Source organism: Janthinobacterium sp. SUN073, assembly GCF_030397665.1.
Lineage (GTDB): Bacteria > Pseudomonadota > Gammaproteobacteria > Burkholderiales > Burkholderiaceae_D > Janthinobacterium.
On the sequence record NZ_JAPUBT010000004.1, the window covers coordinates 56817 to 113805 of the forward strand.

52 protein-coding genes (2 of these 52 only partly in view) are annotated in these 56989 nt (G+C 62.2%); 26 read left to right on the forward strand and 26 right to left on the reverse strand.

The features are described from left to right. Positions 1–91: the start of a transposase gene (locus O0882_RS13115; protein WP_289948568.1), read on the reverse strand. The gene continues 173 nt to the left of window position 1, outside the view; 91 of the gene's 264 nt are visible here — the first part of the coding sequence; it begins with the start codon at positions 89–91; the stop codon falls past the left edge of the window. A 429-nt stretch (positions 92–520) separates the two neighbouring features. On the opposite strand from O0882_RS13115, the gene mgtA reads away from it, so the two are divergent. From mgtA to O0882_RS13130, 3 genes are read left to right on the forward strand one after another with little or no spacing between them, the layout of a single operon-like run. Continuing rightward, entirely contained in the window at positions 521–3205 is a 2685-nt protein-coding gene (gene mgtA, locus O0882_RS13120) for a magnesium-translocating P-type ATPase (RefSeq protein WP_289948570.1), read from the forward strand. Between the two features lie 36 nt (positions 3206–3241). Next, the gene (locus O0882_RS13125; protein WP_289948573.1) at positions 3242–3583 is read left to right on the forward strand and encodes a DUF6677 family protein; all 342 of its coding nucleotides are present in this window, start codon (positions 3242–3244) and stop codon (positions 3581–3583) included. Next, positions 3565–4095: a ribonuclease HI family protein gene (locus O0882_RS13130; protein WP_289948574.1), complete on the forward strand. Its 531-nt coding sequence runs from the start codon at positions 3565–3567 to the stop codon at positions 4093–4095. The genes O0882_RS13125 and O0882_RS13130 overlap by 19 nt, the downstream gene beginning before the upstream one ends. Before the next feature lie 23 nt (positions 4096–4118). Here the strand turns inward: O0882_RS13130 and O0882_RS13135 are convergent, their stop codons facing one another. From O0882_RS13135 to O0882_RS13145, 3 genes are all read right to left on the reverse strand, one after another. Then, positions 4119–5756 (reverse strand): methyl-accepting chemotaxis protein, encoded by a 1638-nt coding sequence (locus tag O0882_RS13135; RefSeq protein ID WP_289948577.1) that lies wholly within the window; start codon positions 5754–5756, stop codon positions 4119–4121. 80 nt (positions 5757–5836) lie between these two features. Continuing rightward, positions 5837–7465, reverse strand: a complete 1629-nt coding sequence (locus tag O0882_RS13140; RefSeq protein WP_289948578.1) for a methyl-accepting chemotaxis protein — start codon at positions 7463–7465, stop codon at positions 5837–5839. A 216-nt stretch (positions 7466–7681) separates the two neighbouring features. Continuing rightward, a complete protein-coding gene (locus O0882_RS13145) occupies positions 7682–8173 on the reverse strand; it encodes a chemotaxis protein CheW (protein ID WP_035818113.1) in 492 nt (163 codons plus the stop codon). A gap of 332 nt (positions 8174–8505) precedes the next feature. Here O0882_RS13145 and O0882_RS13150 point away from each other — a divergent pair, with 332 nt between their 5' ends. The 4 genes from O0882_RS13150 (at position 8506) to O0882_RS13165 (ending at position 12343) form a co-directional block, all read left to right on the forward strand. Next, positions 8506–9156: an HD domain-containing protein gene (locus tag O0882_RS13150; protein ID WP_289948579.1), complete on the forward strand. Its 651-nt coding sequence runs from the start codon at positions 8506–8508 to the stop codon at positions 9154–9156. 119 nt (positions 9157–9275) lie between these two features. Next, the gene (locus O0882_RS13155) at positions 9276–10556 is read left to right on the forward strand and encodes a TCR/Tet family MFS transporter (RefSeq protein ID WP_289948582.1); all 1281 of its coding nucleotides are present in this window, start codon (positions 9276–9278) and stop codon (positions 10554–10556) included. 100 nt (positions 10557–10656) lie between these two features. Next, on the forward strand, positions 10657–11478 hold the full coding sequence (locus tag O0882_RS13160; RefSeq protein ID WP_289948584.1) for a transporter substrate-binding domain-containing protein: 822 nt from the start codon (positions 10657–10659) through the stop codon (positions 11476–11478). A 7-nt stretch (positions 11479–11485) separates the two neighbouring features. Then, positions 11486–12343 carry a DMT family transporter gene (locus O0882_RS13165; RefSeq protein WP_289948585.1) on the forward strand — a complete coding sequence of 286 codons (858 nt, stop codon included), beginning with the start codon at positions 11486–11488 and terminating at the stop codon, positions 12341–12343. On the opposite strand, the gene O0882_RS13170 is transcribed toward O0882_RS13165, so the two are convergent. Then, positions 12340–14283, reverse strand: a complete 1944-nt coding sequence (locus tag O0882_RS13170; protein ID WP_289948586.1) for a CocE/NonD family hydrolase — start codon at positions 14281–14283, stop codon at positions 12340–12342. The two genes, O0882_RS13165 and O0882_RS13170, sit on opposite strands and share 4 nt — an antisense overlap. Before the next feature lie 317 nt (positions 14284–14600). Here O0882_RS13170 and trpS point away from each other — a divergent pair, with 317 nt between their 5' ends. The 4 genes from trpS (at position 14601) to O0882_RS13190 (ending at position 19449) form a co-directional block, all read left to right on the forward strand. Next, positions 14601–15677, forward strand: a complete 1077-nt coding sequence (gene trpS, locus O0882_RS13175) for a tryptophan--tRNA ligase (protein ID WP_289948588.1) — start codon at positions 14601–14603, stop codon at positions 15675–15677. A 164-nt stretch (positions 15678–15841) separates the two neighbouring features. Then, on the forward strand, positions 15842–17431 hold the full coding sequence (locus O0882_RS13180) for a pyridoxal-dependent decarboxylase (RefSeq protein ID WP_289948589.1): 1590 nt from the start codon (positions 15842–15844) through the stop codon (positions 17429–17431). Positions 17432–17467: 36 nt separating this feature from the next. Further along, positions 17468–18721: a voltage-gated chloride channel family protein gene (locus O0882_RS13185; RefSeq protein WP_289948591.1), complete on the forward strand. Its 1254-nt coding sequence runs from the start codon at positions 17468–17470 to the stop codon at positions 18719–18721. After that, the gene (locus tag O0882_RS13190; RefSeq protein ID WP_289948592.1) at positions 18718–19449 is read left to right on the forward strand and encodes a class I SAM-dependent methyltransferase; all 732 of its coding nucleotides are present in this window, start codon (positions 18718–18720) and stop codon (positions 19447–19449) included. The genes O0882_RS13185 and O0882_RS13190 overlap by 4 nt, the downstream gene beginning before the upstream one ends. Here the strand turns inward: O0882_RS13190 and O0882_RS13195 are convergent. Both O0882_RS13195 and O0882_RS13200 read right to left on the reverse strand, forming a co-directional pair. Beyond that, the gene (locus tag O0882_RS13195; protein WP_289948593.1) at positions 19446–20357 is read right to left on the reverse strand and encodes an ADP-ribosylglycohydrolase family protein; all 912 of its coding nucleotides are present in this window, start codon (positions 20355–20357) and stop codon (positions 19446–19448) included. The two genes, O0882_RS13190 and O0882_RS13195, sit on opposite strands and share 4 nt — an antisense overlap. 15 nt (positions 20358–20372) lie before the next feature. After that, complete coding sequence (locus tag O0882_RS13200) at positions 20373–20930, reverse strand: XRE family transcriptional regulator (RefSeq protein ID WP_289948594.1); 558 nt, start codon at positions 20928–20930, stop codon at positions 20373–20375. Positions 20931–20981: 51 nt separating this feature from the next. On the opposite strand from O0882_RS13200, the gene O0882_RS13205 reads away from it, so the two are divergent. Next, a complete protein-coding gene (locus O0882_RS13205; protein ID WP_354670268.1) occupies positions 20982–22007 on the forward strand; it encodes a DMT family transporter in 1026 nt (341 codons plus the stop codon). 8 nt (positions 22008–22015) lie between these two features. On the opposite strand, the gene O0882_RS13210 is transcribed toward O0882_RS13205, so the two are convergent. The 5 genes from O0882_RS13210 to O0882_RS13230 all read right to left on the reverse strand — a co-directional run bounded on the left by O0882_RS13210 (position 22016) and on the right by O0882_RS13230 (position 28323). Next, positions 22016–22963, reverse strand: a complete 948-nt coding sequence (locus O0882_RS13210) for a cupin-like domain-containing protein (RefSeq protein ID WP_289948596.1) — start codon at positions 22961–22963, stop codon at positions 22016–22018. A gap of 216 nt (positions 22964–23179) precedes the next feature. Beyond that, entirely contained in the window at positions 23180–23923 is a 744-nt protein-coding gene (locus O0882_RS13215; RefSeq protein WP_035818092.1) for a DNA-binding protein, read from the reverse strand. 277 nt (positions 23924–24200) lie between these two features. Next, positions 24201–24818 (reverse strand): LON peptidase substrate-binding domain-containing protein, encoded by a 618-nt coding sequence (locus O0882_RS13220; protein WP_289948600.1) that lies wholly within the window; start codon positions 24816–24818, stop codon positions 24201–24203. 66 nt (positions 24819–24884) lie between these two features. Then, the gene (locus tag O0882_RS13225; RefSeq protein WP_230541929.1) at positions 24885–26123 is read right to left on the reverse strand and encodes a DEAD/DEAH box helicase; all 1239 of its coding nucleotides are present in this window, start codon (positions 26121–26123) and stop codon (positions 24885–24887) included. 118 nt (positions 26124–26241) lie between these two features. Beyond that, positions 26242–28323 (reverse strand): TonB-dependent receptor, encoded by a 2082-nt coding sequence (locus tag O0882_RS13230; RefSeq protein ID WP_289948603.1) that lies wholly within the window; start codon positions 28321–28323, stop codon positions 26242–26244. 392 nt (positions 28324–28715) lie between these two features. Here O0882_RS13230 and asd point away from each other — a divergent pair, with 392 nt between their 5' ends. Then, positions 28716–29564, forward strand: coding sequence for an archaetidylserine decarboxylase (gene asd, locus O0882_RS13235; protein WP_289948604.1), 849 nt, complete (start codon positions 28716–28718; stop codon positions 29562–29564). Positions 29565–29585: 21 nt separating this feature from the next. On the opposite strand, the gene O0882_RS13240 is transcribed toward asd, so the two are convergent. Further along, positions 29586–30491, reverse strand: coding sequence for a LysR family transcriptional regulator (locus O0882_RS13240; protein ID WP_289948606.1), 906 nt, complete (start codon positions 30489–30491; stop codon positions 29586–29588). 108 nt (positions 30492–30599) lie between these two features. On the opposite strand from O0882_RS13240, the gene O0882_RS13245 reads away from it, so the two are divergent. From O0882_RS13245 to O0882_RS13255, 3 genes are all read left to right on the forward strand, one after another. Further along, positions 30600–31199 carry an NAD(P)H-dependent oxidoreductase gene (locus O0882_RS13245; protein WP_289948607.1) on the forward strand — a complete coding sequence of 200 codons (600 nt, stop codon included), beginning with the start codon at positions 30600–30602 and terminating at the stop codon, positions 31197–31199. Between the two features lie 57 nt (positions 31200–31256). Beyond that, the gene (locus tag O0882_RS13250; RefSeq protein WP_289948609.1) at positions 31257–32132 is read left to right on the forward strand and encodes a pirin family protein; all 876 of its coding nucleotides are present in this window, start codon (positions 31257–31259) and stop codon (positions 32130–32132) included. A gap of 117 nt (positions 32133–32249) precedes the next feature. After that, complete coding sequence (locus O0882_RS13255) at positions 32250–33200, forward strand: cation diffusion facilitator family transporter (protein WP_289948610.1); 951 nt, start codon at positions 32250–32252, stop codon at positions 33198–33200. Positions 33201–33261: 61 nt separating this feature from the next. Here the strand turns inward: O0882_RS13255 and O0882_RS13260 are convergent, their stop codons facing one another. From O0882_RS13260 to O0882_RS13270, 3 genes are read right to left on the reverse strand one after another with little or no spacing between them, the layout of a single operon-like run. Continuing rightward, a complete protein-coding gene (locus tag O0882_RS13260) occupies positions 33262–35514 on the reverse strand; it encodes a bifunctional (p)ppGpp synthetase/guanosine-3',5'-bis(diphosphate) 3'-pyrophosphohydrolase (RefSeq protein WP_289948611.1) in 2253 nt (750 codons plus the stop codon). 32 nt (positions 35515–35546) lie between these two features. Further along, on the reverse strand, positions 35547–35897 hold the full coding sequence (locus tag O0882_RS13265; RefSeq protein ID WP_099759545.1) for a RidA family protein: 351 nt from the start codon (positions 35895–35897) through the stop codon (positions 35547–35549). Positions 35898–35951: 54 nt separating this feature from the next. Then, positions 35952–36833, reverse strand: coding sequence for an alpha/beta hydrolase (locus O0882_RS13270; protein ID WP_289948613.1), 882 nt, complete (start codon positions 36831–36833; stop codon positions 35952–35954). Positions 36834–37181: 348 nt separating this feature from the next. Between O0882_RS13270 and O0882_RS13275 the strand changes: the two genes are divergently transcribed. Next, complete coding sequence (locus O0882_RS13275; RefSeq protein ID WP_289948615.1) at positions 37182–38519, forward strand: dicarboxylate/amino acid:cation symporter; 1338 nt, start codon at positions 37182–37184, stop codon at positions 38517–38519. Positions 38520–38755: 236 nt separating this feature from the next. Beyond that, a complete protein-coding gene (locus tag O0882_RS13280) occupies positions 38756–39166 on the forward strand; it encodes a DoxX family membrane protein (RefSeq protein ID WP_289948616.1) in 411 nt (136 codons plus the stop codon). Between the two features lie 49 nt (positions 39167–39215). Here O0882_RS13280 and O0882_RS13285 read toward each other — a convergent pair whose 3' ends face one another. Both O0882_RS13285 and O0882_RS13290 read right to left on the reverse strand, forming a co-directional pair. Further along, entirely contained in the window at positions 39216–39866 is a 651-nt protein-coding gene (locus O0882_RS13285; protein ID WP_289948618.1) for a CoA transferase subunit B, read from the reverse strand. Positions 39867–40023: 157 nt separating this feature from the next. Continuing rightward, positions 40024–40722: a CoA transferase subunit A gene (locus O0882_RS13290; RefSeq protein ID WP_099664372.1), complete on the reverse strand. Its 699-nt coding sequence runs from the start codon at positions 40720–40722 to the stop codon at positions 40024–40026. Between the two features lie 147 nt (positions 40723–40869). On the opposite strand from O0882_RS13290, the gene O0882_RS13295 reads away from it, so the two are divergent. Further along, positions 40870–41436 carry a LuxR C-terminal-related transcriptional regulator gene (locus O0882_RS13295; protein WP_289948620.1) on the forward strand — a complete coding sequence of 189 codons (567 nt, stop codon included), beginning with the start codon at positions 40870–40872 and terminating at the stop codon, positions 41434–41436. Here O0882_RS13295 and O0882_RS13300 read toward each other — a convergent pair. Then, positions 41433–42209: an SDR family oxidoreductase gene (locus O0882_RS13300; protein WP_034752351.1), complete on the reverse strand. Its 777-nt coding sequence runs from the start codon at positions 42207–42209 to the stop codon at positions 41433–41435. The genes O0882_RS13295 and O0882_RS13300 overlap by 4 nt on opposite strands. A gap of 251 nt (positions 42210–42460) precedes the next feature. On the opposite strand from O0882_RS13300, the gene O0882_RS13305 reads away from it, so the two are divergent. From O0882_RS13305 to O0882_RS13315, 3 genes are all read left to right on the forward strand, one after another. Then, positions 42461–44137: an electron transfer flavoprotein-ubiquinone oxidoreductase gene (locus O0882_RS13305; RefSeq protein ID WP_289948621.1), complete on the forward strand. Its 1677-nt coding sequence runs from the start codon at positions 42461–42463 to the stop codon at positions 44135–44137. A gap of 221 nt (positions 44138–44358) precedes the next feature. Next, on the forward strand, positions 44359–45522 hold the full coding sequence (locus O0882_RS13310; protein ID WP_289948623.1) for a flagellin: 1164 nt from the start codon (positions 44359–44361) through the stop codon (positions 45520–45522). A 98-nt stretch (positions 45523–45620) separates the two neighbouring features. Continuing rightward, positions 45621–46721 carry a hypothetical protein gene (locus O0882_RS13315; RefSeq protein WP_289948625.1) on the forward strand — a complete coding sequence of 367 codons (1101 nt, stop codon included), beginning with the start codon at positions 45621–45623 and terminating at the stop codon, positions 46719–46721. Between the two features lie 80 nt (positions 46722–46801). Here O0882_RS13315 and O0882_RS13320 read toward each other — a convergent pair whose 3' ends face one another. From O0882_RS13320 to O0882_RS13350, 7 genes are read right to left on the reverse strand one after another with little or no spacing between them, the layout of a single operon-like run. Further along, entirely contained in the window at positions 46802–48889 is a 2088-nt protein-coding gene (locus O0882_RS13320) for a flagellar biosynthesis protein FlhA (RefSeq protein WP_289948627.1), read from the reverse strand. Further along, positions 48886–50025, reverse strand: coding sequence for a flagellar type III secretion system protein FlhB (locus O0882_RS13325; protein WP_289948631.1), 1140 nt, complete (start codon positions 50023–50025; stop codon positions 48886–48888). Before O0882_RS13325 ends, O0882_RS13320 begins: the two co-directional genes overlap by 4 nt. Then, positions 50015–50815, reverse strand: coding sequence for a flagellar biosynthetic protein FliR (locus O0882_RS13330; RefSeq protein WP_289948633.1), 801 nt, complete (start codon positions 50813–50815; stop codon positions 50015–50017). The genes O0882_RS13325 and O0882_RS13330 overlap by 11 nt, the downstream gene beginning before the upstream one ends. Positions 50816–50827: 12 nt before the next feature. Continuing rightward, positions 50828–51100 carry a flagellar biosynthetic protein FliQ gene (locus tag O0882_RS13335; protein ID WP_034757874.1) on the reverse strand — a complete coding sequence of 91 codons (273 nt, stop codon included), beginning with the start codon at positions 51098–51100 and terminating at the stop codon, positions 50828–50830. 3 nt (positions 51101–51103) lie between these two features. Further along, the gene (gene fliP, locus O0882_RS13340) at positions 51104–51874 is read right to left on the reverse strand and encodes a flagellar type III secretion system pore protein FliP (protein ID WP_046684915.1); all 771 of its coding nucleotides are present in this window, start codon (positions 51872–51874) and stop codon (positions 51104–51106) included. Next, entirely contained in the window at positions 51871–52236 is a 366-nt protein-coding gene (locus tag O0882_RS13345; RefSeq protein WP_289948639.1) for a FliM/FliN family flagellar motor switch protein, read from the reverse strand. The genes fliP and O0882_RS13345 overlap by 4 nt, the downstream gene beginning before the upstream one ends. A 1-nt stretch (position 52237) precedes the next feature. Further along, complete coding sequence (locus O0882_RS13350) at positions 52238–53116, reverse strand: FliM/FliN family flagellar motor switch protein (RefSeq protein ID WP_289948640.1); 879 nt, start codon at positions 53114–53116, stop codon at positions 52238–52240. Between the two features lie 550 nt (positions 53117–53666). On the opposite strand from O0882_RS13350, the gene O0882_RS13355 reads away from it, so the two are divergent. The 4 genes in view from O0882_RS13355 to fliH are tightly spaced (at most 60 nt apart) and all read left to right on the forward strand, a layout consistent with a single transcriptional unit that may run on beyond the window. Next, entirely contained in the window at positions 53667–54005 is a 339-nt protein-coding gene (locus tag O0882_RS13355) for a flagellar hook-basal body complex protein FliE (RefSeq protein ID WP_289948642.1), read from the forward strand. 60 nt (positions 54006–54065) lie between these two features. Then, complete coding sequence (gene fliF / locus O0882_RS13360; RefSeq protein WP_289948646.1) at positions 54066–55802, forward strand: flagellar basal-body MS-ring/collar protein FliF; 1737 nt, start codon at positions 54066–54068, stop codon at positions 55800–55802. Beyond that, positions 55777–56820 (forward strand): flagellar motor switch protein FliG, encoded by a 1044-nt coding sequence (locus O0882_RS13365; protein ID WP_289948648.1) that lies wholly within the window; start codon positions 55777–55779, stop codon positions 56818–56820. Before fliF ends, O0882_RS13365 begins: the two co-directional genes overlap by 26 nt. Further along, positions 56817–56989 carry the beginning of a flagellar assembly protein FliH gene (fliH, locus tag O0882_RS13370; RefSeq protein ID WP_152283210.1) on the forward strand. It continues 517 nt past the right edge of the window, so only the first 173 of its 690 coding nucleotides appear in the window; the start codon lies at positions 56817–56819; its stop codon lies beyond the right edge, outside the window. The genes O0882_RS13365 and fliH overlap by 4 nt, the downstream gene beginning before the upstream one ends.

Here is a 56989-nt window from a genome sequence, read left to right on the forward strand (position 1 = left end):
CGTTCTGGACGCTCTGGCCCTGCTCATTGATCAGCCGGACCACTTCCAGTTTCAGGTTCGGCTCGAAGGCTCTACGTTTTCTTGTTGTCATGCTTTTTCCTCGGATGCTAGATTTTCTACCTATCGAGGTGTCCGGGCAAATTAGTCCACACCAACATTACACTTTGGAAACCTAAGATTTCTTCAGTTGACACCCTCTCAGCACGTGCATAAGATGCCCCCATTATTCATTTACGGAGTCCCACGTGGGTACTTGTTCTAGTGACAGTAGCCGATCTTGTATCGGTGATTGCCTCGGCAGCTAAACAGCAAGCAACGCGGAACTCTCTTTCCTCCATGCCTTGCTGAGCAAGGTGCGGTGTCTCTCGCGGCCAGTCTGGCCGCGCGTCTCTCCCCCCTCTTTCCGATCGCGACCGGCTACTGACCCGGATTGCCCGCCAGCACTATTGTGTCTTGGCGGCACGCAAGTCTTGCCTGCGGCTGCGCCGCCCGTCAACACCTCGTCGTGAAAGGAAGAGCCATGAATCTCTTCACCCGCTTATTCGAATCATTTCTGCGCAAGCGCCATACGGCCGGCCATTTCCGCCGCCGCTCCATGCCGCTGGAAAACAGCACAGCCCGCCCCGTGCCCGACCATCTGGCGCGCCAGCTGCTGACCGCCGCCCACGAAGACCTGGACAGCGCCCTGAACCGCCTGCATACGCGCCTGGAAGGCTTGCGCGATGCCGAGGCGCAAGTCATCGGCGCGCAAACGGGCCCGAATGAAGTCGAGCATGAAAAACCGCTGGCCTGGTACCAGCATCTGTGGCTGTGCTACAAGAATCCGTTCAACCTGCTGCTCACCGTGCTGGCGATTGTTTCCTACCTGACGGAAGATCCGAAGGCCACCATCGTCATCGGCACCATGGTGATCCTGTCGACCCTGCTGCGCTTCGTGCAAGAAGGCCGCTCGAACCGCGCCGCCGAGCGCCTGAAAGCCATGGTCAGCAATACAGCCACCGTGCTGCGCAATGGTCAGCAGATCGAGCTGCCCATCCGCCAACTGGTGCAGGGCGACCTCATCGTGCTGTCGGCCGGCGACATGATCCCCGCCGATTGCCGATTGCTTTCCGCGAAAGACCTGTTCGTCAGCCAGGCCGCCATGACGGGCGAATCCTTGCCCGTGGAAAAGATGGCGGAACTGGCCGATGCCCATGGCAAAGACCCGATGGAGCTGGCCAATTTGCTGTTCATGGGCACGAATGTGATCTCGGGCGCGGCCACGGCGCTGGTACTGGCGACGGGCAACCGCACCTACTTCGGCACCATCGCCACGCGCGTCACGGCCACCGAGCGCACGCCGACGGCGTTTGAGGCGGGCGTGAATAGCGTCAGCTGGCTGCTGATCCGCTTCGCCCTCGTGATGGCGCCGCTGGTGTTCCTGATCAACGGCTGGACCAAGGGCGACTGGATGGAAGCGTTCCTGTTTGCCCTGTCCGTGGCCGTGGGCCTGACGCCGGAAATGCTGCCCATGATCGTCACCAGCACCCTGGCCAAGGGCGCCGTGAAACTGTCGAAAAAGAAAGTCGTCGTGAAACGCCTGGATGCGATCCAGAACTTCGGTGCCATGGATGTGCTGTGCACGGACAAGACGGGCACCTTGACGCAGGACAAGATCGTGCTGGAACGCCACACGGACGTGTTCGGCCAGCCATCCGATGAAGTGCTGCAATTCGCGTATTTGAACAGCCACTACCAGACGGGCCTGAAAAACCTGCTGGACCGCGCCGTGCTCGACCATGTGGAATTGCAGACGGAAATGCAGCTGGCCCGCGATTACGTCAAAGTCGATGAAATCCCCTTCGATTTCGTGCGCCGCCGCATGTCCGTCGTCGTTTCCGAACGCGACGATCACCATGAACTGATCTGCAAGGGCGCCGTCGAGGAAATCCTCGCCGCCTGCAGCCATTTGCGCCTGAATGGGGTGAACGTGCCGCTCGATGCCGCCCTGCTGGCGAAAGTGCTGGACACCACGCACGGCCTGAATGCGGAAGGGCTAAGAGTGGTGGCAGTGGCCGTCAAGGAAGTGCCGCCGCATAAAACCGTGTACGGCGTGGCCGATGAAACGGCGCTGACCCTGATCGGCTACGTAGCGTTTCTCGATCCACCGAAGGAATCGACGGCACCCGCCCTGCGCGCGCTGGCCGAACATGGCGTGACCGTGAAAGTCTTGACGGGTGACAACCACCTGGTGACGGCGAAGATTTGCCGCGAAGTGGGTCTGGCCGTGCACGGCGTGCTGCAAGGCCCGCAGCTGGACGAGATGGACGACGCCACTTTGGCCCGCGCGGCTGAAGAGAATACCGTGTTTGCCAAGCTCAGCCCGCTGCACAAGGAGCGCCTGGTGCGCGCCCTGCGCGGGAATGGCCATATCGTCGGCTTCATGGGCGACGGCATCAACGACGCGCCCGCCCTGCGCGCGGCCGACATCGGCATTTCCGTCGATTCGGCCGTCGATATCGCCAAAGAAGCGGCCGACATCATCCTGCTGGAAAAGAGCCTGATGGTGCTGGAAGAAGGCGTGCTGGAAGGCCGCCGTACCTTCAGCAACATGCTCAAATATATCCGCATGACGGCCAGCTCGAACTTCGGCAACGTGTTTTCCGTGCTGGTGGCCAGCGCCTTTTTGCCGTTTTTACCGATGCTGCCGCTGCACTTGCTGGTGCAAAACCTGCTGTACGACGTGTCGCAGATCGCCATTCCCTTCGACAACGTCGACGCCGAACTGATCCAGAAGCCCCTGAGCTGGAACCCGCGCGACATCGGCCGCTTCATGGTGTTTTTCGGCCCCATCAGCTCGATCTTCGACATCAGCACCTTTATCTTGATGTGGCATGTGTTTGGCGCGAATACGCCAGAACAGCAGACCCTGTTCCAGTCCGGCTGGTTCGTCGTGGGCCTGCTGACACAAACCCTGATCGTGCACCTGATCCGCACGCCCAAGCTGCCCTTCATCGACAGCATCGCCTCCGTGCCCCTGCTGGTGGCCACCACCGCCATCATGGCCGTCGGTGTGTTCCTGCCGATGGGACCGCTGGCGACCTACTTCAAGCTGCAAGCCTTGCCACTGGGCTACTTCCCCTGGCTGCTGGGCATCCTCGTCTGCTACACCATGCTGACGACGTTCATGAAACGCGTGTACCTGCGCAAATTCGGCTGGCAATAGTATGATGGAACGCTCTTTCTCCCCACAAAGGCACGCATGAGCGGTTCCCCCCTTTCCAAGCGTAATCTCGCCCTGCTGCTGTCGGCGCTGGTGTTTCCCGGCAGCGGGCATTTTGTATTCAAACGCAAGGCACGCGGCTGCCTCTTCCTCGTGCCGGCCCTGGTCGCCCTGGTGCTCGTATTGCGCCAGATCGTGGCACGGTTGGACCAAGTTATGGCACAGATCGACAGTGGCGCCCTGCCCCTCGACGTGCAGCTGATCATGGAAAAAGTCGATGCGCTGTCCGCCAACGATGGCCCCGCCATGACGCTGGCCGTGAGTGTGCTGGTGGCCTGCTGGATAGGCAGCCTGATCGACACATGGTTCCTCAAGCCATGACGGCGGAAGCGCAAGCGCGCAATGAACGCAAAAAACGCAAGGAAGCGAAGATGCAGGTACGCCGCGCGCAGCTGGCGCTCAGCCGCCAGGATCACGGCGGCCCGCAGGCCTGGCGCGGCTGGTTCGACGGTTCCGCCCACCCGAACCCGGGCAAGCTGGGCATAGGTGCCCTGCTGCTGGGGCCGCATGGCGAGCGCATCGAAGTGAGCCAGGCGGCCGGCCATGGCAGCAGCAGCGACGCGGAATATGCGGCCCTGATCGCCGTGCTGCAAGCGGCGCAGGCCGTGCGCCCGCCGCCCGGGCAACTGCTGCTGTTCGGCGACAGCCAGGTGGTGATCAATGATGTGCTGGGAACGACGCCGGTCGGCGCCAAGGGGCTGGAAATGCACAGGGCCACCGTAGTGGCCCTGCTGCAACAATTCAATGATGTGAGCTTGCGCTGGCTGCCGCGCCACAGGAATGGCGAGGCGGACCGGCTGTCGCAGCTGGCGATCGCCAGCTTCACCCCATAGGCTTCAATACCGGGGTAAGCAACTTAAGCGGCGCGGCCGATCCGCAAGGCATCTTGCGGCGTTTTGGCCGCCGGGCGTTTCATCCCCTTCAAGCCGCTGACACTGGCCTGCTGGCCATTCAATTTAAACACGCTGACGACTTGCGCCAGGTTGTGCGCCTGGTGCTGCATGGATTCGGCGGCGGCCGCCGATTCTTCCACCAGGGCAGCATTCTGTTGCGTCACGGCATCCATCTGACCGATGGCACGGTTGATCTCGTCAATGCCCACGCTTTGCTCGCTGCTGGCTGCCGTGATTTCCGTGATGATGTCGCTCACGCGCTGCACGCTGTCGACGATATCGTTCATGGTCGAACCGGCTTGCGCCACCAGCATGCTGCCCGCGTTGACTTGCTCCACGGACGCGCCGATCAGGGTCTTGATCTCTTTCGCCGCCGAAGCCGAACGCTGGGCCAGGTTGCGCACTTCGGACGCCACGACGGCAAAGCCGCGGCCCTGTTCGCCCGCGCGCGCCGCTTCCACGGCCGCATTCAGGGCCAAAATGTTGGTCTGGAAGGCGATGCCATCGATGACGGAAATGATGTCGACGATCTTGTTCGACGAGGCATTGATCGATTGCATGGTGCCCACCACTTGCGCCACCACTTCGCCGCCCTTGACGGCCACTTGCGCGGCCGACGCCGCCAATTGATTCGCCTGGCGCGCATTGTCCGCATTTTGTTTCACGGTGCTGGTCAGCTCTTCCATCGAAGACGCCGTCTCTTCCAGCGAACCGGCCTGCTCTTCCGTGCGGGAAGACAGGTCCTGGTTGCCGGCGGCAATTTGCGTCGAGGATGTCGCGATGCTGTCCGTGCCGCTGCGCACTTCGCTGACGATATTGAGCAGGCTGGTGTTCATGTCCTTCAACGCTTGCAGCAATTGCCCCGTTTCATCCTTGGCGCTGGCGTCGATCTGCGCCGTCAAGTCGCCATCGGCCACTTTGCGGGCAATCTCCACGGCCGTGCGCAGCGGGCGCACAATGCCCATCGTCAAGACCCAGGCACAGACGACGCCAAAAGCCAGCGCCAGCGCGGCCAGTGCCAGCAGCAGGTTGCGGCTGGTCTTGGCCACTTCGTCGATCTCGCGCGCGGTGGCGTCGATGCTGGCGCGCTGGTGTTCCAGCATGTTCATGATGACTTTCTGGTATTTCGTCGAGCCGGGCACGAACACGGCCTGGAAGGCCTTTTCCGCTTCTTCCGTCTGGCCGGCCGCCTTCAGCTTCGATACTTGCTCACGGGCATCCAGATACACCTTGCGCATTTCGCTGACCTGGCGGAACAGTTCCGTTTCTTGCGGGCCGGAAATCAGGGCTTCGATCTTCTTTTGCAGCTCGCCCGAGACGACGGACGACTGTTTCGCTTCTTCCGCAAAATACGGTCCCAGCGAGGTGTCGGCGCTGCGCACGATGGCCGTGGTGCGGCGGATGCCGCTGTCGATCTTGCTGTACCAGTCGGAAATATAGCGTTCCTTCGCCAGCGGCTGCTCCATCATGGTGCGCGTGGCGGTGGCCACGTCGTGCAAACGCCAGACGCTGATGCCGGTAATGACCAGGGAAAACAGTAAAATGACGGCAAAACCCAGGCCGAGACGCACACCAATACTGACGTTTCTTAACAAATTCATGTGAATATCCTAAAAAATCGGAACCAGACTATATAAAAGGAACTGAAGGCTGCGGCTGCACGGGGTAGCCGCAGCGGCATTCAGCGTGCGCCGAGGCGCAAGGTGGTTTGCGGCGCTGCCGGGCGCTTCAACGTGCTCGCGCCACTCACCTTGGCCTGCTGGCCAGTGAGCTTGAACACGCTGACGACTTGCGCCAGATTGTGCGCCTGGTGCTGCATGGATTCGGCGGCGGCAGCCGACTCTTCCACCAGGGCCGCATTTTGTTGCGTTACGGCATCCATCTGACCGATGGCGCGGTTGATCTCATCGATGCCCACACTTTGCTCGCTGCTCGCTGCCGTGATTTCCGTGATGATGTCGCTCACGCGCTGCACGCTGTCGACGATATCGTTCATGGTCGAACCGGCTTGCGCCACCAGCATGCTGCCCGCGTTGACTTGCTCCACGGACGCGCCGATCAGGGTCTTGATTTCCTTCGCTGCCGAAGCCGAACGCTGCGCCAGGTTGCGCACTTCCGAGGCCACGACGGCAAAGCCGCGGCCTTGCTCGCCCGCGCGCGCCGCTTCCACGGCCGCATTCAGGGCCAAAATGTTCGTCTGGAAGGCGATGCCATCGATGACGGAAATGATGTCGACGATCTTGTTCGAGGACGTATTAATCGATTGCATGGTGCCCACCACTTGCGCCACCACTTCGCCACCCTTGACGGCCACTTGCGCGGCCGACGCCGCCAATTGATTCGCCTGGCGCGCATTGTCCGCATTCTGTTTCACGGTCGACGTCAGCTCTTCCATCGACGACGCCGTTTCTTCCAGCGCACCGGCCTGCTCTTCCGTGCGGGAAGACAGGTCCTGGTTGCCGGCGGCAATTTGCGTCGAGGATGTCGCGATGCTGTCCGTGCCGCTGCGCACTTCGCCCACGATATTGAGCAGGCTGGTGTTCATGTCCTTCAATGCCTGCAGCAATTGCCCCGTTTCATCCTTGGCGCTGGCATCGATCTGCGCCGTCAGGTCGCCATCGGCCACCTTGCGGGCGATGTCCACGGCCGTGCGCAGCGGACGTACGATGCCCATCGTCAACAGCCAGGCGCACACGACGCCAAACGCCAGCGCCAGCGTCGACAGCAATAACAGCAAGTTGCGGCTGGTGCTGGCGATGTCATCAATCTGGCGCGCGGTGGCGTCGATGGTGGCGCGCTGGTGCTCCAGCAAGCCGTAAACCATCTTCTGGTACTTGGCGGCGGCGGGCACGAAGGTTTTTTCAAACACGTCGTTGGCGGCCTCGGACTGGGACTCGCCCTTGAGCTTGTAGACCTGGTCGCGCGAGCCGACATACACTTCGCGCAATTCCAGCAAACTGGCGAACATGGCCTGTTCTTTCGGGTCCTTGAGCAGCGCCGCGATCTTCTTTTGCAGGACAGCCGAGCTGGCGCTCGACACTTTCGACTCTTCGGCGAAGAAGCCGCTCAGCGAGGTGTCGCTGCTGCGGGCGATGGCGATCGTGCGCCGCACGGCGCTGTCGATGCGCGTATACCAGTCGGAAATATAACGTTCCTTGGCCAGCGGCTCTTCCATCATCGTGCGCGTGGCGCTGGCCACGTCATGCAGACGCCAGACACTGATGCCGGTGATGATCATGGAAAACAGCAAAATGACGGCAAAACCCAGTCCCAGACGGACCCCGATGCTGACGTTTCTTAACAAATTCATGTGACTATCCTAATATCCTGAAGAGAGGCCCTACAGCCAGCGCCTGGAACAGCATGGCGGGCGCCGCCAAATCTGTCCCGCCAAGTAAACTGGCGCACGGTTCGGTTGAACCGTGCGCCAGGAAAATGCGCTAGCGTGCTCCCTGCGGAAACGATATGCAATACTTAATGTCAATAGTTTTTGACAATATGCAGGGAAATTCTCTTCACTGCGGCATTACGCCGCCAGTTTCTCGATCAAGCCCATGTCGGCGCTGGACATCAGCTGGTCGATATCGACCAGGATCAGCATGCGCTCGTCGATGGTGCCCAGACCGATCACATATTCCGTGTTGATCGAGCGGCCCATGTCCGGCGCCGGCTTGATCTGTTCCGGCATCAGGGTCGTGACGTCGGAGACGCGATCGACGACCATGCCGACCACGCGATTGCCGATATTGAGGATGATGACGACGGTGAACTGGTCATAGCTGGGCGTACCCAGGTTGAACTTGATGCGCATGTCGACGATCGGCACGATGATGCCGCGCAAGTTGACCACGCCCTTGACGAACTCGGGCGCGTTGGCGATGCGGGTCGGCGTTTCGTAGCTGCGGATTTCGCTGACTTTCTGGATGTCGATGCCATACTCTTCCTGGCCCAGGGTAAAGGCCAGGTATTCGGCAGCCTTGGCAACGGTTGCGCCAGTGTCGCTGGAAATGGTGTTCATGATAATCCTTTCGTTAACTCGCCTGGGGCGCAGGCCAGGACACGCTGTACGCGGGCCTGGACGTGACGAGCCATCCACAATGCAATGAATGGCCGCCACCTGTATGTTTTTTGCAAATACTTTCTAGCAATTAGCTTATGTTTCTAATTTCCGTGCGGCAATGTTACCCCATGTAAATTTTACATGCACTAAAAAAGAGCGATCGCCGGGCTGATGCTTTCCCAAAGTGCACTTATGTGGCAAATGTGGCACGCCGGGGCGCCGGGCTCCCGGCCACATGTGGCGGCGTTTTATGCCACACTGGCGGCCCCTGCTTTTTACGACCTTGAACCATGCATTCTTTGCTTTCTCAATGGCGACCACGCCTGCTGGCACTGGCCACGGCCGGCTTGGGCGACGACAGCGCCCACGACATCAACCACCTGCAGCGCGTCTGGCGCAACGCCGCCGTCCTGCTGCAAGACCATGCACAGGCCGACGCCCTCACTGTGATGGCCGCCTGTTATCTGCACGACCTGGTCAACTTGCCGAAAAACCACCCAGAGCGTCACCTGGCCTCGCGCCAGGCAGCCGCGCTGGCTTGCCGCCAGCTGGCGGAACTGGATTTCCCTGCAGAAAAACTGGCTGGCGTGGCCCACGCCATCGAGACGCACAGCTTTTCCGCCAATCTGCCGCCGCACACCATCGAAGCGCGCATCGTGCAAGATGCCGACCGCATCGACGCACTGGGCGCCGTGGGACTGGCGCGCCTGTTCTATACGGCGGCGCGCATGGATAGCGCACTGGCGCATGGCGCGGACCCGCTGGCGCAGCATCGTGAACTCGATGACAAGGCCTACGCGCTCGACCATATCGTCACCAAGCTCGACAAGCTGCCCGGCAAGATGCAGACGGCGGCGGGCCGCGCGCTGGCCGAACAGCGCCTCGCCGTGCTGACGGATTTCCGCGCCGCCTTTGCCGACGAATGGGGAATGAGCGCATAACATTGGTGGCGATAGCCAGCATGGCCCATGCTGTCTATAATGCAAGCCTCAGCTATCGCGCCGCGCGCCAGCAGCATCCTGTAACGCGCCGGCGCTTTACCAACGCGCCGAAAGTATGCATGTCCGATAAAACCAGCCCCGACAGCCATTCCCCGTCATCCCCCGCCCTAAAGAGTGCCGGCAACCTCAATTTCATCCTCGTCTGCGTCTTCATCGACATGCTGGGCATCGGCCTGGTGGTGCCCGTGCTGCCCATACTGATCGGCGACTTTGTCAACGGCAAGGAGGCGCAGGCGTTCTGGTACGGCATCATGGCGGCCGTCTTCGGCTTGCTGCAGTTCATCTTCATGCCTATGCTGGGCGCCATCAGCGACCGCGTGGGACGCCGTCCCGTGCTGCTGTACTCGATGGCGGGCATGGGCATCAATTTTCTCGCCACGGGCTGGGCCCCCAACCTGGCCTGCCTGTTCATCGGCCGCATCATCGGCGGCGTCTCGTCGGCCAGCATGTCGGTCGCGTCCGCCTATGCCTCCGACATTTCCACGCACGACAATCGCGCCAAGAGCTTCGGCAAGATCGGCGCCGCCTTTGGCCTGGGCTTCATTTGCGGCCCCATGCTGGGCGGCCTGCTGGGCGAGATCAATCTGCACCTGCCGTTTTACGTGGCGGCGGGCCTGTCGGCAGCCAATTTCATCTACGGCTATTTCTGCGTGCCCGAATCGCTGCAGCCGGGTCCCCGCGCGCCATTTACCTGGGCACGCATCAATCCGTTTGCCGCCCTGCTGAAGCTGGTGCGCCGCGTGGAGATCCGCGGCCTGGTGCTGGCCTTCGGCCTGATGACGTTTGCGCAAATGATGCTCAACACCACCTGGGTGCTATATACCCATTTCCGCTTCGACTGGACGCCACGCCAGAACGGCATCGCCCTGTTCTGCGTGGGCCTGTGCGCGGCCGTGGTGCAGGCGGGCTTGCTGGGCATACTCATCAAGCGCTTCGGCGAAGTGCGCCTGTCCTTGCTGGGCATGGCTTCGGGCGCCCTCACCTACCTGCTGTACGGCCTGGCCACGCAAGGCTGGATGATGTACGCCTTGATTTTGTGCAACCTGCTGGCCTTTGCCGCCGGCCCGGCCCTGCAAGGGATCATCTCGAAGGCGTCCGCCGCCAGCGAACAGGGAGAACTGATGGGCTCCCTGCAATCGATCAGCAGCCTGGGTATCATCATCATGCCTTTGCTCGGCAGCATGATCCTCGGTGAGGTGAGCCACTTGCCGCCCCAGGACTGGCGCATCGGCAGCACCTTCTATCTGTGCGCCATCATGCAAACCCTGGGCATCCTGGTGGCCTGGCGCTACTTCAAGGCACAACGCCAGGCCAGACTTGCGGTTTCCACCACAAAGTAGTCGCCGGGATAATATTGCATTTGAGAAATAGATAGGCGAGAATGGGATAATCAAGCGGGCGTTGCCGATGCCCGCGATTCGATGGCAAGCAAGGATGGGTATGACTGACTTTTATTCCAGCGCCTGGCGCCGAACCGTAGCCCTGCTGGCGCTGGCGCTGCCGTCGCTGGCAGGCGCGCAATGCTCGCGCGACATCCAGGTACCCGTCTCGGCCATCGGCGCCAGCGTGGTGGTCAATGGCGCCAGCATCGGCGGCATCTATCCCGACTTGCTGCGCAGCATGGGCGCCAAATTGGGCTGCAATTTCATCTTCACGGCCGTGCCCCGCGCGCGCCTGGAAGCGATGTTCGAGGCGGGCAAGGCAGACTTGCTGATCCCGGCCAGCAGCACGCCGCGGCGCGACCAGCATGGCCTGTTCATCCCCATGCTGGGCAGCCGCCCCCTGCTGATCTCACTGCAAGGCGCGCGCACTCCCATCAACACCATGCAGGAACTCATCGAGCGGCGCGAATTGCGCGTGGCACTGGTGCGCGGCTACGACTATGGCGCACCATACCAGGCGCTGGCGAAGGAGCTGAGCAGCCAGGGGCGCCTGTTCTACGAAGTCGATGCGCTGTCCGTGGCGCGTCTGATGCAAAGCGGCTTCATCGATGCCACCATCATGGCGCCCACCATCCTCGCCGGCGTGGCGCAAAACGATGCGCGCGTGTACGGCCTGGCCGACCGCCTGCGCCTGGAAGCGCTGCCGGAGCTGCCGTGGGGCATGAGCGGCGTCTATGTATCGCGCAAGTCCCTGACGGCGGAAGACCAGGCCACCCTGCGCGAACTGCTGGACAAGGCGGGCCGCTCGGGCACCGTGATGGACGCCTTCCAGCGTCATCACCGCCAGGAACTGCTCTCGCTGAGCATACGTCCGCGCTAAGGCCCGCATGTCCGGTTTTGTCGTCGCCATCGTCCTGTTTGCCGCCCTGCTGCACGCCAGCTGGAATGCCATCGTCAAGTCGGGCAAGGATACTTTCCTCACGACCGTGCTGGTATCCGTCGGCGCGGCCCTGATTTCGCTGGCCGTCTTGCCCTTTGTTCATGCTCCCGCCCCCGCCAGCTGGCCCTACCTGGCCGCCTCGGCCGTGGCGCAGCTGGCGTATTACTCGCTGCTGGCGGCCGCCTACAAGGCGGGCGACATGAGCCATGCCTATCCCTTGATGCGCGGCAGCGCACCGCTGCTCGTGGCGCTGGCCAGCTGGCCGCTGATCGGCGAACGCCTGTCCGCCATGCAGATGGGCGCCGTGGCCTGCATCTGCGCGGGCATCTTCGGCCTGTATTTTGCGGCGCGCCTGCCCGCCACGGCCGGCATCGCGAAAAGCACGGGACGCGCCACCGCCTTTGCGCTGGGCAACGCCTGCGTCATCGCCAGCTATACCTTGATCGACGGCATCGGCGTGCGCCTGTCGGGCGCGCCGGCCGCCTATACGATGTGGATTTTTGTCTTGAACGGCGCGGGACTGCTGCTGTGGACCTTGCTGCGCCGCCGCGCCGGCCTGCTGGCGTATGCGCAAACGCAATGGCACCTGGCCGCGTTTGGCGGTTTTGGCACCCTCGCTTCGTATGGCCTGGCCCTGTGGGCCATGACGCAGGCACCCGTGGCCGCCATCGCGGCCCTGCGCGAGACGTCGATTCTGTTCGCTATCGCCATTGCGGCCCTGTTCCTGCGCGAAAAAATCAGCCCCCGCCGCTATCTGGCCATCAGCCTGATCGCGGCGGGAGCCATCCTGATGCGAATCGCCTAACGGGCGTCCAGCGGCGCTATCGGCAACTCGATGGCGCTGGCAGCGCCTGTCGCGTGGTACACGCGCTGCGTCGCCTTTTTATAATCGCCTGGCTGGGCCAGGAAGATGTTCGGCACGAAGGTTTGCGGATTGCGGTCATACAGGGGGAACCAGCTCGACTGCACTTGCACGGCAATGCGGTGGCCGGGCAGGAAGACGTGGTTCGCGTTCGGCAAGGCGAAACGGTAGCGCTCGACCTTGCCGGCAGGAATGGCCGTCGGGTGCTCGAAGCTGTCGCGGTAACGGCCGCGGAAGATATCCATCGCCACGCCCAGCTGATAGCCGCCCATGGCCGGCTGCGACGGCACTTCGTCCGGATACACATCGATCAGTTTCACGACCCAGTCGGCATCCGTGCCGCTGGTGGCGGCAAACAGGTTGACCATCGGCGCGCCGGCGATGCGCACGGCCGTTTTCAGCGGTTCGGAAACGTAGCTGAGCACATCCGTGCGGTCGGCATAGCCGCGCTGGTCGCTGACCAGCCATGGCTTCCACACGTCGGCGTCAATGAGGCGCACGGGACGCGCCACGAAGGGCACGGGTTTCGCCGGATCGGCCACGTATTCGTCGAAGGCGCCTTGCGCCGCATCCGCAGCGCCCGATGGCCCCGCAAAGCCCAGCTTGTAACCATCCTGCAGGTAGATCGGCGTCAGCTTGGTGTCGCAGGTGGCGCAGGCCAGCGGCCACTGCTGCAGGCGCTGCCACTGGTTCGTGCCGCTCTGGTACGACACCACGGGCGCCGTGTTCGCGTCCGGCGCACCATCCTTCAGGTATTGATTGAGGAATGGCTGCATGACTTTTTCGCGGAACTGGCGCGCCGTGTCGCCGTCAAACTTCAGGGCGCCCAGGCTGGAACCGTCATAGTTGACGCCGCTATGACGCCACGGGCCGATGGCCAGGTAATTGAGGTTGTTGTGCTTGTCACGCCCTTCCATCGCCGTGTAACTGGCGTAGGGGCCATAGATGTCTTCCTGGTCCCACTGCCCCACCACGTGCATGGTGGGCACGATCAGCGGGCGCTTCGCCAGGATTTTATCCAATGCCTGTTCCTGCCAGTAACTGTCGTAGGCCGGGTGTTCGAACAGCTTTTTCGTGTAAGTCAGCTTGTCGATGCCGAACTTCTTCGCGTAAGCACCGGCCGAGCCGATGCGCAGATACGCATCGTATTCGTCATACACGCCCAGCACGGGCGCCTCGCCGCTGTCGCGCACGCTTGTCTGCCACGCGAGGTAAGACAAGCTGGGCATGCGGAAGGCGCCGTTATGGAACCAGTCGTCGCCGCGCCAGCCATCGACCATGGCGCTCATGGGGATGGCCACCTTCAGCGCCGGATGCGGGTCAACCAGGGCCATCAGCACCGTATGCCCCTCGTACGAGGAACCCAGCATGCCCACCTTGCCATTGCTTTCCGGCACGTTCTTCACGAGCCAGTCGATGGTGTCCCACGCATCGGTCACGTTATCGACCTTGGTATGGTTCAGCGGCCCCCGCACGGGGCGCGTCATGACGTAATCGCCTTCCGAGCCATGCTTGCCGCGCACGTCCTGGAACACGCGGATATAGCCATTTTCCACCAGGGTATCGTCGCCCTGCGGCAAGGCGGCCAGCATGCTGGGGCTGGCGGCACGCTGGGCGCGGCGGGCCGCGTTGTACGGCGTGCGCGTGAGCATGATGGGCGCCCGCTTGGCGTCTTTCGGCACGACGATCACCGTGTACAGCTTGACGCCGTCGCGCATGGGGATCATCACCACGCGCTTGACGTAGTCGTTCAGGTCGGGCATCACCAGCTTGGCGCCAATATCGGGCGTCATGGGCGGCGTTTGCGCCAGCACGGGCGCAGCAAACAGGGAACTTATAACCAGGGCCAGGCCGGTGAGCCGGACGGGGGACGAAACGCGCATACTGTTCTCCAATGATTCATGCCACGCAAAAGTGGCCGAACGGCAATAGTACCCGGAAAGCAAGTTCCGCAGTAGGCCAAGCTCTGACGCAGCGCAGCAGATATATGGGCACGCAACTTGACAGAACGCGCACGAACTGCAACCATAACGCCATGAAATTTATCCCGTCACAACACGCCTGCTTGAATTGGTGGTCCCGCTCACTTTCGCGCGGCCACTCTATAGTGATGTGAATTTGATCCACGCCGCCTCGATCGGTGGCGTAACAGGCTCCAGCCTGGATCATCCCCGATGCAGGCGGCTCAAAAGGAAACTTGATGAGCTTGCCTAACACTCCCGATACCCCCGACACCGAGAACGCCCCGGCAGCACCGCTGTCCGCCGCCGCCCTCGCTTCGCAATCCGTGATCCTGACGGGCGACCGCCCGACCGGCCCCCTGCACCTGGGCCACTACGTGGGCAGCCTGCGCGACCGCGTCCGCTACCAGAACAGCTACAAGCAATTCATCATGCTGGCCGACGCGCAGGCGCTGACGGACAATATGGATGACATCGACAAGGTGCACCGCAACGTCGTCGAAGTGGCGCTCGATTACCTGGCCGTCGGCATCGATCCGACGAAAACCACGGTCTTCATCCAGTCGCAAATCCCGGAACTGGCCGAGCTGACCTTTTACTACCTGAACATCGTCACCGTGGCACGCCTCGAGCGCAACCCCACCGTCAAGGAAGAAATCCGCCTGCGCGGCTTCGAGCGCGACATCCCGGCCGGCTTTTTGACCTACCCTGCCAGCCAGGCGGCCGACATCACGGCCTTCAAGGCGGGCGTGGTGCCCGTGGGCGAAGACCAGATCCCGATGATCGAGCAAACGAATGAAATCGTGCGCCGCTTCAACCGCATGTACAACCGCGAAGTGCTGATGGAATGCAAGGCGCTGGTGCCCGACATCGGCCGCCTGCCCGGCATCGACGGCAAGGCGAAGATGAGCAAGTCGCTGGGCAACACCATCAACCTGGGCGCGACCTCGGCCGAAATCACGGCTGCCGTGAAAAAAGTCTATACGGACCCGCTGCACCTGCGCGTGGAAGACCCGGGCCACCTGGAAGGCAACATCGCGTTTACCTACCTGGACGCGTTTGACCCGGAAAAAGCGGCGCTGGCCGAAATGAAAGCCCATTATGTGCGTGGCGGCCTGGGCGACAGCATCGTCAAGAAACGCCTGGACCTGGTCTTGCAGGAAATGCTGGCGCCGATCCGCGCCCGCCGCGAAGAGTTCGCCAAAGACAAGGGACAAGTCATCCAGATGCTCAAGGAAGGCACCTTCAAGGCGCGCGAAGTGGCGGCCCGCACGGCCGATGAAGTCAAGTCGGCGCTGGGCCTGAACTACTTCTAATTACCACAGCCAATAGCAAATTGATGCGCCCTGCCGGAGTCGGGTAGAATCCCGTCTCCGCCGGGCCATTTTTTTGCCTAACCCAACAGCAGAGTCTGGGGTCGGACCCTGAGGGTCCGACCCCGGCACTTGTCTTAGGGTCACCATATATTGAAACATAGCTAATGACCGACTCCGCTATCGAACAGCTGCTGCAGCAGCATTTTTCCATCGATGCGCTGCAACAGGCCCCCGCGCCCCTGCGGCAGGCGCTGGGCATGCTGGGCGGCTGGCTGGCCGCCGAACGCGACACGGCCTATCCGCACACGCCGTATGCGGAACTGCTGACGCAACTGTCCGACACCTGCCTGCCCGCGAACGGCATGCCCGTGGTGGCATTCCTGCAAGAACTCGACGCCACCGTGCTGGCCAACACGGCCCAGCTGAACCACCCGCAATACATCGGCCACATGACGCAGGCCCTGCCCTGGATCAGCGTGCTGGCCGAGGCGTTTACGGCCACCCTGAACCAGAACCAGGTGAAGATCGAGACGGCGTATGTGTCGACCCTGATCGAAAAGCAGATCCTCGGTTGGCTGCACCGCCAGGTGTACCAGCAGGCTGATAGTGTCTACACGCAGGCGATGGCCGCCACCAGCGGCGCGCTGGGCAATGTCGTCAATGGCGGCACCATGGGCAACCTGACGGCGCTGGCCGTGGCGCTGGAGCAGCAACTGCCCGGCACGCGCAAGCGGGGCCTGTTTGCCGCCATGCAGGATTCTGGCCATGCGGGGCTGGCCGTGATCGGTTCGGCCCGCAGCCATTATTCCGTGAAAAAGGCGCTGGCGACCCTGGGCCTCGGCGAAAACGCGCTGCACCTGGTGGCCGTCGACCGCGACAACCGCATCGATGTCGCCGCGCTGGAAGCAACCATTGCCGATTTAAAACAACGCAAGATCAAGGTCATCGCCATGATCGGCATCGCCGGCACGACGGAAACGGGCGCCATCGACCCGCTGGCCGCCATGGCGGCGATTGCCGCACGCGAAAGCATCTGGTTCCACGTGGATGCCGCCTGGGGCGGCGCCCTGCTGATCGCCGAACAATACCGCACGCTGTACGACGGCATCGCCCTGGCCGACTCCGTCGTCATCGACGGGCATAAGTTGCTGTGGGTGCCGATGGCGCAAAGCATGGTGCTGTTCAAGGATAGCGCCAGCCTGAACTTACTGAAACACAACGCCAATTACATCTTGCGCGACAACTCGGGCGACCTGGGCCAGACGTCGCTGGAAGGCTCGCGCCGCTTCGATGCCTTGAAACTGTGGACCTCGTTCAAGGTGCTGGGCGTGTCCGGCTACACGACCTTGCTGCAGCAGGCGGCCACCCTGTCCGGCCAGTTGCAGCAGTTACTGGCCGACCAGCAGGATTTTGAACTCGTCACGCGCTCCGACACCTTCATTCTCACCTACCGCTACGTGCCCGCGCACTTGCGCCAGCGCATGGAAAGCTTGCTGGCCAGCGGCCAGCTGGATGCGGCAACGGAACTGAACAAGCAGCTGAACACCTTGACCGCCAAGCTGCAAAACCGGCAAAAGGCGCAGGGCCACAGCTTTGTCTCGCGCACGGTACTGGAATCGACGCGCTACCCCGGCCCGACCAATGTACTGCGCGTGGTCATGACGAATGTCAAGACGCGCCCCCACCACTTGCGCGCCATCCTGGCCGAACAGCGCACCATCGGCCAGGCGCTGGTGTCGGAACTGGGCTTGTAAGGAAACACCCACCCATCAGCCTTGACTGGATGCCCGATGCAGCGACTTAGCGCCCTCACCGACCTGTTACAGCATCTGTTGAAATGGCTGCTGCTCGCGAGCATCGTGGCCGCGCTGGCTGGGTCGGCCTCGGCCTGTTTCCTGTTCGCCCTCGACTGGGCGACGCGCACGCGCCTGGCGCACGCCTGGCTGATCTGGCTGCTGCCCGTGGCGGGCTTTGCCGTCGGCTGGCTGTATTTGCGCTATGGCAGCAGTGTCGAGGGTGGCGCGAATCTGCTCATCGATGAAATCCACGACCCGAAAAAAATCGTCCCGCTGCGCATGGCGCCGCTGGTGCTGGGCGGCACCGTCATCTCGCATCTGTTCGGCGCGTCTGTCGGGCGCGAAGGCACGGCCGTGCAGATGGGTGGCGCGCTGGCCGACCAGCTGACCCGCATGTTTCGGTTGAACAATGAAGACCGCCGCATCATCCTGATGACCGGCATCAGCGCCGGCTTTGCCTCCGTCTTCGGCACGCCGCTGGCGGGCGCCCTCTTCGGCCTGGAAGTACTGGCCATTGGCCGCCTGCGCTACGAAGCCATGCTGCCCTGCCTGGCTGCCGCCGTCATCGCCGACCAGGTGGGCTTGCTGTGGGGGCAGTTATTCAACATTCACCACACGCATTACGCCGTGCCACTGATCCCCGCCCTTTCCGCCTGGACTTTATCCGCCATGGTGATTGCGGGCGTGCTGTTCGGCGTGACGGGCAAGGTGTTTGCGCAAGCCACGCACGGCTTGAGCGCGCTGATGAAGCGCTGGATCGGCTACGCGCCGCTGCGTCCGCTGGCCGGCGGCGTCGCCGTCGCGCTGGCCGTGTGGCTGCTGGGCACCGACAAATATATCGGCCTGGGCATTCCCACCATCGTCGACGCCCTCAAGGAACCGCTGCCCGCCTGGGATTTCCTCGGCAAGATGGCGTTTACCATTGTATCCTTGGGCACCGGTTTCAAGGGCGGTGAAGTGACGCCCCTGTTCTTCATCGGCGCGACCCTGGGCAATGCGCTGGGGCCGCTGCTGCACCAACCCGTCACCCTGCTGGCCGCCATCGGTTTTGTCGCCGTCTTCGCGGGCGCCGCCAACACGCCGATCGCCTCGACCCTGATGGCGATGGAACTGTTCGGCGCCGAAATCGGCGTCTACGCGGCCATCGCCTGCGTGGTGGCCTACCTGTTTTCCGGCCACGCGGGCATTTACCGGGCGCAGCGCAGCGGCCACGCCAAGCGCCATCCGGCCAAGGATCTCGACACATGACACAGAATATCTACGACAACGACGCCTTTTTTACCGGCTACAGCCAGCTGCCCCGCTCGATTGGCGGCCTCGACAGTGCCCCCGAATGGCCAGCCCTGCGCGCCATGTTACCGGATGTGCAAGGCAAGCAGGTACTCGACCTGGGCTGCGGCTATGGCTGGTTCTGCCGTTGGGCGGCGCAAGCCGGCGCGGCACGGGTGCTGGGCGTGGATGTGTCGGAAAAGATGCTGGCGCAGGCGCGTGGCATGGGGAACCATGCGGCGGTCGAGTATGCCCGGCTGGACCTGGAACAACTGGCCTTGCCGCCCGCCAGCTACGATCTGATTTACAGTTCACTGACGTTCCACTACATCGAAGGTTTCGCCACCCTGCTGGCCGCCATCCGCCAGAGTTTAAAGCCAGGCGGCAAGCTGGTGTTTTCCATCGAGCACCCGATCTTCATGGCGCCGCGCCAGCCGGGCTGGCTGACGGATGCGCAAGGCCGCAAGCGCTGGCCCGTCGACAGTTACCAGCAGCAAGGCCCGCGCGTCTCGGACTGGCTGGCGCCGGGCGTGATCAAGCAGCACCGCACCATCGGCACGACCTTGAACGCATTGATACACGCCGGTTTCCAGCTGGAACACGTGGAAGAATGGGGGCCGACAGACGAACAGGTGGCGCAGCAGCCGGCCCTGGCGGAAGAGCGGGAACGGCCGATGCTGTTGCTGGTGGGGTGCGGCCGGCCCTAGCTCCGGGCCCGTTCAAACAATTTGCCCGCCAGCTCTTCGATATCGCCGCGCATGGCCAGCATTTCCAGCCAGCGCGCAGGAATCGCCTGCGCGCCATAATACGCGCCGGCAAGCTGGCCGACGATGGCGCCAGTGGTATCGGCATCTTCGCCCAGATTGACGGCGCGTAACACGGCCTCTTCCAGTGAGCCGGTATTGAAGAAACACCAGAGCGCCGCTTCCAGCGACTCCACGCAATAACCCGTGCCGCGTATCTGCTGCTCCGTTTTGGCGATAAAGTTACCGCTAGCCAGCTCCACCAGCCTGGGTTCGGCAGGCCGGTACGCGATACTCGCGATCAGCTCTTCTTTCGCCGTACCCGCCAGCGCGCTGCACAGCAAGGCGGCGAACAACTGGCAGCTTTCGACCGCCTCGGGTGCCGCATGGGTGGTGCGGGAACTATCGGCGGCATAGGCCACGGCCGCCTCGGTATCAGGATAAGCAAACAGCACGACCGGGGCCAGGCGCATGAGCGAACCATTGCCCGCCGTGTCAGGCGCCGTGGAACCGCTCCAGGGGTTGCCCGTTTCCTGGAAACTGGCCAGCGCGCTTCTTACCGTGCCACCGATATCGAAGCAGGTGCCCGTGGAGCTCAGATAGCCCCATTGCCACCAGTTCAGATACCGCACCATCTGGTCCGCCGGATCAAACGCCCCTTTCTGGACCAGGCTTTCGGCCAGGCACAGCGCCATTGAAGTATCGTCCGTCCATTGTCCTGGCTGCAGACCAAACGGACCGCCGCCCAACATGCCAGTCACCGGCGCAAAGCTGCCGCGCGGAGAAAACTCCACGCTCGTGCCGACGGCATCGCCACAGGCCAGCGCCAGCATGGCGCCCAAATAACGGTTGTGCAAAGTTGACGTATTCATGGTTTCCATTGACTCTTAGCTGGCCACATTGCGCGTAAAGCGCAAAGTGGATGCACCCGCATTCACGTAGGCATACGCTTGCGCGCTGCTGAAGACGAAAAAATCGCCGGTGGCCAGGTACTTGGTTCCGGCCGCCAGGACCAGCTGCAGCTCACCTTCCAGCACATACAGCATTTCGCTGAAGCCGGCCGGATCGGCTTGCGCATCATAGCGCTCGCCTGGCGCCAGGGTCCACGACCACAGTTCGACCTGGCGGCTGGCGGGCGCCGCGCCCAGCAGCACGGCCTGGCTCGCCTGCGACTCGCCTTGCCACATCAGCACGCGCAGGCTGTCGTGCGGCCGCCGCGGCGGCTGCACCAGGTCGACAAAGGCTACTTTCAAGGCGGCGGCCACGTGGTCGAGGTTGGCCAGGCTGATGTTGGTGCTGCCCGCCTCGACGCCATTGACCATGCGCCGGCTGAGTCCCGACAGGCGCGCCAGCTCTTCCTGGCTGAGGCCGGCAGCGACGCGCAAGCGCCGCAGATTTGCGGCCAGGTGTGCCAGCACGCCACCGGCCTCGGCTTGACTGCGCAATATATTGCTCCTATGATGATGGGAAATATTCTGCTCATAGCATAGCTCCCCATGAAAACACACGCAAGTCCCCCGCCCGCCCTCGGCCTGCCCGAGCTGGCCCTGATCGCCATTACCTTCATTTGGGGCGGTACTTTTCTTGTCGTGCAGCATGCCGTGACGGTCAGCGGGCCGCTGGCCTTTGTCGCCGCCCGCTTTGCCGTGGCCGCCAGCATCGGCGCCCTCGTTTGCAGGGGCCAGTTGCGCCAGTTGACGAAGACCGAATTGCTGACGGGTATGGCCATCGGCGTGAGCATCTTTGGCGGCTATGCGCTGCAAACCTATGGCTTGATGCATATCACGAGCAGTAAATCGGCCTTCATCACGGCCTTCTATGTGCCCATCGTGCCGCTGGTGCAATGGCTGGTCTTCAAGCAGCGGCCCCGCGCCGCCGTCTGGGCGGCCGTGGTGCTGGCTTTCGTCGGCTTGCTGTTGCTCACGGGAACGGATGGCTTGAACATGGGTTTGGGCAAAGGCGAGCTGATGACGGCCGTGGGCGCCATCGCGATCGCCCTGGAAATCATCCTCATCAGCCGCGTCTCGCCGCAATTGAACATCCTGCGCGTGACCATCGTGCAACTGGCGACGGCATCCCTGATCGCCCTGCTGCTGATGCCCGTCATGGGCGAAGCGCCGCCAGCCCTGAGCCAGACGTTCATCCTCAGCGTGCTGGCCCTGGGCTGCGCCAGCGCGCTGATTCAATATGTGATGAACTGGGCGCAAAAGCGCATTTCCGCCACCAAGGCCACCTTGATCTATGCGGGCGAACCTGTCTGGGCCGGCGTCATCGGGCGCATCGCCGGTGAACGCCTGCCCGCGCTGGCCATCGTGGGGGGGTATATTGATCATCGCTGCTGGCATCCTCAGCGAGTGGCGGCCGAAGCGCCTGCGTGCCGATGGCAAGGCCATCGCGCCATCAGATTAACAACGCCTAACAAAACCGTAGCGAGCGGAAGGAAGTTGTGGTTGAGAAGCGCAACTGTACGAAGGTACAGTGAGCATCGCAGACCGCAAATTACGACGCGCAGTAGGTTTTGATAGGCGTTCTAAGCCTCGGCCCGCCGCAGCGCCATATCCCCATGCAGCGCCAGCGGCACGGCCCTGGCCCAGCGGTTCGACGACAGCGAAAACGTCAGCGCGCGCACCTGGTGGTACCAGCCGGCGGGCACGTACAGCATGTCGCCCGGTTCGACGAGGCATTCGATCATGGTCGCCTGGCGCGCCAGGGGAAAACGCTCGAAGTCGGGCGCTTCCGGGTCGAACGGCGAACCGAACAGGATGGCGTTCGCCTCGCTGGGGTACAGGAAGGTGTCGTGGTGCGGCGGCGACAAAAAGATGCGCTTGCGGCCCCACACTTGCGCGAAGATATTGTCGTCGTAATCGCAATGCAAGGGCGTCACCGTGCCGGCCGGCCCCACCCAGAAGCGCGGCGGGCCCATCTTGTCGAAATACGTGGGCCAGTGGGTCAAACGGTTCAGCTCGCGCAACTCCAGGTTGCCCAGGTAAGGCGGCAGCGCGTACTTGCCCTCTGCCACCAGGTCCAGATATTGCCCCATCGACATATCCAGCATGGCGCGGTCGGCCGCAAACGCCGTGTTGATGTAGTCGCCCACCCGCGCCCGCACGGGCACGTGGCTGAACTGCTCGCGCAAGACATCGGGCGCCAGCCTGAACAAGGGCCAGCGCTGCACCAGCCCGCGCATCAGGAAGGGCAAGCCCAGCGCGGCGCGCGCGCGGAAGGCGGCGGCATCGAGCACGCCCAGGCGCGGCACCTCGCTGATGGCCTGCAAGTCACGCGCCGCCTGCTTGATGGCTACGCGCATGGCCTCGATGGAAATGACGCCGCGCACCTGCGCATCCTTGTCTTCGCGCGCCTGCTTGCGCGCGAGTGCCGCTTCGGGCGAACTGCATTCGGCTGGCGGCCTGGGCGGCAAAGCGCGCGGCGCGATGGGGGGGGCCGCAAGCTCGTGCGGCACTTCTTTTTCTACGGACATAAACCTTCTTTGCGATCAGGGCGCCGCGCGGCATGGCGCGACAGTGCGCCATTTTAAGCCAGCAAGGCCAGCATGACCTATTCCCCCGACGCATCGACACCTGACAAAACCGTCGCGAGCGGAAGGGAGAGGTGGCCGAGAAACGCAACCGCACTGAAGTGCGGTGAGCATCGCAGGCCGCCTATACCGACGCGCAGCAGATTTGGTCAGGTGTCCTCAGACCGGGGTTTTGAAGATGGGATCGACGATGAACTGCTGCGCCTTGATGCGCAAGGTGCGCTCTTCGTCCAGCTCGGCGCGCGTCTCGCCCAGCTCTTCGCGTTCCGCTTCCAGTTCCAGGCGCGCGGCCGCCAGTTCCGTTTCCACGCGCGTCAGGCTTTCCAGCTTCAGCTGGGCCTGGATCAGTTCGGCGCGCGCCGCTTCGGCAGCCTCTTCCAGGCGCGGGATGCCTTCGAGCTTGAATTGCGCCTTGGCCAGGTCCATGCGGGCCTGCTCGGCCGCCTCTTCCAGGCGTGGCAAGCCTTCCAGGCGCAGCTGCGCCTTGGCCAGGTCCGTGCGGGCCTGGTTCGCCACTTGCCGCTCGCGTTCGAGTTCCTCGCGCAAGGTTTCCAGTTCGCCCGCCTGCAGGTCGAGCAACTCTTGCTGACGCTCATTCTCGCTGGCCAGGTCCATCAATTCCTGTTGATTGTCGTTCATCTCGGCTTCATGCGCGCTGTGGCTGGCGCTTAATTCCTGTCCTACATAATCGAGGATGGCTTGCTGCAGCACGGGCGACAGTTCGGCGGCGGCAGCGATCTGGCGTTGCGCACCCGCCTTGCGGCGCAGCAAGAGCTTGCTGATGGTGCCCAGGCAGGCGCCGTTGCCCAACCGCTCGCGCAAGGCGCGCACCGTGATGGCCTGGCCTTCGCCCGCCATCGCCTCCATTGCCGCATTGATCTGTTCCGCGCTTACTTTTGCCATGTCGTCTGCTCTTGAATGTTGCCCAGGGCAATCTTGCCCAGGGGCACTATCTTATGCCAGCGGCGGCAAAGCGTAAAGTATTTCTCAATAGAGATTACAATTGCACAACGCAAGCGTGAGAAAACATGCGGCATGCGGTGTTTAGGACACCTAACAAAACCGTAGCGAGCGGATGCGAGTTGTGGCTGAGAGGCGGAGCTGTGCGGATGCACGGGGCCGCCGAGGCAGTGAGCATCGGAGGCCGCAAATCGCGACGCGCAGTAGGTTTTGATAGGTGTTACTCTTCGAGCAGGCCATTTTCCGTCAGCATGTCCTGCACCAACTCCAGTCGCAGCACGGGATTATCCTGGCTCAGCAGCAATTGCTTTTGCATGGCGCTCAGGGACAGCAGCTCGCACCAGCGGTTCGCCACCCAGCCGCACTCGTCGAGGCGGAAAGGCGGCTGCAATGGCATTTGCTCGGGCGGGATCTTTTGCTCCTGCAAGGTGCGGATCAGCGCGCCGAGCGCGTCGGCGACGTTCTGCTGCTCCTGGGGAATGGGAATGGTCTTATCGGGCGGCAAGGTTTCGACCTGCGCCATCCACAAGCCGTGCTTGAGCTGCTCGCTGGAAAGGATGTGAAAGCGCTGCAGGCCCATGCATTTGATTTGCAGCAAGCCCGACAGGGGCGCGGCCCAGTCGATGACGCGCGCCAGGGTGCCCACGGGCGCCAGAGTTTCCTGCTGGCCCGGCTTGCGCACTTCCGCACCGTCCAGCAGTTGTACCACGCCGAATGGCTGCTCGCCCATGATGCACTTGCGTATCATGTCCAGGTAGCGTACCTCGAAGATCTGCAGGGGCAGATAGCCATCGGGATACAGCACCGTATTGAGCGGGAACAAAGGTATCGAGGTCATAGGCGCATGATGGCACGAATGCCATATCCGTGCTGCGCGCTTGCCTTGTCAGCCTAACTGCGCCGATTACTTGTAAAAGCGCCTTTTCTTGGCTCGCTCGGCCGCTTTCGGCGCCAGCACCTTGACGGCCTTCTTCTGGATGGTGCCGCCGGCGGACGTGCCCGGCACGCGGTGCTCGGCCTCGAAACCGGGCTCCTCGTTGCGTTTGAGGGTTTGCCGCGTCAACGCTTCCACGGCCGACAGCAATTCCACCTCGTCGGCACAGACGAGCGAGATCGCTTCGCCCGAAGCGCCCGCGCGGCCCGTGCGGCCGATGCGGTGGATATAGTCTTCGGCGACCGTCGGCAAGTCGAAATTGACGACGACGGGCAATTGATCGATGTCCAGGCCACGGGCGGCCACGTCGGTGGCCACCAGCACCTGCACCTCGGCAGATTTGAAACGGGCCAGCGCGCGCAGGCGGTTCGGCTGCGTCTTGTCGCCGTGGATGGAATCGGCGCGCACGCCCTGCTCCAGCAAGGTATTCACCAGCAGTTCGACGCCCTTGCGCGTCTTGACGAAGACCAATACCTGGCCCCAGCGCTTTTTCTTCAACAAGTGCAAAAACAGTTCCGGCTTACGTTTCTTGTCGCACACGATGACCGACTGTTTCACCGCCTTGACCGTGCTGTTGCGCGCGCTCACCTCCACCGAGACGGGGTCTTTCAGCATGGTTTTCGCCATGGCGCGGATGGCGTCCGAAAAGGTGGCCGAGAACAACAGAGTCTGGCGCTGCTTGGGCATGCTCATCAGCAATATATCGAGCTCGCGCTCGAAGCCCAGGTCCAGCATGCGGTCCGCCTCGTCCAGCACCAGGGTTTGCACTTGCTCGAACTTGACGGCGCCCTGCGTCTGCAAGTCCAGCAAGCGGCCCGGCGTGGCCACCAGCACGTCGAGGCCCTTACGCAGTTTGCTGATCTGCGGCTCGATGGGCACACCGCCGTAGGCGACAAAGCTGCGCAGCGGCAGGTTGCCGCCATAGCTGCGGAAACTGGCATAGACCTGCTCGGCCAGTTCGCGCGTGGGCACCAGCACCAGCACGCGCACGCACTGGGGCGCCACCACGCCTTCCAGGGTCAGGCGCTGCAGCAAGGGCACGGCAAAGCCGGCCGTCTTGCCCGTGCCCGTCTGGGCGGCGGCCATCAGGTCACGGCCGGCCAGCACGGCAGGAATCGCTTGCGCCTGCACGGGCGTGGGCTTGGCATAGCCGAGCTCATCGAGTTTGCGGACCAGGGGATCGATCAGGCCGAGGGAGGAAAACGTCATGGGGAAGCAATCTTGGCAAAGTAAAAGGTGGCGCGCACGGATTGGCCGTGCGCGCAATTGCCGAGATTATAGGCCAGCGGAGATGCCGGCCGGGGTTTTCAGTACGAGAACGTCACGATCAGAACTTCATTTCCAGGGTCGCGCGCGCCTGCGGCGAACTCGGTGAAATGCTGTTGCGCACGATGGTGCCGCTGGCGTCCGCATACGTGGTGGTGCTTTCGAAGTCTTGCGCCAGCAGGTTCGACACGGCCAGGCGCAACTGGTTCTTCGCATCGAATTTCCACAGCGCATAAATGTCTAGGTCGCGCCGCGGCGACGTGTAGGCGCTCTGGCGTTCGGTGATGCGCACCGGGCCGCCATTGCGGAAATTGAAGCTGCCGCCCGTGGTCAGCATGCCGTCCGGCGTCTTGTAGTCGAGACCGAAGTTGCCGCTGACGGGCGTTTGCTGGTCGAGCCGATTGTTTGGCCCCGGCACCTGCTCTACCTGCGACCAGTTGCGGCTGATACTGGCGCGCAAGTCGATGGCCGGCACGGGCGCGGACAATACGGCGCGCAGCGGGAACTTCGCTTCCAGTTCCAGTGTCTGCGTATTGGCGCGGCCATCGTTGACGGGCGTCGATACCCAGCGGTCATTGATGAACAGCAAGCCCTGGCGCGTATAGCCGTCGATGCGGCGGGCCGAGGCGCGCGCGCTGAGCAAGGCGCCTTCGGCCCAGTAATGTTCGTACGAGGCGTCGATGCCCAGCGCCAGTTCCGGCTTCAGATAAGGATTGCCTTCGCGGTCAGGGTCGGTCTGGCTATTGTTGGTCGAGGTATTGCGGCGCGGAATCAGGCTCGCCGTGGGCTGCGCCTTGTAGGTGCGCGTCAGGGCCAGACGTACCTGGTCACCCTTGGTATCAGGCAACTTCCACAGGGTTTGCAGCAGCGGGCTCCAGACACTGGTGCGCTGACTCACTTCGTCATAGGTATCGCCAGCGCTGCGCGTATCGATGCCTTCCCAGCGCACGCCCGCATACATGGACCAGCGCGGCGTGATTTCCCATTCATCCTGCACGTACAAAGCCAGGCGCTTGATGGTGGCGTCGAAACCCTCGTCGCTGTTGACGGGAGGGCGCGCGCCCAAGGCACCGAGTGCCACCTCGCGCTGGCGGCGCGTTTCCTCGCGCTGCGTGTAGGCGCCATCCCAGCCCATGGACAGGGCGTGACCGGGCAGCAAGGGGGAGGAATACTTGCCGGTGGAACTGACGCCGTTTTCCGTCGCCTTCACGCCCACCTGGCGTTCGAGCGCCAGGCCGCTGCCGTCGATAAAGCCCTGCTGCAGGCTGTCGGACGTGTTGCGGGCGGCCGAGGCGCCGATTTTCAGTTCCAGTTTGGCGCCGCCAGCCAGCTTGTGCAGCCACGTCAGGTCGCTGCGGCCGAAGGCATTGTGGTTGCTGGAACTGCCCGTGCTGGTGTCGTAGTCTGGGCGCAAGCCCTGCTCCGTTTCCTCGCGGCTGAAATTGCGGTGGTTCGAGCGCCCGCCATTGAAGAAGAATTGCGCCGTCAGATTGTCGCCACCGGCCAGCACCCAGTTCAGGCGCGGCGACAGATTGATGCCTTCCGGACGGCCATCGCCGGTGCCATTCGTGCGGCGCAGCAGGTTTTGCCGGCCATCGGGCGCATAGCCCAGTTCCAGCCCGGGATTGTCGTAGTGGTAATCGTAGCGGAACAGCGAGCCGGCCATGGAATACGAGAAATTGCCGTCGCGGTCAGACAGTTGCAGATTGACGCTGGGCGAGAAGCTCACGTCGCTGCCCTGTACGCCCAGCTTGAGCTCGCGCTGCGCTGTTTTGACGGCTTTTTTCAGCACTACGTTGATGGTGCCGGCGATCGATTGCGTGCTGTATTCGGCGCTGGCCGCGTGCAAAATCTCGATGCGTTCGATCACGTCGGGCGACAGGGTGTCGAGCGAGAAACCGGCCGGCGCCCGCTCGCCGTTGAGCAATATCTGCGTATAACCACTGCCCAGCCCGCGCATGCGGATTTCGCCGCCCGAGCGCCCGGCCGCGCCGGACACGGTGATGCCGGGCAAGCGCTTGAGCACGTCGGTGACATTCGTGTCGCCATACTTGAGGATTTCTTCGCTGCTGACAATCATCTTGCTGGCCGTATCGTCGCGGCGCGGGTCATAGCCGCTGCCCTTGACTTCGACGCTCTGCATGGCGGGCGCGGCTGGCTTTTCAGCCTTCAGCGGCGCAGAGGTGGCAGCAGCGGCGTCGGCGGCTGGCGCTTCGGATTGCCGGGCCTGGGCATTCCAGGCAAGTAAAACGGCGGAACAAAGGACGGTAAGGCGAAGGCAACGGCGTGGCATCATGAGCTGGCTGAAAAAAGTTGGCTGAATAAAAATGGCTAAATGCTAAAAAACAGGCCGCTGTATTGTGCTGTAATTTTTTCCGAGTGGCACAGTTTCCTGAAAATATTTCCTATAGCAAATTAAATTCGGTGGCAGACTGCGATACGCACCCTTGCATACGGCATTATCATTGCGCGCCACATCGCCGCTATAATGCGTTTTCGCCATTATTCCGATCACCCCGTCAAAGGCTTCCCATCGTGTCTGACCGTCTTGCCGTTTTGCCTCAATATCTGCTGCCCAAGGGGGCGTTGACCAACTTTGCCGGACGCATCGCCGGCGCCAAGGGCGGCGCCATGACCACGCGTTTGATCCGCTGGTTCGTCGGCCGCTACAACGTCAACATGGATGAGGCGCTGGACCCGGACATCACGCACTACACGAGTTTCAACGACTTTTTCACGCGCGCGCTGCGCCCCGATGCCCGTCCGCTGGCGCAGGCCGACTACGTCTGCCCCGTCGATGGCCGCATCAGCCAGTTCGGCAGCATCGACAAGGACCAGATCTTCCAGGCCAAGGGCCACAACTTCAGCACCACGGCCCTGGTGGGCGGCGATGCGGCCCTGGCGGCCCAGTTCGAACACGGCAGCTTCGCCAACCTGTACCTGAGCCCGCGCGACTACCACCGCATCCACATGCCGTGCGATGGCCGCTTGACGCGCATGATTTATGTCCCTGGTGAATTGTTCTCCGTCAACCCCACGACGGCGCGCGGCATTCCCGGCCTGTTCGCCCGCAACGAGCGCGTCGTCTGCGTGTTCGACACGGCCAACGGCCCCTTCGTCATGACCCTGGTGGGCGCCACCATCGTCGGCAGCATGGCTACCGTCTGGCACGGCGTCGTCAACCCGCCCCGCACGGGTAAAATCCGCGACTGGAGCTATGCGAACGACAATGTGGTGTTGAAACAGGGCGAAGAGCTGGGCCGCTTCCTGCTCGGTTCCACCGTCGTCATGCTGTTCCCGAAAGGCACAATCAATTTCAACGCCAACTGGCAACCAGCCGGCCCCGTGCAGCTGGGCGAAGTCATGGGCAACGTGCCCAAGTAAGTAAGCCAGCGGAATGCGCGCCTACACGGGCGCATCCGTTTGGTACATTTCCTCCATCAGGTCGAGAAACGCGCGCGTCTTGGCCGGCATCAGCCGCCGGCCGGGAAACACGGCCCAGCCCGTGACTAGCGGGAAACTCCACTCCGGCAGCACGCGCACCAGTTCCCCCGTCTCCACATAGGTCTTGGCAAAGCGATCCGTGCTGGCCGCGATGCCCACGCCCGTGCAGGCCATGCGCACCAGCAATTCCGGCGAATTGGCCAGCAGGCGCACGGGCAAATCGCGCTCCCACGTCGTCTTGCCACGGATCAAAGTCCAGTGCACGAGGCCATGCACGGCGCGGGGCAAGCTGAGCAAATCGTGGCCATACAGATCGTCGGGATGTTCGGGCAAGCCGTGCACGCTCGTGTATTGCGGCGAGGCATACAGGGCCAGGGTACTGAAGGCCACGCGGCGCGCGGCCAGGCTGGCATCGTCGGGCAAGTTGCCCATGCGGATGGCCAGGTCAAAATTTTCTTCCAGCAAATCCACCCGGCGCGCCGACAAGTCCAGCTCCAGCGAAATGGCCGGGTAGCGGCGCACGAACTCGGCCAGCACCTGGCGCATCAGCGCGTCGCCGAAGTCGGCCGGCATGGAAATGCGCAGCAAACCGCTGGGCCCCGCCTGGCGGTGCTGGGCCAGCGCGCCGGCCGCCTCCGTTTCTTCCACCACCTTGCGCGCGTGCTCGAGCAGGCTGGCGCCGAACTCCGTCAGCGCCAGCTTGCGCGTGGTGCGCAGCAGCAGCCGTTCACCCAATTTCGCTTCCAGCAGCGAGATGCGGCGCGACAGGGTCGACTTGGGCAAGTCCACGCGCTGGGCGGCACGCGAAAAACTGCCGCACTCGACGACGCGCGCGAACAGCAGCAAATCTCCGGGATCGATATCCATGAGTTTGTTCCATGAGTGGATTAATGTTATCCATTTTAACGGCTTCCGCATCAATTTTGGAATTGCTATAGTTCATCCATCGCAAGACACCTCACACGGAGAAACAAGATGAACATCCTGCAAATCAATTCCAGCGCACGCAGCACCGGTTCCGCCTCGACCCGTTTGGCTGACGCCATCGTTGCCCGCGTACAAGCGGCCAACCCTGGCGCCGCCCTGGTCCGCCGCGACCTGGCCGCTGCACCGCACCCCGTGCTCGACGAGCCGACCCTGCAAGCGCTGTTCACGCCAGCGGACAAGCGCACGCCGGAGCAAGCGGCCCGCATCGCCCTGGACGACGCCCTGATTGCGCAAGTGCAAGCGGCGGACGTGATCGTCATCGGCGCACCGATGTACAACTTCGGCATCACCGTGCAACTGAAAAGCTGGTTCGACGCGATTGCCCGCGCCAACGTCACCTTCAAGTACACGGAAAACGGCCCCGTGGGCCTCTTGACCGGCAAGAAAGTCTACGTGGGCCTGTCCCGCGGCGGCTTGCACCGCGATAGCGCCAACGATAGCCAGGTGCCTTACCTGAACACCATGTTCGGTTTCCTGGGCCTGACGGACGTGCAATACGTGTATTCGGAAGGCATGGGCATGGGCCCGGAAGCCGTGGCCAAGGCGCAAGCGCAAGCGGACGCCGAGATCAACGCGATTCTGGTGTAATTCCCAGCAGTGAAAGGGGCGGCGCACTGGCGCCGTCCTGGCCTAGAGGAGAGAACAATGAGCGACATCACCACCGTCAACAAGCCACGCGGCGTCGAGCGCGTGATCGCCGGCCAGGCCGTCATGGACGGCGCCGGCGTGAAGATCAACCGCGTGCTGACGCAGCAGCTGCAGCGCCGTCTCGACCCGTTTTTGATGCTCGACAACTTTGCCAGCGACAAGCCGAACGACTATATCGCCGGCTTCCCCGAGCATCCGCACCGCGGCTTCGAGACGGTCTCGTACATGATCACGGGGCGCATGCGCCACAAGGATAGCGCGGGCCACGAAGGCTTGCTGACCTCGGGCGGCGTGCAATGGATGACGGCCGGCAGCGGCGTGATCCACTCGGAAATGCCGGAACAGGAAGAAGGCGTGATGGAAGGCTTTCAGCTGTGGCTGAACCTGCCCGCGCGCGACAAGATGCGCACGCCGTGGTACCGCGATTTCACCAGCGCCGACATCCCCCGCTACACGACGGACGACGGCGTGGCCGTGCAAGTGATCGCCGGCGAGAGCCATGGCGTGACGGGCGCCGTGCAGCGCGAGCTGACGGAACCGCTGTATCTCGATATCGACTTGCCGGCCGGCAGCAGCTTCGAGCAGCCATTGCCACCAGGCCATAACGCTTTCATCTACACTTTCCGTGGCGAAGTGCAGGTGGACGGCAAGGCCGTGCCCGCCCTGCGCATGGCGATCTTCGCCAACACGCCGGGCAGCGACGGCGTACGCATCGAAGCACCGCAAGGCGGCCGCGTCATCCTCGTCGCCGGCCAGCCCTTGAACGAGCCCATCGCGCAGTATGGCCCGTTTGTCATGAATACCCAGGCGGAAGTGTTCCAGGCCGTGCAGGACTTCCGCGAAGGCAAGTTTGGCGAGACGGCAGCGCAGTAACATAGTCTGCTTCAGGAAAAACCTGCAGCGCCTCCGGGCCTGCAGGTTTTTTTACGTGCCGACTATGTTGTTGCTTTTCAATTACACTGACGGCAACCTCATTCCACAAAGCATTCCATGCAGCCGACGCACACCGAACACGACGCCACCCATTTGCACGCCCACCTGAAGGGCGACGCCAAACACACCCACTCGTTCGAGGGGCGCAGCCAGAGCATCCTCGCGTGGGCGCTGGGACTGACCCTGTCGTTTGCCGGCATTGAGGTGGCGGCCGGCTTCATGTCCAATTCGCTGGCCCTGATTTCCGACGCGGGCCACATGGTCACGGACGCGGCCGCGCTGGGCCTGGCCCTGCTGGCACAACTGATCGCGCGCCGCCCGCCCTCGCCGCGCCACTCGTTCGGCTTCGGCCGCGCCGAGGCGCTGGCCGCCTTCGTCAACGGCCTGGCCATGCTGTGCGTGGTGGGCTGGATCTGCTATGAAGCCGTGCTGCGCTTTTCCGCGCCGCAACCTGTGAAGGGCGGCATGGTCTTCATCGTCGCCTTCATCGGCCTGGCGATCAACGTGGTGGTGGCGTGGGTATTGTCGAAAGACAAGCAAAGCGTCAACACGCGCGCCGCCCTCGTGCACGTGATGGGCGATTTGCTCGGTTCGGTTGCCGCCATCATCGCCGGCGCCGTGATTTACTTCACGGGCTGGATGCAGATCGACCCGCTGCTGTCGGTGCTGGTCTCGCTGCTGATTTTAAAATCCACGTTCGGCGTGCTGCGCGAGTCCTACCACTTCCTGATGGAAGGCGTGCCCATGCACATCGACTACATCGCCGTGGGCACGGACGTGGAGCAAGTGGACGGCGTGATTGCCGTGCACGATCTGCATGTGTGGGACATGTCGCCGGGCCAGCCGGCCCTGATCGGCCACGTGGAAATCGAACACCTCGACCATTGGCCAAAGGTCTTGCGCGCGATCAAGAAGATGCTGTTGGTCAAGCATGGGATCGATCATATTACTCTGCAGCCTGAAACCGCCACGATGGCGGGACTGCATGCGGGTGACAAAACCCACTAGCAAATACTGGGGTCGTACCCTGAGGGTACGACCCCGGTCTATGCTCTTGGGGTGAACAAGATCAACTGCGTCTTGCTTCCAGCACCCCACTCACGTCTTTAATGACATTCAGCGCCTTCAACAACTGCGCCGTCGAGCTGATCTCGGCAGTAAACGTCATGCGGGCCTGCCCCTTGGCGCTTTGGGTGTTGACGCCAATGACGTTGATTTTCTCTCGCGAAAAGATTTCGGAAATGTCGCGCAGCAAGCCCTGGCGGTCGCCGGCGAGAATGAAGACGTCGACCGGATACACCGTATCGTGGCCGCCCGTGCTGCCCCACTCCGTGAAGATCACGCGTTCGGGCGACTTGGCGCGCATTTCCTCGAAATTCTTGCAGGTGGCGCGGTGGATCGACACGCCCTTGCCGCGCGTGACGAAGCCGACGATGCTGTCCGGCGGCGCCGGCTTGCAGCACTTGGCCAGCACCGTCATCAAGCCTTCTGTGCCCACCACCAGCACGCCGGACTTGGCGCCCTGCTCCACGCTGGAGGCGCGGCTTTTCCCGACCAGCACGGCGTCTTCCGGCACCACCACTTCGCCATTGTCGTGCAGCGCCTGCTCCACATGGCGCAGGCTGAATTCATCCTTGCCCACCGACAGGAACAGCTCGTCGACTTTCGCAAAGCCCAGCTTTTGCGCCAGCGCTTCCAGATTGACGGCCGTCTTGCCTTCGCGCTGCAAGGATTTCTCCACCAGCGCGCGGCCATGGGCCAGGGTTTCCTGCATGTCGATGGCGTGGAACCAGGCGCGGATCTTCGAGCGCGTGCGCGTGCTGACGGCGTAGCCGGCGCCCAGCCAGTCGCGCGACGGCCCGGCCGTACCCGGTGCGCCCTTGGCCGTGATGATTTCGCAGGTCTGGCCATTCTTTAATTGCGTATTCAGGGGCACCATGATGCCGTCGACCTTGGCGCCGCGGCAGCGGTGACCCACGTCCGTGTGCAGGTGATAGGCAAAATCGACGGGCGTGGCGCCCACGGGCAATTCCAGCACCCGCGCCTGCGGCGTCATGACGAAGATGCGGTCGTCCAGGGTGGCCGATTTGAGCTTTTCCACCCATTCGCGCTGGATTTCTTCCTGGCCCACGACGGCGTCGGCCACTTCCGTCTTCCACGCCAGCAACTGGCGCAGCCATGCGATTTTTTCGTCGTATTTCTGGCCGGCAAAGTTCGAGCCGCCCTCTTCCTTGTAGCGCCAGTGCGCGGCCACGCCGTATTCGGCAAAGCTGTGCATTTCATTCGTGCGGATTTGCACTTCCAGCGGGCGGCCATCCTCGGCCGTCACCACCGTGTGCAGCGACTGATACCCATTCGGTTTCGGCCGCGAAATGTAATCGTCGAATTCTTTCGGGATGGGGGTCCAGATATTGTGAACCACGCCCAGTACCGTATAGCAAGTTTTCACGTCGGAAACGATGACGCGGAAGGCGCGCACATCGTACAGGGCCGTGAAATCGAGTTCCTTGCCGCGCATCTTGTTCCAGATGCTGTAAATGTGTTTCGGGCGGCCAAATACTTCCGCCTGGATACCGGCCGAAGCCAGTTCCGTCTGCAGGCGCAGAATCGCCGAGGAAACAAAGCCCTCGCGCATCATGCGCTTTTCTTCCAGCATCTTGGCGATGCGTTTATACGCTTCCGGTTCGATGAAACGGAACGACAAGTCTTCCAGTTCCCATTTCAGCTGCCAGATGCCGAGGCGGTTGGCCAGCGGCGCGTACAAATCCAGCGTTTCCTTGCCGTACTCGCGCGTCATTTCGTTGAACAGCTTTAATTCGGCGAAATAGCGCAAGGTCGTCACGCAAGCGGCCAGACGCACCAGCACGACACGCATGTCGGAAGCCATCGCCAGCAGCATCTTGCGCAAGGTTTCCACCTGGGCCACGGCTTGCTGCGCCGCATTCTTGCCGCGACCGGCAGCGCTGCCGTGCTGCGCCTGGGTCAGCGCGCGCAAACGGATCAGCTGGCGCACGCCTGTCGCCAGGTCGCACACCTGCTTGCCGAAGCGCGGCTCGATATCGGCCGCCGTATCGGGGTCCAGCAGGGTCAGCTCGAACATCAGGCCGGCGATGCGCGTTTCCGCATCGCTGCGCAGAAAAGCCAGGGTGGTGGCCACGCCGATGGCGAATTCCAGCGCAGAACGGCCGGCAAAGGTCTGCTTGTCGCCATACGCTTCGGTGGCATACGCGAACGCGTCCAGCACGCGCGCGCTGTCCGGCGCACTCAAGCCCTCTACCAGTTGTTCCGAGGTGATGCTATTCGGGGCCGAGATGGAAACCATGTAATACCTTATAAACTGAATAACTGAATAACCTAGCGCTCTGCAGCGATGATGACGATTTCAACCAGGCATGCCGGATTGGCCAGCTTCGCCTCCACGGTGGCGCGCGGCGGAGTATGGCTTGACGCGACCCAGTCATCCCATACTTCATTCATGCCGTCAAAGTCTTTCATGTCGGCGATGTAGATCTGGCACGACAGGATGCAAGTCTTGTCGCTGCCCGCTTCCGCCAGCAAACGGTCGACATGGCCGAGCACTTCGCGCGTCTGGCCGACGATATCTTGCGTGGTGTCTTCGGCGATCTGGCCAGCCAGGTAGATGGTGTTGTTGTGTATGGCTACTTCGGAGAGGCGTTTGCCTACGTGCAGTCGTGTAATTTCCATGCTTCTTCTTTCGGTTGTTTCAAAATCTGTACAGCGGTGTTGCTTGTTGCCTGGTTACCTGCCCAGCAAAAACTTGCGCGCGATGGCGATCTGGTCGTCGTGGACAAAAGTCGGCGCATGGCCCACGCCGGCGATTTCCACCAGTTGCGCCTTCGGGCCGCGGCCCAGCATGATCTGCGCCGTCGCGTGCGACAGCAAATCGGATTCCGACCCGCGCACCAGCAAGGTGGGGCAGCGCACGGCATCATACGCGGCCCACAGCATGGCTTCGTCGCTGGCCGCCGATTCCGGCGTGGCCGAACGGAACGGCATGGCCAGTCCCATATCATAGTGGCGGCGCCAATGGCCATCCTTATCCTGGCGTAACACATCCACTGCCAGTTTATGCCATTCCGCGTCCGTGTGCGGGCCGAAGCTGGCGGACACGTCACGCACAAACCTGGCGCCCTGCTCGAAGGTTTCGAAACGCAAGTCCTGGCCGATGTAGTCGCCGATGCGCTGCAAGGCTTCCGGCGCCAGGGTCGGGCCGATATCGTTCAACACCAGCTTGCTGATCGGGCTGTCCGGCAACGATGCCAGGCCCAGGCCGATCAGGCCGCCCATCGAGGTGCCGAACCAGTCCACCGTCTGACGCTCGCCGTTGGCCAGCACGCGCGCCAGCAGGGTCACCATGTCGCTCACATATTGCGGTACGCGGTAAAACTGCGGATTGGCCAGCCAGCCCGAACGCCCGCGTCCCACCACATCAGGGCAGATGACGCGGTAATCGCTGGCCATGGCGCGCGCCAGGTTGTCGAAGTCGTCCGCCACGCGCGTCACGCCATGGGCGCAGACGAGCACGTTCGGATTGTCGGGCGCGCCCCACTCCTTGTACGACATGGTATGCAAGCCTGCGGGGGAGATGCACTGGACGGATTTGATGCTCGCTTCGATCATGCCATTCCTTTAACACCGGAGAAAACCTACTGCGCGTCGGTGGTTGCGGCCTGCGATGCTCACCGTACCAAAGTACGGTTGCGCTTCTCGACCACAACTCCCTTCCGCTCGCTACGGTTTTGTCCGGCGTCGTTATTTGGTAGTAAAAAACAAAGAAACCGGCGATTTGCCGGCTGCCTCGCGCGCGACGCTACGGCAGTGTAGCGCAGCGCGGGCAATGCTCCAAGCGCACGGCTGAAATGCTGCGCCGCAGCACAGCACTGGCACGTTCGCCATGGCGCAATACCCGATATAGCGAAACTGCATATCTGCGGTTATCCACAATTGAGCCGGCCCGGCAATGGGCGGATGATCGCAGCATCAACCCGCAAGAGGAGACCACTCGTGAAAAAACCATTCTATAAAATCCTGTATGTCCAGGTGCTGTTCGCCATCGTGGCCGGCGTGCTGCTGGGGGTGTTCTACCCATCGAACGCCGTCGACATGAAACCGCTGGGCGACGGCTTTATCAAACTGATCAAGATGATCATCGCCCCCGTGATCTTCTGTACCGTGGTCTCCGGCATTGCCGGCATGCAGGACGTCAAGAAGATCGGCCGCGTAGGCGGCAAGGCGCTGCTGTACTTTGAAGTGGTCTCCACCTTCGCGCTGGCCATCGGCTTGCTGGTTGCCAATATCCTCAAACCGGGCGCCGGCTTCAACGCCGATCCCGCCCACCTGGACGCCAAGTCGATCGCCCAATACACGCATGCGGAAGGCTTGACGACGGTGGACTTCCTGATGAACATCATCCCGAAGACCTTTGTCGACGCCTTCGCCAAGGGCGACATCCTGCAAGTGCTGCTGATCGCCATCCTGTTCGGCTTCTCGCTGTCACTGCTGGGTGAGCGCGGCCGTCCGGTCACCAAGCTGATCGACGAGCTGTCGCATGCCATCTTCGGCATGGTCAACATCATCATGAAAGTCGCTCCGATCGGCGCATTCGGCGCGATGGCCTTTACCATCGGCAAATACGGCCTGGCTTCGCTGATCCCGCTGGCTAAACTGATGGGTTCGTTCTACCTGACCTGCTTCCTGTTCATCTTCGTCGTGCTGGGTGCCATCGCCAAGTACACGGGCTTCTCCATCGGCCGCTTCTTGCTGTACATCAAGGAAGAACTGCTGATCGTGCTGGGCACGAGTTCGTCGGAATCGGCCCTGCCGGCCCTGATGAAAAAACTCGAACGCCTGGGCTGCTCGAAACCGGTGGTCGGCCTGGTCGTGCCTACCGGCTACTCGTTCAACCTGGACGGCACCAATATCTACATGACCATGGCGGCCCTGTTCGTGGCACAAGCGACCAACACGGAACTGACCATCTGGCAGGAACTGACCATCCTCGGCGTGGCGATGCTGACCTCGAAAGGTGCGTCCGGCATCACGGGCGCCGGTTTCATCACCCTGGCCGCCACCCTGGCCGTGGTGCCGACGATTCCCGTGGCCGGCATGGCGCTGATCCTGGGCATCGACCGCTTCATGAGCGAATGCCGCGCGCTGACCAACTTCATCGGCAACGGCGTGGCCACCATCGTCGTGTCGAAATGGGAAAAAGAACTGGACATGGACAAGCTGCACAGCGAGCTGGCCCATCCCACCCACCCGACCGACGATGCCTACGTCGCACCGAGCGTGAATATCGTCAAGTAAGCGCCTCATTCACTTGAAAAGCCCCGCAGAGCGATCTGCGGGGCTTTTTGCATTGCGCGCAAGTTTCACCGCATCATCAACCAATAGTAAATCATGCATCAATATTTATCATGATGATCAATGAATCAAAAACCATTACAGTGCTGTCACCTGTTCGCCGCCAGGCTCGCGCATAATGACATTGCGTTAATGCAAGCCTGACACCGAACCATCCACCTTTTTGAATGGAGTACGTCATGTCCCTCACGCCCGCCTTCTACGCCACCTGGTCTCCACGCTTGCTGGGCCTGCTTCGCATCATCCTCGGCTTCCTCTACATCCAGCACGGCACGGCCAAACTGTTCGGCGTGCCGCACGTGGCCATGTTCGACGGCTTGCAGCTGTTTTCCCTGATGGGCGCGGCCGGCGTGCTGGAACTGGTGGGCGGCGCCCTGCTGCTGCTCGGCCTGTTCACGCGTCCTGTCGCCTTCATCCTGTCGGGCCAGATGGCCGTGGCCTATTTTCTGATGCACGCGCCAAGCGCCTTCCTGCCTATCCTGAACGGCGGCGAAATGGCCGTGATGTACTGCTTCAGCTTCCTGTACTTCGCCGCTGCGGGTGCCGGCGCCTACAGCCTGGACGACATGCGCGGCAAGGCGGGCGCATAAAAAAGGGCGGACATCGCTGTCCGCCCTTCTATTCCAGACCACAATCCGTCTATACGGCGGAAACGTCCAGCTCAGCACCCGTGGCCGCCTGCACCTGCTCCTTGGTCACGCCCGGCGCCAGTTCCACCAGCTTCAAGCCGTTTTCCGTCACGTCGATGACGCCCAGGTCGCTGATGATGACGTCCACCACGCCCACGCCCGTCAGCGGCAAGTCGCACTGTTTCAGCAATTTATGCGACGTCGTGCCATCCTTGGCCGTGGCCACGTGCTCCATCAGCACGACGACGCGCTTGACGCCGGCGACGAGATCCATCGCGCCGCCCATGCCCTTGACCATCTTGCCTGGAATCATCCAGTTCGCCAGGTCACCCTTTTCCGACACTTGCATGGCGCCCAGGATGGCCAGGTTGATCTTGCCGCCGCGGATCATGCCGAACGAGTCAGCCGAGCTGAAATAGGCGGCGCCGGGCAAGGCCGTCACCGTCTGCTTGCCGGCGTTGATCAGGTCGGCATCGACTTCCGCGTCGGTGGGGAACGGGCCGATGCCCAGTAGTCCGTTTTCCGACTGCAAAAACACTTCCATATTGTCCGGCACGTAGTTCGCCACCAGGGTCGGCAAGCCGATGCCCAGGTTCACATAAAAGCCATCCTGCAATTCCTTTGCCGCGCGCGCGGCCATTTGATCTCTCGTCCAAGCCATTATCATCTCCCTCAATTTTCGTGGAACGCCTGTCCAAACCTACTGCGCGGCGCGCTTTGCGGCCTGCGATGCTCACCGTACTAAAGTACGGTTGCGCTTCTTAGCCACAAATCACTGCCGCTCGCTACGGTTTTGCCATGCGTAAATCTTCTATTTATTAGTCAGTGCGCACGGTGCGCTGCTCGATGCGTTTTTCCGGGTTCGCGTTGACCACGATGCGGTGCACGAAGATGCTGGGCGTGTGCACCTGGTCCGGGTCGATCTCGCCCACTTCGACCAGTTTTTCCACTTCGACGATGGTGATCTTGCCGGCCATGGCCACGTTCGGGTTGAAATTGCGCGCCGTCTTGCGGTAAACCAAATTGCCGGCGCGGTCGGCCATGTAGGCTTTCACCAGCGATACGTCGGCCACGAGGCTGCGTTCCATCACGTATTGTTCGCCGTCGAATTCGCGCAGTTCCTTGCCGTCGGCAACGATGGTGCCCACGCCCGTCTTGGTGAAGAAGGCGGGAATGCCGGCGCCACCGGCGCGCAGTTTCTCGGCCAGGGTGCCTTGCGGCGTGAATTCCAGTTCCAGTTCGCCGGCCAGGTACTGGCGCGCGAATTCCTTGTTTTCGCCCACGTAGGAGGCGATCATTTTCTTGATCTGGCGCGTCGTGAGCAACTGGCCCAGGCCGAAGCCGTCCACGCCGGCGTTGTTGGAAATGGCCGTCAGGCCCGTCACGCCCGAATCGCGCAAGGCACCGATCAGGGCTTCGGGAATGCCGCACAGGCCGAAGCCGCCGACGGCGATGGTCTGGCCATCTTGAACGATACCGGCCAGCGCCGAGGCGGCGTCAGGATAAACTTTATTCATGGGTGTCCCTCTATCTTTTGTTAAGCTTTGGTCTTGAGTCCATGACTCAGGCAGCGACTCAGCATAAAATACGCGAGTGGAAAGTACAATACCGTAGAACTACCGGCGCCGTGCCAGCAATCCCCCTGTGAGAGTGATACGTATCAGATGAACGCCGCGTCAGCCATCGATTATGAAAGCATCTTCCTGCACGCGCCCGTGGGCATGTGCATGTCGGAAAACCGCATCATGCGCAGCTGCAACGAGGCGCTGGCATCCATGTTCGGCTATGAGCGCGCCCAGCTCGACGACCAGTCCTTCGAAGTACTCTACCCCACGCACGACGAATTCCTGCGCACGGGTGACCGCATCATCCCCATCATGAACACCAGGGGCCGCTATTCGGACGAGCGCATCATGCGCCGCAGTAATGGTGAATTATTCTGGTGCCATGTGACGGGCCACGCCATGCTGCCGGGCCAGCCACTGGGAGCGGGCATCTGGACGTTCGAGGATGTCAGCGAGAAACGCCCCGTGACGGCCCAGTTGACCCCGCGCGAGCGCGAAATCGCCGCCCTGCTGGTGGAAGGCAAGACCAGCAAGGTCATCGCCCGCCAGATCGACCTCAGCCCCCGCACGGTGGAAATGCACCGCGCCAAGCTGATGCGCAAATTCGCCGCCGCGACCTCATCCGAGCTGGTACACAAGCTGGTGGGACTGCAACTGCAGCGTTAGAAGGTACTCATTCCACCGTCTGCAGAAATGATCGCGCCGTTGATAAAGTGCGAATCCTCGCCCGCCAGCAGCAGCAGCAGCCCGTCCAGGTCTTCCGGCTTGCCCGGGCGCTTGTTCGGCAGCATCTCGATCAGCTTCTTGCCCTGCTCGGTGGCGAAATAATCTTCATTGATCTCGGTGGAAATGTAGCCGGGGCAGATGGCGTTGGTGTTGATGCCATACTTGCCCCACTCCACGGCCATGGCGCGCGTCATGTGCACCATGCCGGCCTTGCTCATGCAATACACGCCGATCTGCGGCAGCACCTGCAAGCCCGCCATCGAGGCGATATTGATGATGCGGTGCTGTTTCTTCGGGTCGCCCTTGGCGCGCGCGATCATGCGCTTGGCCGTCTGCTGGGCCACGAAGAATGATCCGCGCAGGTTGGTGTCCATCACGAACGAGTAATCTTCGGGCGTGACGTCGACCAGGCGTTGCGTGGTGGAGACACCGGAATTGTTGACGAGGATATCGATGGGACCCGCTTCCGTTTCCGCATGCGCGATGGCCGACTTGATGCTGGCGAAGTCGGTCACGTCGAGCGACACCACGTGCGCGGCGCCGCCATCGGCTTCGATTTCGGCGCGCAATTCCTTCAGGCGCTCGGTGCGGCGCGACGCCAGCACGACCTGCGCGCCGGCCTGGGCCAGCACTTTCGCAAAGCGCGCGCCGAGGCCGCTCGATGCGCCGGTAATCAGGGCAATCTTGCCCTCGAAATTGACTTCTATGCCCACGAGCTACTCCTGTTTTATTTTAGACAACACTTTACACCGTGCCACTGGCACAGGGGCAAAATACCCTGCGTCACACTTGAGCAAAGGTAAACGCCATCATTACACAAAATGGCCGGATTTAGATTGCGGCGAGGGGCAATGTCACGCAAAATGGCGCCAAAGTTGCAATCCTCGCCAAAAACAAGCACACTCGTGCTTAAATTTATTCGAAGATTCCTCACCCACCCATTTAGTGACTAACAATCGAGACCATGACACAGCCTAATAACTTAGTTGAACAGTACGGACCGCGCGAGACCATGGAGTATGACGTGGTGATCGTCGGCGGTGGCCCCGCAGGCTTGGCGGCGGCCATCCGCCTGAAGCAGCTGGCCGCTGAAAAGAGCCAGGAAGTGTCCGTCTGCGTGCTGGAAAAAGGTGGCGAACTGGGCGCGCATATCCTGTCGGGCGCCATCATGGACCCGAAAGCTTTGAGCGAACTGATTCCGAACTGGAAAGAACTGGGCGCGCCCCTGAACACGGCAGTGACGGAAGACCGCATCCTGTTCCTGACGGAAACCAAAGCGTATAAAACGCCGAACTTCGCCGTGCCGGCCTGCTTTGAAAACCATGGCAACTACATCGTCTCGCTGGGTAATGTGGTGCGCTGGATGGGCCAGCAGGCGGAAAACCTGGGCGTGGAAATCTTCCCCGGCTTCCCTGCCGCGGAAATCCTCTACAACGACGACGGCTCCGTGAAAGGCGTGGCGACCGGCAATATGGGCGTCAAGCGCGACGGCGAACCGGGTCCCGACTTCCAGCTGGGCATGGAATTGCATGCCAAGTACACCCTGTTCGCCGAAGGCGCGCGCGGCCACCTGGGCAAGCAATTGATGGCCAAGTATGACTTGAACGCCGGCAAGGACCCGCAATCGTACGGCATCGGCATCAAGGAATTGTGGGAAATCGACCCGGCCCTGCACCAGCCGGGCCTGGTGATCCACTCGACCGGCTGGCCACTGGACGCGAAGACCTATGGCGGCTCCTTCCTGTACCACCTGGAAAACAACCAGGTGATGGTCGGCTATGTGGTGGGCCTGAACTACGAAAACCCGTACCTGTCGCCGTACGAGGAATTCCAGCGCTATAAAACGCATCCGGAAATCCGCAAATTCTTCGAAGGCGGCAAGCGCATCTCGTACGGCGCGCGCGCGATCACGGCCGGCGGCCTGCAATCGTTGCCGAAACTGGTGTTCGCCGGCGGCGCGCTGATCGGCTGCGATGCGGGCTTTTTGAACATGAGCCGCATCAAGGGCAGCCACGCGGCCATCAAGAGCGGCATGCTGGCCGCGGACGCGGCCTTCGGCGCGCTGGGCGAACAGCGCCAGCACGACGAACTGTCCAGCTACCCTGTCGCGTTTGAACAATCCTGGCTGCATGAAGAGCTGCACGTGGCGCGCAACGTCAAGCCTTGGCTGTCGAAAGGCCTGTACCTGGGCAGCGTGATGACGGCCGTCGACCAGCTCCTCTTCCGTGGCAAGGCGCCATGGACCCTGCACCACACGCATGGCGACCACGAGTGCCTGAAACCGGCGGCCCAGTCGAAAAAGATCGTGTATCCGAAACCCGATGGCAAGCTGACCTTCGACAAGATGTCGTCCGTCTTCATCTCGAACACCAACCACGCGGAAGACCAGCCGATCCACCTGACCTTGAAGAACGCCAGCGTGCCGGTCGACGTCAACCTGGCCATGTATGCGGGTCCGGAAGCGCGCTACTGTCCCGCCGGCGTGTACGAGTTCGTGAAGACCGACGACGGCGCCGAACGCCTGCAGATCAATGCGCAAAACTGCGTGCACTGCAAGACCTGCGACATCAAGGACCCGACGCAGAACATCGTGTGGGTGACGCCGGAAGGCGGCGGCGGACCGAATTATCCGAATATGTAATCCAAGTATGTAAGCTGCCTGGATAGCAATAATGACAAGGCGCGGCCCGCAAGGCGCCGCGCTTTTTTCATGGTCCGGGCATGCAATCCTGGCAAGATCCGAAAATAATTTAAAAAATTTCTCATAAGCATTTAATTTAGTTGGAGCAATGGTCGTCTTGTACTTAGGAGAGCGCAGAGTATGCTGCTCCGCACCGCAACCAACTAACTGGAGTACCTTTCATGCTGAGCCTTCACACCAATTCCGCGGCCCTGTCCGCACAAAATTCGATCTCGAAAACCCAACAATCGCTGTCGACTTCGATGACGCGCCTGTCCACCGGCTTCCGCATCAACTCGGCAATGGACGACGCTGCCGGCCTGCAAATTGCAACCCGCCTGAAAGCACAAACCAGCGGTATGGCCATGGCCATGCGCAACACGCAAAACGCCACCTCGATGATCCAGACCGCCGACGGCGCGCTGGGCGAAACCGTCAACATCCTGGTCCGCATGAAAGACCTGTCCACCCAGGCAGCTGACGGTTCGGCAACGGACAAAGATAAAACAGCTATGCAAGCCGAGTTCGACACCCTGTCGGCTGAGCTGAGCAACATCGTCGGCAATACCTCCTTCGGTGGCGCCAAGCTGATGAACAAAGTAGCGACCGCTACCGAAATCGGCAATGCCGCCGCAAATGCAGCGGGCAAACTGGCTGTGGTCAACACCGCCGCCACCGGTACCGATGCACTGGAAACCGCTGCGCTGGGCACACTGACTACGGCACAAGGCACGTTCACCGGCGCGCCAACGGGCGCCAACGGCATTGCCCTGGCAACGGCGCAAGACGCTTACAAGCTGGCACAAACCAACAACCTGGCCGCCAAGGCTGCCTCGGCTAGCGCCACTGCCTACTCGGCCGCAGCAACGGCATCGGCTGGCGGCACCAACGGCAAATTCGCCGCTGCACTGAGCTTCCAGATCGGCGCATCGACGACGGAAACCATGGGCGTGGATCTGAGCAGCCAACTGACGGCCATGCACACAGCACTGGGCGCAGCAACGGGGGAATACAATTCGTTCGGCGCACCTATCGCTGCACCAGGCACCGAACTGACACTGGCCGGTTCGGCTTCGACGACCATCGACAAACTGCAAACAGCCATCGACGCCGTCGGCTCGACCCGTTCGGCACTGGGCGCCGCTGGTAACCGTCTGGACCACGTTGCCACCAACCTGGCCAACGTCAGCACCAACACCGCCGGCGCAACGGGTCGCATCATGGATACCGACTTCGCGACCGAAAGCTCGAACATGACCGCTTCGCAAATGCTGCTGCAAGCTGGTACCGCCATGCTGAAACAAAGCAACAGCATGTCCTCGATGGTCATGTCCCTGCTGCAATAATAGTAAGCGCGTCCTGACCTGGCTCAGGTCAGGCGGACCAGAGCCAACTGCGCAAGCAGTTGGCTTTTTTTTATTCATCCCATGCGGGAGGAGCAGCAATGGCGATAGAGCGTGTGTCCGCAGGCAATCCCCTGCCCCTGATTACCCAGCGCTTCGACGTCAGCCCTGCTACGCCGATGGCACCGGGCGTGGTGCAGCCGCTGGTGCCCATCGGGCCCTACATGGCGCCCGCGCCCGACGCCGGCACCCTGCCCGCCCAGTTGCAACAGAAGGGCCAGGACAGCCTGGCATCCCTGATCAAACCGAATGCCGATGGTACGGGCGGCGCCATGCCGCGCGACAGCAGTGCCATGCAGGTCAATCAACTGTTCTTCACGCGCCAGCTGGTGTGGCAACCGCCCGACGCGGCGCAGCTGGCCGCCTCGTGGCGCGTGATGGTCAAGACGTATGGCGAGCAATATGCCGCCCTGCAGGAACAGGCGCGCGGCCAGCACGTGCCGGGTAACCTGTTCATGGCCGAGCAGCAACCGGCCCTGCTGCGCGAAGGCGCCCGTCCGCCCTTGACGGTCGACAGCGAAGCGTGGCGCTTTGCCGTGTATGGCTGGGGCGGCCAACGCCTGCTGCTGCGCGTACTGGCCAGCGACGAAGACGAAGAGGCAACGCCCAGGCGGCGCGGCAAGGTGGCGCTGCGCGTCGAACTGCTGATTGCCGGCATCGGCCGGGTGGTGATCCAGATGGAGCCGGCGGGCGACGGCGTGCTGCTGGAACTGGCGGCCGACGAGGAAGCCGCCTTGCGCCACTTGCGCCTGGCCCTGCCCGAGATTGCCGCCGCCGTGCGGCGCGCAGGCTTGCGCGTGGTGCGCTGCCGCCTGAACCGCCAGTTGCACGCGCAGCGCGTGCACGGCAACTATCCGATGCAGGCGGGCGCCGCCTCGCTGTCGCTGCCCCTGTTCCGCGCCATGGCCGAAGTGGCGCTGCTGCTGACGCAGCCGGAAGCGGAAGTGGCAGCCGATCCCGATGCGCCCGCGACTCCCCCGGCCGAAACCGAAGAGGAAACCATCTTCACCTCGAAGGAAGTGGCGGCACCGCTCGGTTACGACTATGGCGATGAGGAAGAAACGCCGCAAGGCCGCACCGTGCTGCTGCTGACCGACGGCCAGGAGCACGAGCTGCTGCCGCCCATCGACGAACAGGATTGATGCAGCAAGATTGATACAGCAGGATTGATACAGCATAAAAAAACGGCGCCCGATGCGCCGTTTCTTGTTTATTCCACCGTTTACCCCACCGTGCCGATGATGCTCACTTCGCGGTTTTCCGGGATTTCGTTATACGACAGCACATGCAGGCCCGGCGCGAACAGGCGCGCATAGCGGGCCAGCAGCGGACGGATCTGCGGCAACACCAGCAGCAGCGGCGGTGTGGCCTGCTGCTTCATCTGCTCGCGCGCCACCGGCATGTTCACCTGCAGTTGCGACAGCAGGTGCGGGTCGATCGGGTAATTATCCAGGGTCACCTTGCCCGACTGGCGCGCCTGGTTCAGCGAACCGAGCAGCATGTTTTCCAGCTCGCCGCCCAGGTTAAACGCCTGCATTTCCATCTTCTGGCCAAACAGGCCGCTGACGATCTGGCGTCGCAGCGCGCAGCGCACTTCGGCCGCCAGCAGGATCGGGTCCTTGGTGGTTTCCGAACTGTCGAGCAAGGTGGTGGCGATGGGCACGATGTCCTTCAGCGACACGTTCTCTGCCAGCAAGACGCGGAACACGCGCAGCAGCTGCGTGTGCGTGAGGGCCTTGTCCAGCGCGCCGGCCAGCTTGGGCGACAGGGCCGTCAGGCGCTCCATCATATTGGAGACGTCTTCGTGGCGGAACAGTTCCGGCAAGTATTCACGCACCATCTTCGACAAGTGCGTGGCGATCACGCTGGGCGCCTCGATGACCTGGTAGCCCAGGCCCAGCGCATGCGCCTTTTCACCGGGTTCGATCCAGGTGACGGGCATGCCGTAGGCCGGTTCGATGCCGGGAATGCCATCGAGCTGGCCATACACGTTCGGCGACGGGATCGCCATCAGGCGGTCGGCCTGCACTTCCGCCTGCGCCACCACGGTGCCCGACAGTACGATGGCGTACTGCGACGGCTTCAGGGCCAGATCGTCGCGCACGCCGATGTTCGGCAGCAGCAAGCCCATGGCTTCGGACAGGCTCTGGCGCACGCCCTTGACGCGCTTGGTCAAGGGTTCGCCTTGCGTTTTATCCACCATGCCGACCAGTTTATAGCCGAGCATCACCATCAGCGGTTGCACGGCGGGCAGTTGCTGCCACTCCATCTCGGCAGGCTTGTCGTCGCGCAAGGCCGCCTCGATGGCCGCCATGCCGGCCGTATCGGGTCCCTTCACGCGCTTGGTCAGGCGCCAGGCCACGAAGGCCAGCACGCCGGCAAAGGTCATGAACATGAACCACGGCATGCCCGGGATCAAGGCCAGCGCCACCATCATGCCGGATGCGCTGAAGATCACCGTTGGCGAAGTCAGCACCTGACCCGCCACTTGCTGTTCGAAGTCGCCCGAATCGCTGATACGGGTCACCAGAATGGCAGCCGCGGCCGACAACAGCAGCGCCGGGATCTGCGCCACCAGGCCATCACCGATGGTCAGCAGTGCGTATTGACGGAAAGCATCGCCGAACGACAGGTCGTGCATCAGCGAGCCGATGGCCACGCCGCCGACCATATTGATGATCAGGATCAGGATACTGGCGACGGCATCGCCGCGCACGAACTTCGACGCCCCGTCCATGGCGCCATAGAAATCGGCTTCAGCGGCCACGTCCTTGCGGCGGATCTGGGCTTTTTCCTGGTTGATCAGACCGGCGTTCAGGTCGGCGTCGATGGCCATCTGCTTGCCCGGCAAGGCATCGAGGGTAAAGCGCGCGGACACTTCGGAAATACGCTCGGCACCCTTGGTGACGACGGCGAAGTTGATGATCATCAAGATCACGAAGACCACGATACCGACGACGAAGTTACCACCGATCACCACGTTACCGAAGGCCTCGATCACCTTACCGGCCGCGTCCGCGCCCGTATGGCCGTGCAGCAACACCACGCGCGTTGACGCCACGTTCAAGGTCAGCCTGAGCATGGTGGTGGCCAGGATCACCGTCGGGAAGACGGAGAAATCGAGCGGCCGCTTGGCCGACACGCTGACCAGGATGACGATCAGGGCCAGCACGATATTGAAAGTGAACAAGATATCGAGCAGCACGGGCGGCAGCGGCAGGATGATCATTGCCAGGATCACCAGCAGGAACAGCGGCGTGGCGAACTTGTGGCGGCGCATTTCGGCAACCACTCGGTTCAGGAAATTCATGAAGGGACTACCTCGCTCAAATGAGATGGCACGGCCATCTCGGTGGGTAATACGGGCTGGGCAGCACGCTGCCCGGACCGGAATGCTTTCAGTTGCAGTATGTAGTTGAGCACCTGCGACACGGCCTGGTACAGCTGCACGGGAATCTGCTGCTGTACCTGGCTGGTGTTGTAGATGGCGCGCGCCAGCGGCGGCAACTCCAGCGTTTCAATATGGTGTTCCTTTGCCACTTGGCGGATATACAGCGCCATCTCGTCGACGCCCTTGGCAACAACAAACGGCGCCTCGGCGCGGTCCTGGTCATACTTCAATGCAACGGCGTAATGCTCGGGGTTGACGATCACCACGTCGGCGTCGGGCACGGTCTTGCGCACGCTGCGCCGGCCGATCTGCTGCTGCAGCTGGCGGATGCGCTGGCGCACTTCGGGCCGGCCTTCGCTGCTTTTATGTTCTTCCTTGACGTCCTGCTTGCTCATGCGCTGGCTGCGGGCAAAGAAAAAGGCCTGCGCCGGCACGTCGATGATGGCAAACAGGATGAAGACGGAAATGAGCGCCATCAAGCCATCGAGCATCAAGGCCGAGCCATCGAGCATGGCTTGCTGCAGCGGCCGGTGCTGCAAATCCACGTATTGCACCAGGCTGGAACGGCTGACATGCACGATCACCATGCCCAGCACGGCGGCCTTGGCGATGGACAGGCCGAATTCAAAGCCATGCTTGGGCGACACCAGGCGGCCCAGATTCTTCGCCGGGCTCAGGCGCTCCATCTTCGGCATCCAGTTCTTGCCGCTGATGACCCAGCCGCCGGGAATCAAGGAACCGAGCACGACGAACAACGGCACGCAGAACAGCGGCACGATCATCTTGATCAGCAAGCCCACCGAGGTGGTAAACGCCATCGACATGGCATTGTCGAGCGCGCCCTTGCTGTCGAGCGGCATGAACGCCATGGCAAACAGTTCACGGAAGGAATCCAGATAAGAAGGCAGCAGGAACACGAACAGCTTCATGCTGATCAGGATGCCCAGCGCCGTCGACAGGTCGCGCGAGCGCACCACCTGCCCTTCCTGGCGCGACTTCTTCAGCTTTTGCTGTGACGCCTTTTCGGTCTTGTCGCCGGTGCTGTTATCCGCCATGCGCCACCCGCATCTGTTCGGCGATCATATCGAGCACGCGATTCGTCATGGCGATGTAGTGCTCGGGAATAAAGCGCACGATCTGCGCCAGCATCAGCAGGCCGAACACGGTGATCATGGAAAAACCCAGCGAAAACAGGTTCAGCGACGGCGCCACGCGGTTCAGGAAGCCGAAGCCCAGCTGCACCACCATGGTGGAAAAGACGATGGGCAAGGCCAGCAGCATGGCGGCGGCGAAAATCCACGCCACGTTATACGCCACCGTCTGCAGCAGCAGCGGGCCATAGCCCTGCCCCACGGGCCAGGCCTTGAAACTGGCGCCGATCACGCCGGTCAGCAGCAGATGGCCGTCGATGGCGAAAAACACGATCATGCACATGATGGTGAGCATCCCCGTGATCACGTCCGACGAGGTGCCGTTGAGCGGATCGTTCATGACGGCCATGGAAAAGCCCACCTGGCTCGACACCAGGAAGCCCAGCACCGACATCACCGACATGGCGAAGTGGAAGGCCAGGCCGAGGACGAAGCCGATGACGGCCTGCTCCAGGGTGGCGACAATGGCATACAGGGAAAACGGATCGATTTTCAACAAGTCCTGCGAGATGCCCGAGGCCTGCATCACGGGCAGCATCAGGATCGCCAGCACCAGCGACAGCAGGATGCGCACGGTGACGGGCACGACGCCGTCGCCGATCACGGGCGAGGCGCTGAGCATGGCCAGGATGCGGCAGAACGGCCACCACACGGCCAGCAGAAACGGCAGCACCTGATTGAAAATCTGATCCATGGGCGCGCGGCGCTATCCGACGAGAGTGGCCGCGCGCTGAAAAATGGACACGCAATAATCCATCAGGTAACCGGCCATCCAGCGTCCGGCCAGGATCAGCGCCAACAGGGTGACCAGCAGGCGCGGCAGGAAACTCATGGTCTGTTCATTGATCGAGGTGGCCGCCTGCACCAGCGCGACCAGCAGGCCCATGAGCAAACCTGGCACGACCAGGATCACCACCAGCAGCATGACGACATGCAACGCTTCGATGATCAGGTCGACGGCGACTTCAGGGGTAAACATCGATCAGTAGCCCTGTATGCTGGTAACGAGGGTGTTGACGGTCAGCGTCCAGCCGTCGACCAGCACGAACAGCAGCAGCTTGAACGGCAGCGAAATGACCAGCGGCGAGAGCATCATCATACCCATCGCCATCAGCACGGACGCCACCACCAGGTCGATGATGAGGAACGGGATGAACAGCATGCAGCCGATCTGGAACGCCGTCTTGAGTTCGGACAAGACAAACGCGGCCAGCTTGACCGTGAAACTGTGGTCTTGCGGGCGCATGCTCGACGGCTCGCCGGCCAGGTGGGCGATCTGCGCCAGCGCGGCCTTGCTCGTCTGCGCCAGCATGAAGCGCGAAATCGGCACTTCGGCGATCTTCAGCGCTTCCTGCATGCCGATCTGGTCGCGGTCGTAGGGCACGAACGCCTCCTTCCACACCTGGTCGCCGATGGGGCGCATGACCAGCAGGGTGAGAATCAGGGCGATGCCCGTGACGATACGGTTGGGCAAACCCTGCTGCAGGCCCAGGGCCTGGCGCAACAGGGACAGCACGATGACGAAGCGGGTAAAGCTGGTCATCATCATGACCATCACGGGCAGCAGCCCGAGCAGGGTCATGACGACGAGGATCTGCATCTTCACCGACAGGTCGGTCTTCGCGCCCGGCACCACGCCGGACAACAAATCCTGCGCCCCGGCGGCGCTGCAGCACAGCATCAGCACGGGGACAGCCAGCGCGGCAGCCAGCGCGCCGCGGCGCCGGCTCAAACCGGGTACCGCCAGCTTCATGCTGTCATCAGGTCGAGATTGAGGCCGTCGAGGTCGATGACTTTCAGGCCATAGTTCTCGCCGGCCACCACCACTTCGGCACGGCCGATCGGCGTGCCGTTGACCTTGATCACCAGCGGTTCGCCGGCCAGCATGTCGAGTTCGATCACGCTTTCCGGGCCGATGGCCATCAGTTCTTCCAGCGAAATGCGGGCCGAGCCCACTTCCAGGGTCAGGGTGACGGGAATCTTGCGCATCATCTGCGGAATGTCGCGCCGCGTGCGGGTGCTGGCCACGTCGGACATGTCGCCCTGGTCGATGATCATGTCATCGCCCAGGTCTTCCAGCAGGGTTTCGCTCTGGTTGGTATCGGTCATATTCATATTATTCGACATCTTCAAATGAGGTTAAACAGAGCTTGCCCTTGTGTTCGGAAACAGCCGCTGTAAATAAACGGGAATCGTCCAGCATGACGTCGGTGCGGCTCAGGCTGACGGGAATCACGTCGCCCACGCGCAGGTCGAACAAGGCGCCCAGCTGTACCTGCTTGCTGACGAGCCGCCCTTCCAGGGTCACTTGCAGGCGCGAAGCGAGCGGGCGCACGCTGCCACGCAAGGCTTTCTTCGCTTGCGCGCGCTCGGGCAGCAGGCCGCGCAGCACGTCGGCCATCAGGCGCTTGTCCAGCGAGAACCAGAAGTGGCCGCTCTGCCCCGCCTCGACGTCGCTGAGCGCCACGCTGACGATCCAGCTGCCGCGCGGCGGGTGCACGCCCGACTGCACGGCGACCTCGGCACTGGTGTCGATGTCGCTGCTTTTGCCCAGGGTTTGCAGGTTCTTGTGAATGCGGGTAAACAAGCTGTTCACCAACTGTTGTCCCAGCACCACAGCGAGGCGCTCCTCGGTGGCAGTCACGCGCACCTGCGCCGGATCGGGCAGTGCGCCCTTGGCGCCGGCACTACCGTAGCGATAGTTCAGCACGCTCAAGAGTATCTGCCGTTCGAGCGTAAAGCCCGTCTGACCGGCCGGCGTGGAAAAACTCAGCCAGCGATTCACGCTGTCCTCGTTTTCCGCGCGCGACAAGGTCACGGCGTCGATCTGGAAATTACCCCAGTAGCGACGGCTCATCGGCTGGCGCAGGCCTGCGGCCAGGTCATCGCGCAGCTGGGCACCGAATACATGCAGCAAATGGACAGGACGTCCAAGCAGACAGGAATCGAGGACTTGATGGCGCACAGTTTGATCTGTCTTGGTAATGATTGTCATGTAGTAGTCATGTCGGTATTGCGGTGGCAGAACAAATTATACGGATCGCCCGAAATTAAATACAGCATCATCTTGGCTTTGCCGACAGGTGCGCAAGCCAACGATTGCGCATCGTATCGCATGCTAGATGACTACGGTGCTGAACAATACATGAAAACGCTGAATATTGCCATGTATCAATATTCCTTGAGCCAATCCTCTCTTTACTTTATAGTTGCCGCGAGGTAAGCTTATAGCGAGAAAATAGTGATTTGCAGTGCGCCATTCCGCTTACCTGATTCCGGTTTTTATGGCAGTGTTCAGTTCCTCTTATTGCCACCAGAAGAAACTTTTATCAGATAAATATTAGTTGTCATGGCCATGTAAATCATGTCGGCATGGGTTTGCTGAGTTTGTTTGAGTCTGCTTGAGCGGATGGTGTGGCAACTGATAAAACTGATGGGCCTTACGGATCGGACCGGACGAGATGCATACACATGCACTACTGCCGGATTGGCAACACCAGTAATTCTGATTGATACGTCACCGCATATTGAAAGTAGAGGGCAAGATGAGCAACGAACTCGCAGGTCTGATCAAGGCCGATCTGGCAGCACTGAGCAATGACGCGCACGCCCTGGGCGCCAGCATCGCGCCCGCCGCCCAGTTCGGCATGCCGGAACAATCCGGCTTTTCCTTCGCGCAAAGCATGAAAGACGCCATCGGCAAGGTCAACGGCGACGACCGCATGGCGGCACAGAAAATGAGCGACGTCGACAGTGGCAAGAGTGACGACATGGTCGGCGCCATGCTGGCCAGCCAGGAAGCGAGCCTGTCCTTCTCCATGTTGATGCAGGTGCGCAACAAGGTCATGGGCGCCGTTGACGAGCTCATCAAGCTGCCTCTGTAATCTTCACGCCCTGATCCACGCCCAGCCTCCCAGCGAAAGTTACCCCAAGTGATTACCCCCATGAAGTCCGCATTTGCGCGCTGGCGCCTTGGTGCCCAGCCCGCCATCCCGCCCGCCCTGCTGAAAAACCTGGTTCCCATCGTCGTGCTGGCCATCGGCATCACCGCCATGGTGACCATGTATGCCTGGCGCGACCAGGCCAACTACAAGCCGGTGTTTGGCGCGCGCGAAAAAGTGGCCGTGACGGACATGATGGCCACGCTGGACGCCGAGCACATCCCCTACCGTTTGCATCCGGACAGCGGCCAGGTGCTGGTGCCCGATGCCATGCTGGGCAAGGTGCGCATGCTGCTCGCCTCGAAGGGTGTGACGGCGCAGCTGCCGGCCGGGCTGGAGCTGATGGACAAGAATGACCCGCTGGGCGTATCGCAATTCGTGCAGGACGTGCGCTTCCGCCGCGGCCTGGAAGGCGAATTGGCACAAAGCATCATGACGATGGACGCGATCGCTTCGGCGCGCGTCCATCTGTCGATTGCCAAATCGACCTCGTTTGTCGCCAGCGACGGCGACAAATCGTCGGCCTCCGTGGTGGTGGCGCTGAAACCGGGCCGCACCCTGGCGCCGGAACAGATCGCCGCCGTCATCAACATGGTGGCCGGCAGCGTCGCCAGCCTGGCGCCTACGCGCGTGAGCCTGGTCGACCAGGGCGGCAACCTGCTGTCCGCGCACGTCGACCTGACGGACGGCTTCGACGCCTCGGCCGCTGGCAATGAAGGCGCGAAGCGCTTCCAGGATGAAATCCGCCGCAACGTCATGGGCCTGCTCGGTCCCGTCATCGGCGAAGACAACTTCAAGCTCAGCGTGACTGCCGCCGTGAACAACGACCGCGTGGACGAAACGCTGGAAAAATACGGTGAAGCCCCGAAAGTGACCAGCGAAGCGATGCGCGAAGAGCAGGAACGCAACCGCACCGTGGCCGGCGTTCCCGGCAGCCTGTCGAACCGTCCGCCAGCGGCCGCCGTGCCGGCACCGGCCGGCGCCGGCGCCGCACCGGCCGATGGCGCACCGAAAGCGTCCGACGACGGCACTGCGCGCAAGAACGCCACCACGCGCCAGTACGCGTATGACCGCAGCATCACGCAGATCAAGCGCAGCCGTGGCCGCCTGGAGAAAGTCAGCGTGGCTGTCGTGCTCAACAGCGCCGCAGCACCGAATCCGAAAACGGGCTGGACCCCTGCCGAACTGGGCAATATTGAAAAAATGCTCAACAGCGGCCTGGGCATCAACGCCCAGCGCGGAGACAGCCTGAGCTTGACTGCGCTGGCCTTCCCTGCCAAGCCGCCCGTGGCGCAGTGGTGGGAAGAGCGCGATACCGTCGTCGATTTCAGCAGCTGGCTGCTGTACGCCCTGGGCGCCGTGCTCGGCTACTTCCTGATCCTGCGTCCGCTGATGCGTTTGCTGACCACGCGCCTCGCGCCGCCGGCACTGAAACAGCTCGATCCCGCCCTGGCACTGGGCGGCAGCAGCGCCGCCGCCGGCACGAATGGCGTGGCCGCCGCTGGCGCGCCAGCCCTGGGCGTGAATGGCAGCCCGCTGGCGCTCGAAGGTGAAGCGACCGGCACTGGCAGCATGCCAGTCGTGCCGCTGCTGGAAAACTATGATTTGCCGCCACCAGGCTCGGCGGTCGACGTGATGGTCGATCACCTGAAAGTGCTGGCTGAAAAAGAACCCGAGCGTGTCGCCGAAGTCGTCAAACAATGGATGCAGAAAAATGGCCGAACTCAACAACAACAATAATCCCTCCGACGGCGCCGAGTACGAAAGCGTCAGCCTGAATCCCGTGGAGCAGGCCGCCATCGTGCTGCTAAGCATAGGCGAGGAACAGGCAGCCAACGTGCTGCGCTGCCTGTCGCGCGAAGAATTGCTGGAAGTCACGCAAGTGATGTCGCGCATGAGCGGCATCAAGGTCGAATCCGTGAAAACGGCCATGCAGACCTTCTTCGACGACTACCGCCAGCAAAGCGGCGTGCACGGCGCCTCGCGCAGCTACCTGAAGCGCTCGCTGGACCTGGCGCTGGGCAGCGATATCGCCAATAGCGTGCTGAACAACATTTATGGCGACGCCATCCGTCCAAAAATGGCGCGCCTGCAGTGGGCCTCGCCAAAATGGCTGGCCGAATACATCGTCAACGAACACGTGCAGATGCAAGCCGTGTTCCTGGCCTTTTTGCCGCCCGCGCTGGCCGGTCAGATCCTCGACGCCCTGCCCGTCGAAGGCCGCGACCTGGTCTTGCTGAACCTGGCGCGCCTGGACGAGATCGACCGCGACCTGCTGGTCGAGCTCGACGAACTGGTGGGCCGCTGCCTGGGCACGCTCGACACGCAAAGCACCAGCGTGGAAGGCATCCGCCAGGCTGCCGAAATCCTCAACCGCATGCCGGGCAACCGCGCCGCGCTGGTCGAACTGCTGCGCGCGCACGACCCGGACGTGGTCTCGGAAATCGAACTGAGCATGTACGACTTCCTGATCCTGTCCACGCAAAGCGATGTCACGCTCACGCGCATCCTGGAAGACGTGCCGATGGAACAGTGGGCCATCGCCCTGAAGGGTGCGGAACCGGCGATCCGCGACGCCGTGCTGAAAACCATGCCGCGTCGCCAGGCACAGAGCTTCGAAGACATGATGCGCCGGTCCGGCCCCGTGCCACTGTCGCGTATCGAACAGACGCGCCAGGAAATCATGGCCACCGTCAAGGGCCTCGCCGATGCGGGCGAGATCGAAGTGCAACTGTTTGCTGAAGCGGTGATCGAATGAAACACTTCCGTTCGTATCGTTTCCCGCCCCTGTCGCAATTCATCGCCGCCGGCCAGCGTGCCTCCAACGAGGATACGGATGGCCAGTGGCAGGCATCCGTCTCGGAAGGTTTCGAGCAGGGCCAGCGCGACGGTTACGAAGTGGGCCTGGTGCAAGGCCAGCAGGACGG

Bases quoted from the DNA above. Each gene is read 5' to 3' on its own strand.
- O0882_RS13295 (WP_289948620.1), top strand. From the start codon at position 40,870: ATGAACGCCGCGTCAGCCATCGATTATGAAAGCATCTTCCTGCACGCG.
- O0882_RS13150 (WP_289948579.1), top strand. From the start codon at position 8,506: ATGCATTCTTTGCTTTCTCAATGGCGACCACGCCTGCTGGCACTGGCC.
- O0882_RS13160 (WP_289948584.1), top strand. From the start codon at position 10,657: ATGACTGACTTTTATTCCAGCGCCTGGCGCCGAACCGTAGCCCTGCTG.
- O0882_RS13250 (WP_289948609.1), top strand. From the start codon at position 31,257: ATGAGCGACATCACCACCGTCAACAAGCCACGCGGCGTCGAGCGCGTG.
- O0882_RS13135 (WP_289948577.1), bottom strand. From the start codon at position 5,756: ATGAATTTGTTAAGAAACGTCAGTATTGGTGTGCGTCTCGGCCTGGGT.
- O0882_RS13130 (WP_289948574.1), top strand. From the start codon at position 3,565: ATGGTTCCTCAAGCCATGACGGCGGAAGCGCAAGCGCGCAATGAACGC.
- O0882_RS13185 (WP_289948591.1), top strand. From the start codon at position 17,468: ATGCAGCGACTTAGCGCCCTCACCGACCTGTTACAGCATCTGTTGAAA.
- O0882_RS13230 (WP_289948603.1), bottom strand. From the start codon at position 28,323: ATGCAGAGCGTCGAAGTCAAGGGCAGCGGCTATGACCCGCGCCGCGAC.
- O0882_RS13215 (WP_035818092.1), bottom strand. From the start codon at position 23,923: ATGGCAAAAGTAAGCGCGGAACAGATCAATGCGGCAATGGAGGCGATG.
- O0882_RS13140 (WP_289948578.1), bottom strand. From the start codon at position 7,465: ATGAATTTGTTAAGAAACGTCAGCATCGGGGTCCGTCTGGGACTGGGT.
- O0882_RS13285 (WP_289948618.1), bottom strand. From the start codon at position 39,866: ATGGCTTGGACGAGAGATCAAATGGCCGCGCGCGCGGCAAAGGAATTG.
- O0882_RS13335 (WP_034757874.1), bottom strand. From the start codon at position 51,100: ATGTTTACCCCTGAAGTCGCCGTCGACCTGATCATCGAAGCGTTGCAT.
- O0882_RS13265 (WP_099759545.1), bottom strand. From the start codon at position 35,897: ATGGAAATTACACGACTGCACGTAGGCAAACGCCTCTCCGAAGTAGCC.
- O0882_RS13155 (WP_289948582.1), top strand. From the start codon at position 9,276: ATGTCCGATAAAACCAGCCCCGACAGCCATTCCCCGTCATCCCCCGCC.
- O0882_RS13225 (WP_230541929.1), bottom strand. From the start codon at position 26,123: ATGACGTTTTCCTCCCTCGGCCTGATCGATCCCCTGGTCCGCAAACTC.
- O0882_RS13330 (WP_289948633.1), bottom strand. From the start codon at position 50,815: ATGGATCAGATTTTCAATCAGGTGCTGCCGTTTCTGCTGGCCGTGTGG.
- O0882_RS13170 (WP_289948586.1), bottom strand. From the start codon at position 14,283: ATGCGCGTTTCGTCCCCCGTCCGGCTCACCGGCCTGGCCCTGGTTATA.
- O0882_RS13365 (WP_289948648.1), top strand. From the start codon at position 55,777: ATGGCCGAACTCAACAACAACAATAATCCCTCCGACGGCGCCGAGTAC.
- O0882_RS13180 (WP_289948589.1), top strand. From the start codon at position 15,842: ATGACCGACTCCGCTATCGAACAGCTGCTGCAGCAGCATTTTTCCATC.
- O0882_RS13320 (WP_289948627.1), bottom strand. From the start codon at position 48,889: ATGAATTTCCTGAACCGAGTGGTTGCCGAAATGCGCCGCCACAAGTTC.
- O0882_RS13315 (WP_289948625.1), top strand. From the start codon at position 45,621: ATGGCGATAGAGCGTGTGTCCGCAGGCAATCCCCTGCCCCTGATTACC.
- O0882_RS13240 (WP_289948606.1), bottom strand. From the start codon at position 30,491: ATGGATATCGATCCCGGAGATTTGCTGCTGTTCGCGCGCGTCGTCGAG.
- O0882_RS13310 (WP_289948623.1), top strand. From the start codon at position 44,359: ATGCTGAGCCTTCACACCAATTCCGCGGCCCTGTCCGCACAAAATTCG.
- O0882_RS13270 (WP_289948613.1), bottom strand. From the start codon at position 36,833: ATGATCGAAGCGAGCATCAAATCCGTCCAGTGCATCTCCCCCGCAGGC.
- O0882_RS13290 (WP_099664372.1), bottom strand. From the start codon at position 40,722: ATGAATAAAGTTTATCCTGACGCCGCCTCGGCGCTGGCCGGTATCGTT.
- O0882_RS13190 (WP_289948592.1), top strand. From the start codon at position 18,718: ATGACACAGAATATCTACGACAACGACGCCTTTTTTACCGGCTACAGC.
- mgtA (WP_289948570.1), top strand. From the start codon at position 521: ATGAATCTCTTCACCCGCTTATTCGAATCATTTCTGCGCAAGCGCCAT.
- O0882_RS13165 (WP_289948585.1), top strand. From the start codon at position 11,486: ATGTCCGGTTTTGTCGTCGCCATCGTCCTGTTTGCCGCCCTGCTGCAC.
- fliP (WP_046684915.1), bottom strand. From the start codon at position 51,874: ATGAAGCTGGCGGTACCCGGTTTGAGCCGGCGCCGCGGCGCGCTGGCT.
- O0882_RS13145 (WP_035818113.1), bottom strand. From the start codon at position 8,173: ATGAACACCATTTCCAGCGACACTGGCGCAACCGTTGCCAAGGCTGCC.
- trpS (WP_289948588.1), top strand. From the start codon at position 14,601: ATGAGCTTGCCTAACACTCCCGATACCCCCGACACCGAGAACGCCCCG.
- O0882_RS13260 (WP_289948611.1), bottom strand. From the start codon at position 35,514: ATGGTTTCCATCTCGGCCCCGAATAGCATCACCTCGGAACAACTGGTA.
- O0882_RS13245 (WP_289948607.1), top strand. From the start codon at position 30,600: ATGAACATCCTGCAAATCAATTCCAGCGCACGCAGCACCGGTTCCGCC.
- O0882_RS13255 (WP_289948610.1), top strand. From the start codon at position 32,250: ATGCAGCCGACGCACACCGAACACGACGCCACCCATTTGCACGCCCAC.
- fliF (WP_289948646.1), top strand. From the start codon at position 54,066: ATGAAGTCCGCATTTGCGCGCTGGCGCCTTGGTGCCCAGCCCGCCATC.
- O0882_RS13125 (WP_289948573.1), top strand. From the start codon at position 3,242: ATGAGCGGTTCCCCCCTTTCCAAGCGTAATCTCGCCCTGCTGCTGTCG.
- O0882_RS13345 (WP_289948639.1), bottom strand. From the start codon at position 52,236: ATGAATATGACCGATACCAACCAGAGCGAAACCCTGCTGGAAGACCTG.
- O0882_RS13210 (WP_289948596.1), bottom strand. From the start codon at position 22,963: ATGTCCGTAGAAAAAGAAGTGCCGCACGAGCTTGCGGCCCCCCCCATC.
- O0882_RS13205 (WP_354670268.1), top strand. From the start codon at position 20,982: ATGAAAACACACGCAAGTCCCCCGCCCGCCCTCGGCCTGCCCGAGCTG.
- O0882_RS13305 (WP_289948621.1), top strand. From the start codon at position 42,461: ATGACACAGCCTAATAACTTAGTTGAACAGTACGGACCGCGCGAGACC.
- O0882_RS13355 (WP_289948642.1), top strand. From the start codon at position 53,667: ATGAGCAACGAACTCGCAGGTCTGATCAAGGCCGATCTGGCAGCACTG.
- O0882_RS13275 (WP_289948615.1), top strand. From the start codon at position 37,182: ATGATCGCAGCATCAACCCGCAAGAGGAGACCACTCGTGAAAAAACCA.
- O0882_RS13280 (WP_289948616.1), top strand. From the start codon at position 38,756: ATGTCCCTCACGCCCGCCTTCTACGCCACCTGGTCTCCACGCTTGCTG.
- O0882_RS13195 (WP_289948593.1), bottom strand. From the start codon at position 20,357: ATGAATACGTCAACTTTGCACAACCGTTATTTGGGCGCCATGCTGGCG.
- O0882_RS13350 (WP_289948640.1), bottom strand. From the start codon at position 53,116: ATGACAATCATTACCAAGACAGATCAAACTGTGCGCCATCAAGTCCTC.
- O0882_RS13325 (WP_289948631.1), bottom strand. From the start codon at position 50,025: ATGGCGGATAACAGCACCGGCGACAAGACCGAAAAGGCGTCACAGCAA.
- O0882_RS13220 (WP_289948600.1), bottom strand. From the start codon at position 24,818: ATGACCTCGATACCTTTGTTCCCGCTCAATACGGTGCTGTATCCCGAT.